This window comes from Bacteroides galacturonicus (assembly GCF_003096855.1).
Lineage (GTDB): Bacteria > Bacillota > Clostridia > Lachnospirales > Lachnospiraceae > Lachnospira > Lachnospira rogosae.
On sequence record NZ_QEOA01000003.1, the window covers coordinates 346027 to 403697 of the forward strand.

46 protein-coding genes and 1 tRNA gene (2 of these 47 only partly in view) are annotated in these 57671 nt (G+C 32.2%); 30 read left to right on the forward strand and 17 right to left on the reverse strand.

Annotated elements, in window-relative coordinates:
* Together C7390_RS04390 and C7390_RS04395 are read left to right on the forward strand one after the other, a co-directional pair.
* On the forward strand, positions 1-995 hold the 3' portion of the coding sequence (locus C7390_RS04390; protein WP_116443673.1) for a tyrosine-type recombinase/integrase. 85 nt of this gene lie to the left of the window's left edge; 995 of the gene's 1080 nt are visible here — the last part of the coding sequence; its start codon lies off the left edge, out of view; the stop codon is at positions 993-995.
* A 660-nt stretch (positions 996-1655) separates the two neighbouring features.
* On the forward strand, positions 1656-2780 hold the full coding sequence (locus tag C7390_RS04395; RefSeq protein ID WP_055306474.1) for an RpnC/YadD family protein: 1125 nt from the start codon (positions 1656-1658) through the stop codon (positions 2778-2780).
* Between the two features lie 140 nt (positions 2781-2920).
* On the opposite strand, the gene C7390_RS04400 is transcribed toward C7390_RS04395, so the two are convergent.
* Positions 2921-4447, reverse strand: coding sequence for a flagellin N-terminal helical domain-containing protein (locus C7390_RS04400; protein WP_116443674.1), 1527 nt, complete (start codon positions 4445-4447; stop codon positions 2921-2923).
* A gap of 131 nt (positions 4448-4578) precedes the next feature.
* Positions 4579-4905: a carbon storage regulator gene (locus C7390_RS04405; protein ID WP_055306476.1), complete on the reverse strand. Its 327-nt coding sequence runs from the start codon at positions 4903-4905 to the stop codon at positions 4579-4581.
* A gap of 115 nt (positions 4906-5020) precedes the next feature.
* On the opposite strand from C7390_RS04405, the gene C7390_RS04410 reads away from it, so the two are divergent.
* The gene (locus C7390_RS04410) at positions 5021-5599 is read left to right on the forward strand and encodes a tyrosine-type recombinase/integrase (RefSeq protein WP_022502523.1); all 579 of its coding nucleotides are present in this window, start codon (positions 5021-5023) and stop codon (positions 5597-5599) included.
* Between the two features lie 276 nt (positions 5600-5875).
* Here C7390_RS04410 and C7390_RS04415 read toward each other — a convergent pair whose 3' ends face one another.
* From C7390_RS04415 to C7390_RS04435, 5 genes are all read right to left on the reverse strand, one after another.
* On the reverse strand, positions 5876-7651 hold the full coding sequence (locus C7390_RS04415) for a YhgE/Pip domain-containing protein (protein WP_055175365.1): 1776 nt from the start codon (positions 7649-7651) through the stop codon (positions 5876-5878).
* Position 7652: 1 nt separating this feature from the next.
* The gene (locus tag C7390_RS04420; protein WP_022502525.1) at positions 7653-8039 is read right to left on the reverse strand and encodes a hypothetical protein; all 387 of its coding nucleotides are present in this window, start codon (positions 8037-8039) and stop codon (positions 7653-7655) included.
* 26 nt (positions 8040-8065) lie between these two features.
* A complete protein-coding gene (locus C7390_RS04425; RefSeq protein ID WP_055306477.1) occupies positions 8066-10255 on the reverse strand; it encodes a YhgE/Pip domain-containing protein in 2190 nt (729 codons plus the stop codon).
* A gap of 187 nt (positions 10256-10442) precedes the next feature.
* Positions 10443-11726, reverse strand: a complete 1284-nt coding sequence (locus C7390_RS04430) for an O-acetylhomoserine aminocarboxypropyltransferase/cysteine synthase family protein (RefSeq protein ID WP_116443675.1) — start codon at positions 11724-11726, stop codon at positions 10443-10445.
* Between the two features lie 106 nt (positions 11727-11832).
* The gene (locus C7390_RS04435; RefSeq protein WP_022502528.1) at positions 11833-12453 is read right to left on the reverse strand and encodes a flavodoxin family protein; all 621 of its coding nucleotides are present in this window, start codon (positions 12451-12453) and stop codon (positions 11833-11835) included.
* A gap of 183 nt (positions 12454-12636) precedes the next feature.
* Between C7390_RS04435 and C7390_RS04440 the strand changes: the two genes are divergently transcribed.
* Positions 12637-13629 carry a DMT family transporter gene (locus tag C7390_RS04440; protein WP_116443676.1) on the forward strand — a complete coding sequence of 331 codons (993 nt, stop codon included), beginning with the start codon at positions 12637-12639 and terminating at the stop codon, positions 13627-13629.
* Positions 13630-13729: 100 nt separating this feature from the next.
* Here C7390_RS04440 and C7390_RS04445 read toward each other — a convergent pair whose 3' ends face one another.
* From C7390_RS04445 to C7390_RS04465, 5 genes are all read right to left on the reverse strand, one after another.
* Positions 13730-13912 (reverse strand): hypothetical protein, encoded by a 183-nt coding sequence (locus C7390_RS04445; protein ID WP_116443677.1) that lies wholly within the window; start codon positions 13910-13912, stop codon positions 13730-13732.
* Between the two features lie 88 nt (positions 13913-14000).
* Positions 14001-15557, reverse strand: a complete 1557-nt coding sequence (locus C7390_RS04450) for a Na+/H+ antiporter NhaC family protein (RefSeq protein WP_022502531.1) — start codon at positions 15555-15557, stop codon at positions 14001-14003.
* An 11-nt stretch (positions 15558-15568) separates the two neighbouring features.
* Positions 15569-16144, reverse strand: coding sequence for a xanthine phosphoribosyltransferase (locus C7390_RS04455; RefSeq protein ID WP_022502532.1), 576 nt, complete (start codon positions 16142-16144; stop codon positions 15569-15571).
* Between the two features lie 65 nt (positions 16145-16209).
* Entirely contained in the window at positions 16210-17685 is a 1476-nt protein-coding gene (locus C7390_RS04460) for a sodium-dependent transporter (protein ID WP_116443678.1), read from the reverse strand.
* 364 nt (positions 17686-18049) lie between these two features.
* A tRNA-Gly gene (locus C7390_RS04465) sits at positions 18050-18121 on the reverse strand.
* 344 nt (positions 18122-18465) lie between these two features.
* Here C7390_RS04465 and C7390_RS04470 point away from each other — a divergent pair.
* From C7390_RS04470 to C7390_RS04480, 3 genes are all read left to right on the forward strand, one after another.
* Positions 18466-19113 carry an HAD family hydrolase gene (locus C7390_RS04470; RefSeq protein WP_116443679.1) on the forward strand — a complete coding sequence of 216 codons (648 nt, stop codon included), beginning with the start codon at positions 18466-18468 and terminating at the stop codon, positions 19111-19113.
* A gap of 134 nt (positions 19114-19247) precedes the next feature.
* A complete protein-coding gene (locus tag C7390_RS04475; RefSeq protein ID WP_318295556.1) occupies positions 19248-20720 on the forward strand; it encodes a putative DNA modification/repair radical SAM protein in 1473 nt (490 codons plus the stop codon).
* A gap of 213 nt (positions 20721-20933) precedes the next feature.
* Positions 20934-21719, forward strand: coding sequence for a TIGR03915 family putative DNA repair protein (locus tag C7390_RS04480; protein ID WP_055175345.1), 786 nt, complete (start codon positions 20934-20936; stop codon positions 21717-21719).
* 185 nt (positions 21720-21904) lie between these two features.
* On the opposite strand, the gene C7390_RS04485 is transcribed toward C7390_RS04480, so the two are convergent.
* Positions 21905-22819 carry a tyrosine-type recombinase/integrase gene (locus C7390_RS04485; protein ID WP_022502175.1) on the reverse strand — a complete coding sequence of 305 codons (915 nt, stop codon included), beginning with the start codon at positions 22817-22819 and terminating at the stop codon, positions 21905-21907.
* Positions 22820-23238: 419 nt separating this feature from the next.
* On the opposite strand from C7390_RS04485, the gene C7390_RS04490 reads away from it, so the two are divergent.
* Together C7390_RS04490 and C7390_RS04495 are read left to right on the forward strand one after the other, a co-directional pair.
* Positions 23239-24627, forward strand: coding sequence for a hypothetical protein (locus C7390_RS04490; RefSeq protein ID WP_022502176.1), 1389 nt, complete (start codon positions 23239-23241; stop codon positions 24625-24627).
* Positions 24628-25666: 1039 nt separating this feature from the next.
* Positions 25667-26845 (forward strand): hypothetical protein, encoded by a 1179-nt coding sequence (locus C7390_RS04495; protein WP_022502177.1) that lies wholly within the window; start codon positions 25667-25669, stop codon positions 26843-26845.
* Positions 26846-27439: 594 nt separating this feature from the next.
* Here C7390_RS04495 and C7390_RS04500 read toward each other — a convergent pair.
* Complete coding sequence (locus C7390_RS04500; RefSeq protein ID WP_022501638.1) at positions 27440-28645, reverse strand: ParB N-terminal domain-containing protein; 1206 nt, start codon at positions 28643-28645, stop codon at positions 27440-27442.
* A complete protein-coding gene (locus tag C7390_RS04505; RefSeq protein ID WP_022501637.1) occupies positions 28645-29475 on the reverse strand; it encodes a ParA family protein in 831 nt (276 codons plus the stop codon). Before C7390_RS04505 ends, C7390_RS04500 begins: the two co-directional genes overlap by 1 nt.
* Before the next feature lie 1674 nt (positions 29476-31149).
* Between C7390_RS04505 and C7390_RS04510 the strand changes: the two genes are divergently transcribed.
* The 5 genes from C7390_RS04510 (at position 31150) to C7390_RS04530 (ending at position 36909) form a co-directional block, all read left to right on the forward strand.
* A complete protein-coding gene (locus tag C7390_RS04510; RefSeq protein ID WP_022501283.1) occupies positions 31150-31896 on the forward strand; it encodes an acyl-[acyl-carrier-protein] thioesterase in 747 nt (248 codons plus the stop codon).
* Positions 31897-32502: 606 nt separating this feature from the next.
* Positions 32503-32712: a hypothetical protein gene (locus C7390_RS04515; RefSeq protein WP_022501284.1), complete on the forward strand. Its 210-nt coding sequence runs from the start codon at positions 32503-32505 to the stop codon at positions 32710-32712.
* A 120-nt stretch (positions 32713-32832) separates the two neighbouring features.
* Entirely contained in the window at positions 32833-33498 is a 666-nt protein-coding gene (gene sdaAB, locus C7390_RS04520; RefSeq protein ID WP_055175341.1) for an L-serine ammonia-lyase, iron-sulfur-dependent subunit beta, read from the forward strand.
* Between the two features lie 3 nt (positions 33499-33501).
* Complete coding sequence (gene sdaAA / locus C7390_RS04525; RefSeq protein ID WP_055306483.1) at positions 33502-34380, forward strand: L-serine ammonia-lyase, iron-sulfur-dependent, subunit alpha; 879 nt, start codon at positions 33502-33504, stop codon at positions 34378-34380.
* A 570-nt stretch (positions 34381-34950) separates the two neighbouring features.
* Positions 34951-36909, forward strand: coding sequence for a methyl-accepting chemotaxis protein (locus C7390_RS04530; RefSeq protein ID WP_318255880.1), 1959 nt, complete (start codon positions 34951-34953; stop codon positions 36907-36909).
* 168 nt (positions 36910-37077) lie between these two features.
* Here the strand turns inward: C7390_RS04530 and C7390_RS04535 are convergent, their stop codons facing one another.
* On the reverse strand, positions 37078-38253 hold the full coding sequence (locus tag C7390_RS04535; RefSeq protein WP_022501288.1) for a DUF4317 domain-containing protein: 1176 nt from the start codon (positions 38251-38253) through the stop codon (positions 37078-37080).
* Between the two features lie 492 nt (positions 38254-38745).
* Here C7390_RS04535 and C7390_RS04540 point away from each other — a divergent pair, with 492 nt between their 5' ends.
* The 5 genes from C7390_RS04540 to C7390_RS04560 all read left to right on the forward strand — a co-directional run bounded on the left by C7390_RS04540 (position 38746) and on the right by C7390_RS04560 (position 44152).
* A complete protein-coding gene (locus tag C7390_RS04540; protein WP_116443681.1) occupies positions 38746-39816 on the forward strand; it encodes a 6-phosphofructokinase in 1071 nt (356 codons plus the stop codon).
* Complete coding sequence (gene ppk1, locus C7390_RS04545; protein ID WP_318255879.1) at positions 39801-42164, forward strand: polyphosphate kinase 1; 2364 nt, start codon at positions 39801-39803, stop codon at positions 42162-42164. The genes C7390_RS04540 and ppk1 overlap by 16 nt, the downstream gene beginning before the upstream one ends.
* A 190-nt stretch (positions 42165-42354) precedes the next feature.
* Complete coding sequence (locus C7390_RS04550; protein WP_055175327.1) at positions 42355-42915, forward strand: DUF5662 family protein; 561 nt, start codon at positions 42355-42357, stop codon at positions 42913-42915.
* 115 nt (positions 42916-43030) lie between these two features.
* A complete protein-coding gene (locus C7390_RS04555) occupies positions 43031-43762 on the forward strand; it encodes a GTP pyrophosphokinase family protein (RefSeq protein ID WP_318295557.1) in 732 nt (243 codons plus the stop codon).
* A gap of 54 nt (positions 43763-43816) precedes the next feature.
* Positions 43817-44152, forward strand: coding sequence for a DUF3990 domain-containing protein (locus tag C7390_RS04560; protein ID WP_055175324.1), 336 nt, complete (start codon positions 43817-43819; stop codon positions 44150-44152).
* Positions 44153-44274: 122 nt separating this feature from the next.
* On the opposite strand, the gene C7390_RS04565 is transcribed toward C7390_RS04560, so the two are convergent.
* Complete coding sequence (locus tag C7390_RS04565) at positions 44275-46209, reverse strand: EAL domain-containing protein (RefSeq protein ID WP_022501293.1); 1935 nt, start codon at positions 46207-46209, stop codon at positions 44275-44277.
* 316 nt (positions 46210-46525) lie between these two features.
* On the opposite strand from C7390_RS04565, the gene C7390_RS04570 reads away from it, so the two are divergent.
* The 11 genes from C7390_RS04570 to C7390_RS04620 all read left to right on the forward strand — a co-directional run.
* The gene (locus tag C7390_RS04570) at positions 46526-47236 is read left to right on the forward strand and encodes a response regulator transcription factor (RefSeq protein ID WP_116443682.1); all 711 of its coding nucleotides are present in this window, start codon (positions 46526-46528) and stop codon (positions 47234-47236) included.
* Positions 47237-47265: 29 nt separating this feature from the next.
* Positions 47266-48534, forward strand: coding sequence for a sensor histidine kinase (locus tag C7390_RS04575; protein WP_055306490.1), 1269 nt, complete (start codon positions 47266-47268; stop codon positions 48532-48534).
* Between the two features lie 97 nt (positions 48535-48631).
* Positions 48632-49294, forward strand: a complete 663-nt coding sequence (locus tag C7390_RS04580) for an ABC transporter ATP-binding protein (RefSeq protein WP_055306491.1) — start codon at positions 48632-48634, stop codon at positions 49292-49294.
* A 109-nt stretch (positions 49295-49403) separates the two neighbouring features.
* Entirely contained in the window at positions 49404-52064 is a 2661-nt protein-coding gene (locus C7390_RS04585) for an ABC transporter permease (RefSeq protein ID WP_116443683.1), read from the forward strand.
* Between the two features lie 226 nt (positions 52065-52290).
* On the forward strand, positions 52291-53055 hold the full coding sequence (locus C7390_RS04590) for a tRNA threonylcarbamoyladenosine dehydratase (protein WP_055306493.1): 765 nt from the start codon (positions 52291-52293) through the stop codon (positions 53053-53055).
* A gap of 513 nt (positions 53056-53568) precedes the next feature.
* Complete coding sequence (locus tag C7390_RS04595; RefSeq protein WP_022501698.1) at positions 53569-54351, forward strand: zinc ribbon domain-containing protein; 783 nt, start codon at positions 53569-53571, stop codon at positions 54349-54351.
* On the forward strand, positions 54344-54670 hold the full coding sequence (locus tag C7390_RS04600) for a hypothetical protein (protein ID WP_022501697.1): 327 nt from the start codon (positions 54344-54346) through the stop codon (positions 54668-54670). Before C7390_RS04595 ends, C7390_RS04600 begins: the two co-directional genes overlap by 8 nt.
* Positions 54660-55328, forward strand: a complete 669-nt coding sequence (locus tag C7390_RS04605) for a hypothetical protein (protein ID WP_022501696.1) — start codon at positions 54660-54662, stop codon at positions 55326-55328. Before C7390_RS04600 ends, C7390_RS04605 begins: the two co-directional genes overlap by 11 nt.
* Positions 55329-55423: 95 nt before the next feature.
* Positions 55424-55840: a hypothetical protein gene (locus tag C7390_RS04610; protein ID WP_116443684.1), complete on the forward strand. Its 417-nt coding sequence runs from the start codon at positions 55424-55426 to the stop codon at positions 55838-55840.
* A 157-nt stretch (positions 55841-55997) separates the two neighbouring features.
* Complete coding sequence (locus C7390_RS04615; protein ID WP_022501694.1) at positions 55998-57431, forward strand: ABC transporter ATP-binding protein; 1434 nt, start codon at positions 55998-56000, stop codon at positions 57429-57431.
* 24 nt (positions 57432-57455) lie between these two features.
* A protein-coding gene (locus C7390_RS04620) for an ABC transporter permease (RefSeq protein ID WP_022501693.1) crosses the window boundary here: on the forward strand, positions 57456-57671 show its beginning. The gene runs 570 nt beyond the window's last position; only the first 216 of its 786 coding nucleotides appear in the window; its start codon is at positions 57456-57458; its stop codon lies off the right edge, out of view.

Below are 57671 nucleotides of genomic sequence, written 5' to 3' on the forward strand. Positions count from 1 at the left end.
ATGTGACTTCTTATCTTGATGATAAGGAGTTGTCATCACAGGTTAATACGGTAATTGCGTATGCGTATGATTTACAGACATTTTTCAGATTTCTTACAGAGAAAAATACTATGTTAAAGAATACTGCAATTAAGGATATTACAATAGATTTTCTTGAAAATCTTACATTTGAAGACATTAATGAGTATCAGAGATATTTAAGGTTTAATAATGATGATGGAAGCACACATCAAAATCAGGATAAAGGAATAGCCCGCAGAATGGCGGCTTTAAGGGGATTTTTTGAATTTGCCTGCACACATCAGTATATGAAGAATAATCCAACAGTCGGGGCTGCCAAGCGAATTAAAATGCCTCAGAAAGACATAATCAGGCTTAATGATGAAGAAGTTAATGACCTCTTAAATGTTGTGTCCAATACGAATATTAAAGGCAATAAGCTTCAGATACAGAAGTGTCAGAAGACACAACTCAGGGATACAGCTCTTATCACATTGCTTCTTAACACAGGAATACGAGTATCTGAATGTGCAGGTCTTGATATTGATGATATTAATTTTAATTACAGAACAATCAATATTGTAAGAAAGGGTGGTTCTGATGCACATCTGTATTTCAATGAGATTACAGAAAATGCATTAAAAGACTATATTGATAATGAACGTCCGTTGCTTCTTGGTAATCCAGAGTCAGAGGAACAGGCAGTATTTATCTCAATGAAAAAAAGCCGTATGAGTGTAAGTGCAATTGAACGTATGGTAAAAAAATATGCAAAAAATGCAACACCTGATAAAAAAATCTCTCCACATAAAATGCGAAGCACATATGGTACAGCACTTTATAAAGACACAGGCGACATAAGACTTGTAAGTGATGTACTTGGGCATAAAGATATTAACACAACTGCGAAGCATTATGCGGCTATGGAAGAAGAACATAGAAGAATTGCTGCTACTATCCCACTCTATCAGGTCGATGAAGGGGCTGGGGAATAGTTATGTGTATTTAATATATGTTTCTAAAATATATTTTATATTTATGTATTTTTTAAGCTTATATATTTATATGATTTTGTATTTTGGAAGCGTATATTATTTTTATTTGTGTTATAGAAAATATTTGTGTTATAGAAAATGTTTTGTTTATATTGATAGTTTTGTCTATATTGATATTGCTGTTTGTATGTCTGTTTATATTGTGTTCTATTTGATTATGTTAATTTATAATTCTTTATTTATATTTATAGTATAATAATGCTTGCATTTATATTTATTATGTGATATATATAATATATATTTACGCGTAATAATTTATTATAACAATAATAATTTAATTGCAATTTAACTTATGAATTGGGGTTCATAATATTTTGTTATAATACTCTTCTGCTATAGCTTTTATCTTATAGCATAATTAACAATATCTAACGGTTTAACACACTTGTCATAACAATTCCCTGATGATAATATATACATATAGTTCTTCAATTTAGTAATGTATAAATTGAATGTATATTAATAGGATAATTAATTATATTTTTTGCACAATGTGTATGATTATAATTTTATATGAAATTTTTATATGACATAGTCATATGTTTAATTGTTTATTTGTTAATTATGCAGTCAAATATTATACATATGATTGGAGAATATATGAGAACAATAGATAATGACAATACTAAACAGACGACATTTTCTGAATTCAATAATAAAAATGTCGTAAATGCAGCTATTTCTGGACATCAGCCAACAACAATAAGACAATATAAGGATAATGTATTCTGTCTTTTGTACAGGGATAAGAATAATCTTCTGGACCTTTATAATGGGTTGAATGACACTAATTATACTAATGTAGATGATTTAACTGTTACTACTCTTAAGGGTGGTGTGTATATGAAATATAAGAATGATGCTTCATTTGTGTTTGGGCAGGATTTGTATATGTTTGAACAGCAATCCAGCCGCAATCCGAATATGCCGTTGCGATTTCTGCACTATTTATCTGATGTATATAGGCAGATGTATAACAATAGTGATTTGCACAGAAGTACAATGCTTAAAATTCCAGTACCACATTTTGTTACTTTTTATAATGGTAAACAGCCGCTTGAAGTGGAAAGTACTCTTCGATTATCGGATATGTATGAGAAGAAAATGGATTGTCCGGAGTTGGAACTTATTGTAAGAGTTATTAACATTAATACTGGAGCTATTATTAATAAAAAATCATTGGATAACGAGAAGAATGATATTATTAATGGTATTAATCAATCATATGATTTTGATAAATCCAATAAGAATATCAATGCAGGTAATACCATCAATTCACGGACATACAGCTCTGAATTTCTTTCTAAATGTGAAACACTTAAGGACTATATGACATTTGTTAATAAAGTTCGAGTTAAGACTGATATTGAGAAGATTGATATCCGTACTGCTGTTATAGAAGCGGTTGATGAGTGTATTGCTGAGAATGTATTGTCGGAATTTTTTAGAAATCACAGGGAGGAAGTGATTACTGTGAGTATTTATGAATATGACGAGGAAGGACATCTTGAAATAGTTAAGGAGGAAGGACGCCAGTTAGGTATTGCTGAGGGTGAAAAACTAGGCATAATTAAAGGAGAAGAAAAGGAGCGTTCTAACGGAATAAAAGTGTTTATTAAATTATGTAAAGATATGAACCTATCAGATGAAGATACGATAAATAAACTTGTTGAAGATTACCAGCTATCCAGAGATGAAGCTATCAATGCTATAAAGAATTATTAATGAAAAACAACCCCACAATATGTGCATGGAATATAGTGTGGGGTTGTTTTTATATAATTTTTTAATAATCTGACTTAGCTGTTTTGATTATTTATTGTTATATCAGTTACTTAATAATCTAGTAGTAATATTCTAACTGATTACTGAAGAAGTGTAAGAACACCCTGATTAGACTGATTAGCCTGTGCAAGCATAGACTGTCCAGCCTGAGCTAAGATGTTGTTCTTGCTGTAGTTAACCATCTCTTCTGCCATATCTGTATCACGGATACGTGACTCAGCTGTCTGAAGGTTCTCAGAAGCTGTATCAAGGTTATTGATTGTATGCTCAAGTCTGTTCTGAACAGCACCCATCTTACCTCTTGAAGCAGATACCTTCTTGATAGCTGCATCAATAGCTGTTGTAGCTGTCTTAGCTGAATCCTGAGTACTTAAGTCAACGCTCTTTCCACCTACACCAAGTGCATCAGCACTCATATCATCAAGTGTAAAGCTCATTGTCTGACCTTCATTAGCACCAATCTGAAGTTCAATTCCCTTACCAGTATTAGCTGTACCAGCCTTTAAATTAATTGTAGTTTTTGCTCCATTATCTGGCTCAGCATCAATACCTGTCTTAGCTTTAATTAAAGCTGCCATAGCAGCTACATCTGCCTCTTCTACTTTACCAGCCGCAGCAACCTTTACATAGTTAACATCTTTATAATCGTCACCTAAGCTTGCTGGATCATCTACATATGCGAACTTTTCACCATTAACTGTAAATATCTTATCTTCAATATTACCAGTACCTGTATATGAGCCTATTTCCTTTGTAATCTGTGAATAAGCATCTACGCCGATTGTTGATTCATCTGTCTTAACTGCTGCTGCATTATCCTGTGATAAAAGAATAGAATTAGCTGTCTTTCCTGCTTCCTTTGCTGTAAATTTCAGTTTACCATTTCCATCTGTACTAAAATCATATGAATCACCAAGGCTTGATTCCTTTAAAGCATCTGCAAATGCCTGTGCTGTATTTTCGGCACCATCCGCATTATCTGCTGTCTTAGTATCTCCTGTAATTGTTACTTTAACTGTAGATGAATTACCATTCTTATCTATTACTGTAACTGCAAGTGTAGAGTCCTTTCCGCTTGCTAATGCAGCAAAAGCATCAGCTGCTGTATTAACCTGTGTTGTAGCATCCACTTTAGTAAGTGCACTAGCAGCACTCTTGCTTACTGAAGCACTAACAGCACTACCTGAACGTGAACCATCAAGTAACTTCATAGTATTGAACTCTGTTGTTTCAGAGATTCTTGTCAATTCGCTCTGAAGCTGTTCAATTTCGTTCTGAACTGCTTCTCTATCGTCATCTGTCTCTGTACCATTTGAAGCCTGTACTGAAAGCTCTCTCATTCTCTGTAAGATTGAATGTGATTCATTTAAAGCACCTTCAGCTGTCTGGATAAGTGAGATACCATCCTGAGCATTAGTTGAAGCCTGATTAAGACCTCTGATCTGTCCTCTCATCTTCTCTGAGATAGAAAGTCCTGCTGCATCATCTGCTGCACGGTTAATTCTGTAACCTGATGATAACTTCTCTGTTGATTTTGACTGTGCAGATGAAACTCCGCTTAACATTCTGTTAGCATTCATAGCTGACATATTGTGTTGTACTACCATAGTGTGTACCTCCGTGTAAATATAATATTTGTTCGGGAATCCGTTCCCATCTCCCTTACCGGGAATGTATTAGAACTGCTGGCATCAGCCTTAACAGTTAATACGCATATATAATAAACAGTGTTACCATGCTAACCCTGTATATTATCCTGACTGATGTCCCCTTTCCTATCTACAACCTGCTTATTCATCTTCTTATCTTCTCTTATAAGCCTGCGGATTTTGGAAAGTGTTTCCGGAGAAAGTCCGCGTTCCGCATAATATGGAGATATATAGCGGGACTCCTTCTTGTCCGAATTGGCAGTATTTCTTGCAAGAACCTTGCTTCTTACAATGTTGAGTTCCCTTGGGGCATCTATTAAAAGATGAATGTTCCCTTCTGAGCCTCCCGAATAGATAACCCTTACGTCATCACCAATGTTGATGTACTCGCCGGGTTTGATTGTTAGTTTTAACACATTAACCTCCTTGTCTATGAATAGTCGCAGAGGATTGGACTATTCACATTTACTTCCTTGTTGATGCAACATTTTATATTAAAATGTTGCATTTATATATTGGAGGTATTGATTATTGAGTACAGCACAACCTATAAGAAGTAATGATGAATTAAATTTGTTTAAGGAATTTTATTTGAACAATAGACCGAATGTCAGAAACTATGCATTGATATGTATTGGGTTGAATTCTGCGTTGAGAATTAGTGATGTTTTGCAGTTAAGATGGGAAGATGTGTATGATTTTAAAAATGAACATTTTCTTAAACATATAATAATAATAGAAAAAAAGACTAATAAAGAGACCAGAATTGCAATTAATGACAATATAAAGCAGGGACTTGGTATGTATATGGATAGCTTATATAATATAAAAAAATGTGATTATATATTTAATGGGCAGAAAAAAGGTAAGCCACTGAGCCGTTCACAGGCTTTTAGAATTATTAAGAAAGCAGCTAATGAACTTCATATGGAAAGCGGGATAAGCTGTCATTCTATGAGAAAGACTTTTGGGTATTATGCCTGGAAATGTGGTACACCACCAGCAATATTAATGGATATATACAATCACTCTTCTTATGAAATAACAAGGAGATATTTAGGAATTAAGCAGGATGATAAAGACTCTGTATTTTTGAATATTAATCTATAATATTAATGATAATTTATATTAAATTAAATTAGTAAACAGGGTAAAGTATTTTAAATTGGTGACGATATATAGAATGTAAATAAGAATAGAATTATAAATTTTAATGCAACATTTTAATATAAAATGTTGCATTTTGTTTATTATAAGACATATTATATGACAGCAATAAGTTAATTAGTCATTAATTAAAGCTGAAATCAATAAAAATAGAAAAACTAATTCATATTTATTATACGAAATTAGTTTTTCTATTTCTGTATTTAATATTATATTATTTTATATCATTACTCCCGATTTCTCCTTGCTCTTGTTAACTGTAGCATTAAGTTTTCTGCAAGGTATGGCAACGACAAGTCCGATAAATAAGCATATACCTACATATATCAATAATGCAATAATACATTTCCAGTAATACCAGCTATATGTTCCACCGACACATTCTCTGAGGGCGTCCATAGCATAGGTGAATGGGAGGTATTTGTATATTGCCTGATATACAGTTGGAAGACATTGTATTGGGAATGTACCACCAGCACCGGCAACCTGAATAACCATAATAACTACAGCAACGGCTTCACCGACATTTTCAAAGGCAACTGTAAGTGAATATGTAATCATTGTAAATACGAATGAAGTAAATGATGCCGCTAACCAGAACTTAAATGGGTGAAGGCATTGTATTCCAATAAAGAATAAATCACCAAGTGTTATAAGTAATGCCTGTGCCTGTCCTATAAGGAAAAATGTTAAATATCTTCCAAAGAAAGCCTGAACAGAGGTAATATTGTATCCGCCAAAAGGATGAACCTTTACATGGATAATGGCAACTAATATTAATGCACCAACCCATATTGATAATACTGAGTAGAATGGTGACATAGCTGAGCCATAATTCTCAATTGGATACAAGTCAACTGTTCCGATAGTAACAGGAGCAGATATGAAAGATGCAAGTTCTTCTGTATTAAATGCGACGGCAGTCTGTAATAATGAATATGTACCACTGCTCTTAAAATCAACAAGCTTGGTTATTGAGTCTGATAACTGGCTCTCAAGGTTATGTACAAGCTCTAATGTATTAGCAATAGAACTGCCCATCTGGCTTATTGAATTATCAAAATCTGCAACATTGTATCCCATATCATCATATATTTCAGAGACAGAATTCATATATCCCTGAATTGTATTAATATCATTGGCAATATTAGCAAATATTGTTGAGTCTATAAGATTACTCTTTCCTATAGTATTATTCAATTCATTAAGAATTGCTTTTTCACTGTCAAATTTCACTGATAAATCTGGCGATATAGCTGCTGCAGTATCAGATGTTGACTGTGCTGTGCTTATTATATTGGAAACGGCAGTAAGCACGCTGTCAAATGTAGACACCTGTGTATTAACAACCTGTAATTTGGCTATTAATATATCTAATATTGAGTTGCCGCTTACATTTTCCTTATTAATATTATTACCATCAGAGTCTTTAATTGCACCTATATTATCAGCAATATCGGCAGATTTCATTATAGCTTCTGTAAGTGAGCTTATAAATGTAGCATTAACCTGTTGTTGTACTGCTGTCTTGGCTTTGTCTGTTATCTTAGGGGCAATGGCATTTTTCTTCTGGTTAGTATAATAGATAATCTCCGGATGTGTCATATTATCAGCTAAGAAGCTTACCATATCACGAGAGAAATCTTCAGGCATTATCAATGCTGCATAGTAATCTCCTGCCCATACACCCTCAATGGCTTCTTCTGACGTATCAGTAAATACCCAGCCGATAGTGTCATTGGTCTTAAGTGCTTCTATAATATTGGTGCTTATATTTACATTCATACCTGAAATATCAATTCCGGTATCATCATATGCTACAGCGACCTTTATGTTAGATGTTGAGTCAGAACCATAAGGGTCCCAGTTGGATAAAATGTTAAACCAGGCATATAATGATGGAAGAACAGAGAGTCCCATTACAACGACTAAAGCTACAACATTTCGCCCAATTCTTTTCCAGTCGTTAGCAAATACTCGAAATATATTTTTCATATTATTCTTCTGAACCTCCATTCTTGATATAATTCTTAGTAATATCTGATATGGCTTTCGCTGTATCAATAAGTGAGTCATCATACTCATTACCAACAATATCTTTAAGATTTTCGGTCATATTATAATCTTTATATTCAATGGCAATAAGATAGCCGCTTATAATAAATAAAGAAGCAATCCACATTACAAGAAATATAACTTTAGAGCTGTTTACAACAAATAAAAGGGTAAGGAATATAATGGGAATTACTAACATTGCTATTATTCCGTATTTAATTCTGTCTTTGTTACGTTTGTGTTCTCTATAGTAATAGTCTTTAATCATATCTACTGATTTCGCAGCAGTATCTATATTTACAGATATTTCATCTTTAATATCAGACATAAACTCCTCCTCATTCATCAATTAATCTACATAAGTTTAGTATCGTGCATACGGTGATGCATATAATGATTGAGCTTCATAAATGGCTTTCTTAGGAAAAGACCAAGGAATAAAGTACCTATAACAAATAGCATAAGCTGTCCCATAAGTATGAAGTAATCATATCTGTAGAAACCACTTACACATTCTCTTATGGCATTGATAGCATAAGGGAATGGGAAATATATATATACATTTCTAAAGAATGATGGTAACAGTTCAATAGGGTATGTACCACTTGAACCAGCAATCTGAATAACTACGAGAACAACGGCTAAAGCTTTACCGACATCACCAAACGAAAGTGTAAGTGTATATATAAGCAATGTAAATGCAAAGCTTACAATTGATGCGGTAAGCATAAATATTCCTGGGTGCACACAGTATATTTTAAGTAAATATATATCACCAAGAACTGTTATAACTGCCTGAATCTGTCCCATAAGCCAGAATATTAAATATCGTCCGAAATATTTCTGTGTTAATGTAGCATTTTTAAATTCTTCCCTGTCATCAGGAGATGTCTTGATAAGTGCTGTAAGGAGAAGACCTCCAACCCATAAAGCAAGAGTTGTATAGAAAGGTGCTACTGCTGTTCCGTAATTAACAGCTTCGTATACATTTTCAGTTGTAACCTTAACAGGTGATGAGAAGAATTCGCCGTATTCAGATGAATCCTTGTCAAGAAGCTTCTGCATAAGCTCATACTTTCCATCGTCTTTTAATGCAGCAAGCTCTGTATTGGCTTTATCTAAAGTATTCTGTACATTGCCGATAAGTTCCCCCATAGTATCTAATGTGAAATTAACACTAGAAAGTGTACTGTCTACGCCATTAATAATAGTACTTATGGCAGAAAGGCTGTCTGAAGCAGATACAAGTGAGTCGTAGATAGAGTTGATGGAAGTCTTAAATAATTCACCAGATTTGCCAACTGAATCGTTAATACTTGATGTAAGTATGCTATTAAGTGAATTAATAGAGTTCTCACACTGTACAAGTGCATCATCCATATATGTAAATATGTTAGCAGGGTCAGCCTTAGAGTCTGTATACCACTGTGTAAATGTTGTCATATTCTGTGCGGCTGTCTTAAGAAGTGCAGGCATAAGGTCAAGTGAACTTATAAGACTGTCATATAAGAACTGGTTATTACCGCCGTTATCATTATCAATATCTTTGAAATGTTCAAGTATTGGTTTAAGGCTGTTATTAAACTCATTATTAGCATTAATAACTTCATTCATTAAACTGTTAAGTTCGCCAAGCTGTTTGATAATATCAAGCTTGGTAACAAGTGTGTGATTATTCTTATAGTCTGCAATCTTTCCGCGTAATGTTTCAATTTTGCCGGTGAGCTTAGTGTTAATATCAGTTAATCTGGTAAGAGATGCACTGATATTGGCAGTATAAGCATCAATTGCATTGTTAGCTGTATTCTTTGAAGCCTCAATATTCTCTTCTGACATATTACTCTGCATATCAGATACAAGTGCATCTGTCTTTTTAAGAGTATCTGAAAGGTTGTCATTACTTGCATTAAACATACTGATTGAAGCGTTGTATTCAGATAAGTTATTGCTTATATCCGTTAATTTATCTGATATGTCAGATAATACATTGGTCTTTGTAAGAGAAGCAGCATCAGTTGAATTAAGAATTGTAACTACAACTGTTTCAATAAATGTTTCATTAATAGTTTCCTGTAAAGTAGACTTTCCAGATTGTGTAATCTTGCTGGCAATAGCGTTCTTCTTGGCATTCTCATAATATGTAACAGAAGGAGTTTCCATATTATCATTAAGGAAATTAATCATTGAACGGCTGAAATTATCGCCGATTACTATTGCGGCGTAGTACTTGCCGCTTTTAACTCCGTCAATTGTGCTTTCCATATCTTTTGTAAATGTCCAGCCGAGTTTGTCATTTTCTTTGAGGTTATCAATAATACTATTACCCATATTCTGATATTCGCCATCCATATCAAAACCAGTATCCTCAGAGTATACAGCAATCTTAATTGAAGCAGTATTAGCATAGGGATCCCAGTTAGAATAAATATTAAACCACGCATATAATGATGGAATAATACATAATCCTATGGCAATAATAAGTGCAAATATATTGCGGCATATGCCACGCAAATCTTTTATAAAAATACGCAGAATTGTACTCATATTCAATCTCCATTTACTATAATTTGACAGTTAATTATATCACTAGATATTAGGACATACAAGCTTCATAATTTTAAAAATCATATAAAAATCTCATAAAATTAATAAAGGCTCTGGACATTATTGTTATAGTAATGTCCGGAGCCTTTGTAAGCTTAATATGCTAAAGCTGATAATGAATATTTATTTAAATTGTATCAAGTGCTGCAGATATATCAGCAATCAAGTCTTTTTTATCTTCAAGTCCGCAGGAAATTCTTATAAGTCCTGCTGGAACACCAGCTTCTTTTAATTGTTCATCATTAAGCTGTCTGTGTGTGGATGTTGCAGGATTAAGACAGCATGTTCTTGCATCAGCAACGTGTGTTTCTATTGCAGCAAGCTTAAGGTTCTTTAAGAACTTTTCGGCTGCTTCTTTTCCACCTTTGATTTCAAAAGATACTACACCACAGCCACCATTAGGCATATATTTTTTGGCTGTTTCATAATATTTATTACTTTTAAGACCAGGATAGCTGACATATTCAACTTTAGGATGATTTTCAAGAAATTCAGCTACTGCCTGTCCATTTTCAACGTGGCGTGGCATTCTTACATGAAGAGATTCAAGTCCAAGATTAAGGATAAAGGCATTTTGTGGGGATTGTATACATCCTAAATCTCTCATAAGCTGTGATGTACACTTTGTGATAAATGCACCCTCTTTTCCGAATTTTTCTGCGTAAGTAATTCCATGGTAACTTTCATCTGGTGTGCATAGTCCTGGATACATATCTGCATGTGCCATCCAGTCAAAATTACCAGAATCAACTATTGCACCTCCGACAGCAGCTCCATGACCATCCATATATTTAGTTGTTGAGTGAGTGACAATATCAGCACACCATTCGATTGGTCTGCAATTAATAGGGGTTGGAAATGTATTATCTACAATAAGAGGGACATTATGTGCGTGTGCAGCCTTTGCAAATTTCTCTATATCAAGAACTGTAAGAGCTGGATTGGCAATTGTCTCACCAAACATAGCTCTGGTATTGTGTTTAAATGCTGCATTAAGTTCTTCTTCTGATGCGTCAGGTGAAACAAATGTAACGTCTATTCCCATTTTCTTGAAAGTAACTGAAATAAGATTGAAAGTTCCACCATATATTGATGATGATGCAACGATATGACTGCCACATTCACATATATTAAAAAGAGCAAAGAAGTTAGCAGCCTGTCCAGATGATGTAAGCATTGCGGCTGTTCCACCTTCAAGAGCTGCTATTTTGGCAGCAACGTGATCATTGGTAGGATTCTGTAGTCTTGTATAGAAATATCCTGATGCTTCCAGGTCAAATAGCTTACCCATATCTTCGCTTGTATCATATTTAAAAGTTGTAGATTGGATAATAGGAATTTGACGAGGCTCACCATTCGATGGTGTATAACCAGCCTGAACACACTTAGTATTAATAGAATAATCTTTCATAATGACCTCCAGTGTAAATTATAGAATAATTAAATATTACTAATGTTATGTTATAAATAAATTACCCTATAATTCTACAGGATTATAGGGTAAAATGCAATAATTATTACTTTATGAAGTTAGTCTTAGCCTCTCTTTCAGTAGCCGGGAGTGCGACACCTGCATTTTTACCAGCTTCAATACACTTTAACATCCAAGCCATATTATGAGCTACGTTGCGCATTGTCTGTAAGCCTTCTAAATCCATAACGGCTTCGTTCTCATTGCGGCCATAGACGTTATTCCAGTATGTAGAGCTTACTACTGGCATCTGTGATATTCCATAATATTTATTTAATACGTCAAATGAAGCAACTGTTCCACCACGTCTTGCAACAGCTACGCTTGCGGCTGGTTTAAAAGCAAAGGTCTTAGAACTTGAATAAAATACTCTGTCTAAGAAAGAGAGAATTCTTCCACTTGGGTGGGCATAATATACAGGTGTTCCAAATACAAACGCATCAGCTTCTTTTGCCTTGGCAATGAATTCATTAACATTGTCCTTAGTATATGCACAACCATCAGGTGTACATTGGTTACAGCCAATACAATCTCTTACTGCATCTGCACCAATCTGGAATATTTCATAGTCAATTCCTTCATTATTAAGAGCTTTTCCAATCTCATTAAGTGCTGTAAATGTAGTTCCATTGATATGTGAACTACCGTTTAACATTAATACTTTCATTATCATATGCCTCCTGATTTAATATCTTTTATTTGTTTAAACAAGTGTATATATTTTAAGCTTAAAAAGAAAAATTCTCAATACCTTGCATAATATATTTGATTAATATACTATTATATGGTGTGAAAATTATTAATTATTATGGAAACATTGATTATTGTTTAAAGGGAGCGTTATTGATTTATGAAGAATTTAAAAGGAACTTTTATATTATTGCTTGCCGCATTTATATGGGGTACAGCATTTGTTGCACAGACAAGTGCTGGTGATAATATTGGAGCGTTTACATTTAATGCCTGTAGGAATATTATCGGGGCATTATTTTTATTTATTGTTATTGCAATATTAGATATGAGAAAATATTCTGATAGATATGATAATCCAAGTGAGAATAATTACAATATATATAAGAAGAACTACATTATTAATAAGAAAGATTATTTAACTAATGCGAATAAATGGCCTGTAAAAGAAGGTGTTATATGCGGAATTCTACTTTGCATAGCGATGAATTTGCAGCAGATAGGGATTAATACATATCCTGATGGAGTTGCTGTATCAGGGAGAGCTGGATTTCTTACAGCGACTTATGTTGTTATGATTGCGATTGTTTCAGTATTTATGGGACAAAAGCTTCATAAGCTTACCATAATAGCTGCATTTGTGTGTATTGCGGGAATGTATCTTTTGTGTATTGCGGGTGGAATTAACGAAATATATGTTGCGGATATATTAGAGTTAATGTGTGCTGTTGCATTTACAATACATATGTTTACTGTAGATAAATGTGATAAAGCAGATGGTGTTAAATTATCCTGTATACAATTCTTAACAAGTGGAATATTGTCAGGAATATTAATGCTTATATTTGATAAAGCAGATATTAACAGCATTATGAAAGCAATAATACCAATATTATATGCAGGTGTTATGTCAAGTGGAATTGCTTACACTCTTCAGATTATTGGGCAGAAATATGCCAAGCCATCAGTGACTGCCATTGTATTGAGCCTTGAGTCGGTATTTGCTGCACTTGCAGGCTGGATTTTATTAGGTGAACATTTAAGCACAAGGGAACTTACTGGCTGTATATTAGTATTCACAGCGGTCATTATTGCACAGATACCACAATTTGCTCATAACGTTGACGATAGTAAACAACAGGTCATAGAATAAAATTATTGAGATGCTCTCTCCTAAATAGCAAGTTTTAAGTATTTAACTTACCTTTTTAGAAGGGAGCTAATTATTTGTTAAATGATTATTATCATTACGTTTATTTGACAGATTTATTGCTGTCTTCTGATTTTTCTGATTCGTCTGCTTTTTTAGCTTCATCTGAATACTGTTTTTTAAGTTTTTCTGATTTAAATTTATAAATGAGCAGTCCGGTTGGAAATGGAAGTACTGCAATTATAAATAAAAGCACTATTATTATTATTACTTTAGTTTCACTCATATGCACTCCTAATGTATTAATAGCTTTAATTTGATCAATTATAAAGTAAAGTTAGTGCCAAAAGTAAATCCGGCACTAACGTATATTGTTATGAATTAGATTGTTTTTGATTTACAATATATTTGATAAGAATAATTGTAAGAGTCATAAGCACAATACCTATAATTAAAGGAACTACAGGATTGTGTATGAAACCAGCAATTATATATGTTATAAATGATACTGCGGCAACAACAACTACATAAGGAAGCTGTGTCGATACATGGTTCATATGGTTACACTGTGCACCAGCCGATGCCATAATAGTTGTATCTGATATAGGTGAACAGTGGTCGCCGCATACAGCACCTGCCATACAAGCAGATATAGATATAATCATCATAGTATTATCAGTTCCAGAAAATGTATTAACGACAATAGGTATAAGAATACCGAATGTACCCCAGCTTGTTCCGGTTGCAAATGCAAGGAATATCGCGACAAGGAATATAATTGCTGGAAGGAAATTAAGCAGACTTCCAGAAGCACCATTTACAAGACCTGCTACATATTCTTTAGCACCTAAGCTGTCTGTCATACTCTTGAGTGTCCATGCAAAAGTAAGGATAAGAATTGCTGGAACCATAGCTTTAAAACCTTCTGGTATGCAGGCAAATGATTCTTTAAATGGAAGAACTTTTCTCACAGCATAGAAGAATACAGTAATTACCATTGCAAAGAAGCTTCCAAGCATAAGCCCTACAGGAGCATCGCAATCAGAAAATGCTTCTATAAATGGCGTTCCGCTAAAGAAACCGCCTGTATATATCATACCTATAACACAGCATATAATTAATGAAACAATAGGAAATACAAGGTCAATAACCTTGCCGTTGCCTTTTATTACATCAGGATTAGCATTAGCATATGGTCTGTCAGGTGTTGTATACAAGTCACCCTTAGCAGCATTATCTTCGTGAAGCTTCATAGGACCAAAATCCACTTTCAATATTACAAACATAAGTAATGCGAATATTGTAAGCAATGCATAATAATTATAAGGAATAGATTTCATAAATACAGAAAATCCGTCCTCACTTTCAACAAAGCCTGTTACAGCGGCAGCCCATGATGAAATAGGTGCTATTATACATATAGGTGCTGCTGTTGCATCTATAATATAAGCAAGCTTTGCTCTTGAAATCTGGTGGCTGTCAGTTACAGGGCGCATAACACTTCCAACTGTAAGACAGTTAAAATAGTCGTCAATAAATATAAGTGCACCAAGAAGAATAGATACTAACTGAGCACCCGTTCTTGTCTTTATTCTTTTGGAAGCCCATTCGCCAAATGCACTTGAACCTCCTGCTCTGTTCATCATACATACCATTATTCCAAGAATTACAAGAAATATAAGTATTCCAATGTTAGCAGGATCAGATAACACACCTACAAGTCCATCATTAAATATATGTGTAACAGAAGTTTCAAAGCTAAAATGTGCAGTAAACAATCCGCCATAGAATAGTCCGCCAATTACAATACCTATAAAAAGTGAACTATATACTTCCTTAGTAATAAGAGCAAGTATAATGGCTACCAGAGGTGGTACTAATGACCAGAAAGTAGCATATAATACCGGAATGTATTCTGTAAGTTCGTTCATTAATGTATCTCCTATCTGAATGTAATTGTGTTATCAGCGGCATTCATACTTTCAACGATTGCAAGTGATTCAAGCTGATAACCTTTTTCCCTTATAATCTTTCCACCCTGCTGGAAACCCTTTTCAATCGCAATACCGATACCTTCAACGGTTGCACCTGCACTTTCAACAAGGTTAGTAAGACCAAGTAATGCACATCCATTTGCAAGGAAATCATCAATAATAAGAATATGATCCTCTGGAGATAAGAACTTTTTTGAAACAATCACATCGTATATTTTACTATGTGTAAATGACTGGATTTTAGTGCTGAAGTTATTATCATCAAGGTTAATACTTTTAGACTTCTTGGCAAATACAACAGGTACATCAAATTCTCTTGCAACGATAGCGGCAATACCGATACCACTTGCCTCAATTGTAAGGATTTTATTAATCTTCTTATCAGCAAATAGTCTTTTCCATTCCTTAGCCATTTCCTCGAAAAGTTTAATATCCATCTGGTGGTTAATGAAGCTGTCAACCTTAAGTACATTTCCTTCTCTTATAATTCCATCTTTTCTTATACGATCTTCTAATAATTTCATAATAGACCTCCGTTTTTTTTATAAGTAATATCCAATATCAAATTGAAATTAAGTTGTTGTATGTTCTACTGTTGTTTTGATTTGCGTCCTGTAAGTAGTGCTATAAGATATATTATAACAACAAGTAACACAGAAAAACACATCCAGCCGATGAATATGCCTAAAGGCTGTTTGCAAAAAGTATCATAGTAGCCTTTAATATAAACAATTGTAATTATCAAAGGTAAGATATATGCCATATATTTTCTGACCCATAATGGAAGCTTTATTCCTTCTCCAGTATTAGCCTCTTTAACAAAGCTATCAAATCCCCATCCGTTTTTTCTTGTACAGAAAAGAACTATAACAAGGCTTCCTAAAGGAAGAAGGTTGTAGGATACAAGGAAATCTTCCAGATCCATAATTGTTGTACCTGCACCTATAGGCTGTATACCTGAAAGCAGGTTATATCCAAGAATTGCAGGAATTGATAATACAGTAATAGCTATAATATTAATACCTACGGCTTTGGTTCGCTTACATTCTGTTATATCCATCCACATAGCTACGATTTCTTCAAATACAGCAATAATTGTAGATAAAGCTGCAAATGACATAAATAAAAAGAACATAAAGCCCCATATTCTTCCACCAGTCATATTATTAAATACATTAGGAAGAGTTATAAATAATAATGAAGGACCACTGTCAGGGTTTACTCCATATGCAAAGCAGGCAGGGATAATTATAAATCCAGCCATTAAAGCAACAAATGTATCTAGAATTACAATGCTTACCGCCTCACCTGTAAGTGAACGCTTCTTATCAAGGTAACTACCGAAAATCTCCATGGCACCGATACCTATACTTAAAGTGAAAAATGCGTGTGTCATAGCAGCAAATATGGCTTCCCCAATACCTGTCTGCTTAACTAAGCTTAAATTAGGTACAAGATAGAACTTAATACCAACAGAAGCATTAGGAAGAACAAATGAATGAACTGCAAGGATTACTATAAGTCCCAAAAGAAGCGACATCATAACTTTTGTAATTCGTTCAACACCATTTTCAAGTCCAAGTGCACATACGCCAAATGATAAAATAATGGCGATAAATGTAAATATAAACATTATTTCAGGCTGTGATAACAGACCATTAAATGTAGCTGTGATTTCTGAACTATTAAGACCAGAAAGCTTACCAGATAATTCAAGAAATGCATAATAAATCATCCAGCCTCCAACCATAGTATAGAACATCATAAGAAGATACGATCCAATTATGCTCATCCATTTAAGACGATGCCATTTCGTGCCTTTCTGTTCAAGTACATCAAATGCTTTTCCCATACCTTTGCGGCTTGCTCGACCAACTGAGAATTCGCATATAAGGATAGGGAGTCCAAGAAGTGCTAAAAATATAAGGTACATAACTATAAAAGCTGCCCCTCCGTACATTCCACATATGTATGGAAACTTCCATACATTACCAAGGCCGATAGCACAGCCTGCTGATACAAGAATAAATCCTATTCTTGAACCAAATTGTTCTCTTTCTTTCATAAATTAATAAGTTCCTTTTCTATTATAATAAATCAATGAAATCAGGTTATCTGCTATTAACTAATAATACACAACCCATATAGAATTCATTATATAATATAAATAAAAAATAGTCACGAACAAAATTCATAAACCAGTCAAAAATGTTGCTAATACAGAAATAAATAATAGTCACCCCGTGTGTTATGCGAGACGGGTGTCAAGAGGTCCGGTGGACCTCTGTGCTGACACGACCGAGGGGTGCTTTAGCGTTCCGAGAAATCGAAGCCAAACTGTGAAGCAGTTGGGTTTCGAGAAGTGCCCCGCACTTCCCGGATGACAAAAAAGGACTTCCCATTCGGAAGTCCTTTTTGTTGTCTTACAGAGCGCGAGACGGGGATCGAACCCGCGACCCCCTCCTTGGCAAGGAGGTGCTCCACCACTGAGCCACTCGCGCATATTGTATTGTGTGTTTCGATTTATTTCTCGTGAACACAAGTGATATAATACACGTTAATATGTAATATGTCAACCCTTTTATTTTAATATTTTTAAATTTTTTGAAAATATTTGAAGGAAAATATAGATAAATGTGGAAATTTAAAATTTTATTTTCATATTGCATTTTTTTAGTCTTGATTATATTATTAAATATCTGATATGGAAACAGCTGATTGTAATTAATCTGTATGCAATATGTTAATGTTGAATTAATTCTTATAAATAATATATCTGCTTTAAGAATTTTTTATTATCTGTTATCCAGTCAGTTATTATTAATATAAGGAAAGTGTGAAGTATATGAAATATAAAATGGCTGTATTTGATTTAGACGGAACATTGCTTAATACATTGGAGGATCTGGCAGATGCGGTGAACTACTCTCTTGCACAGTTTGGTATGCCTCAAAGAACTATAGAAGAAGTAAGGAATTATGTTGGTAATGGAATTCGTCTTTTAATAGAAAGAAGTGTTCCTAATGGAACCGATTTGCCGGTTATAGATAATGTGTTTGAATGTTTTAAGAAGTATTATCAGGAACATTGTAATGACAAGACAAAGGCATATGATGGAATTATTGATATGCTTAAAGAATTAAAGCAGTCAGGGATTAAGCTTGCAGTGTTGTCTAATAAAGCACAAAGTGCTGTGACTAAATTATGTGATATATATTTTGATAATCTTCTTGATATTACATTTGGTGCAAGAGAGGGCATAGCAAAAAAGCCCGCTCCGGATGCCTTGTTAGAATGTGCTGCAATAGCAGACATTGCATTAGAAGATATAGCTTATATTGGAGATTCAGATGTAGATGTGCTAACAGCACGAAATGCAGGGGTTGACTGCATAGCTGTATCGTGGGGCTTTAGGGATAAAGGAGTGTTAATTAAGGCAGGAGCTGATAAAATAGCAGATAATATACAAGTTTTAAAGGCAGAACTTTTATAGTCAGATTGAATAAAATATATTAAAATTTCAATTGCGAAATATATTATAATATGATAAGATACATACAGAACGAATGTTTGGAAAATATGTTCTGCATGTATCTTTTTTATTATTATCGAAAGAAGGTGGGAGTTGTGGTTATTAAAGAAGACCTAAGTATTATGGATAAGCTGACGATTTTATCTGATGCTGCAAAGTATGATGTATCGTGTTCGTCAAGTGGCGTTGAACGTGGTAACAATGGTAAAGGCATAGGCAATTCTAAAGCGTGTGGAATATGCCACAGCTTTAGTGCAGATGGCAGGTGTATTTCTCTTTTAAAAATACTTCTTACGAATGAATGTATATATAACTGCCGCTACTGCATTAACCGTTCGTCTAATGATGTTGTGAGGGCTACATTTTCGCCTGAGGAGATATGTGAGCTTACTATGCAGTTCTACAGACGTAATTATATAGAAGGATTGTTTTTAAGTTCAGGTATAATTATCAGTCCTGATGAAACAATGAAGAGAATGTTAGAAACGGTTATTCTTCTAAGAAAGAAATATAATTTTGGCGGATATATTCATATGAAGGCAATTCCTGGAGCATCGGATGATATCATTAAGTTCGCTGGTTGGTTTGTTGACCGTATGAGCATTAATCTTGAGCTTCCAACTAATGCAGCACTTAAAGAACTTGCTCCATCTAAATCAAGAGAAAGTATTTTGCATCCTATGAATATGATTAAGAATAACATACATATGAATAGATATGAGGTTGGTATGAAGCATACGAACAATTATTTGTCAGATGTTTATAATATGTATAATACATTTTCTGATGATACAAGTAATGAGATGTTAGACACTATGTTTAATGATGGATTGGCTGCCAATAACAGATTAAACATTAATAATAGATTGAATACTGGTAATACTGAGCTATCGGCGGGACATAGATATAAAAGATATGTTCCAGCAGGACAGAGTTCACAGATGATTATTGGTGCTACCAAAGAGACGGATTACCAGCTTGTTACGATAGCACAGAATTTATATGACAAATACGATTTAAAGAGAGTGTTTTATTCAGCGTTTGTTAATGTCAATATGGATGAGTCGCTTCCACTTCAGGAAGATGGCAAGGGTGTGCCTTTGCTTAGGGAACATAGGTTATATCAGGCGGACTGGCTTATGAGATTTTATGGATTTAAGTCATATGATCTTCTTAGTGAAGACAATCCTAATTTTAACGCATTTTTAGACCCTAAATGTGACTGGGCAATACGTCACCTTGATATATTCCCGGTAGAGATTAATACAGCACCTTATGCCCTGTTATTAAAAGTTCCGGGAATAGGTGTGAAATCAGCAAGACGTATTATTAATGCAAGACGAATGTCTATATTAGATTTTACTTCTTTAAAGAAAGCCGGAGTTGTATTAAAAAGGGCTGTTTATTTTATAACCTGTAATGGCAGAATGATGTATAACATACGAATAGATCAGGATTATATTACTAATGCTCTTATTGATAATGACAAGAAGAAAATATATGACATAGAACATAAAGACTGCTATAAACAGCTTTCTTTATTTGACTGCAATGTAATATCAGAATGATACGAATGTTTTTATTATAATTGTGAATAATAAATATTAGAACAATATAAAGATGCATATTAGAATAATATAATATATTTATCAGGATAATTATATAAGAATTTGTAATTTGAAATATTTATATGGAACATAGAGATAGAATAAAGATTAGTAAGAAGAAAGGATATGATCAGCCAGTATTACTACCAGCTGATTAGTTAAGTGCATAGTATTATGGATGTTTATTTATGTGATAATTCTATAGAGGGGATATTTTCAGCAATATATAAAGCCTGGGAGGCAGGAACAAGCCATACTGATGTAAGATGTGCAGATGTTGTTTCTAACTATTCATTATTTGAGAACTATATAAATATCAGGACAGATTTAACCTTATCAGATAAAGTTGCCAATACAATAAAGCTAAAGCTGTCTAATGATATATATGAGATGATATTTACTGTTGCACAGTCAATCGCAGATAATAAGGCCTCAGTAATTTATCATTGTTTGCAGAGAATGTTTAAATATGGAACTTCAGTATTGCATAACATTAATGATGAATACATATTCCAGTTTAATAAAATATATAAAAAGGCAGCTAATGAAGCACACTTTTATATAGAGATACTTCGATTTAATGAAAATGCTAATGGTTTTCTTACAGCCAGAATAGAACCTGATAATAATATTATATATATGATTATTGATCATTTTAATGACAGACTGCATTGCGAGAATTTTTTGATATATGATGTCAGGAGAAATATTGCGTATATACATATGAATAATAATACAGCATTTTTTTATAATGATTATAATAATGAATTATTAAAACAGCTTGATGATTTTTCAGATAATGAAAATGATATTCAGAATTTATGGATAAGATTTTATAATACTATAGCAATAAAAGAACGTGTCAATTATAAATGTCAGATAAATATGCTTCCATTAAAATATAGGAAGTATCTGCCAGAATTACCTATAAAAAAGGGGATCCCACCAAACAATAATTAATAACTAATTACCATCCAGCGGGATATTGGGGAATTGTATTGAGCTCATATCAAGCTCTTTCGATTGTTATTATAACACATAGCAGATAATTGAAAAGTACTATCTTTTTCCTAGTACTATCAATTATAATATATATTATATAATAATACTAATGGCTTGATGTTTAATTCAATTCATTAGTATATTTATGCGTTGATACTTATGATACTATAGTCAACAGCCTGTTTGTATGTATCAGAGTTAATTATTTTATCATATCTTGTAATCCATTTGGTTGTTATTCCAGCGTAGCTTGCAACCAGATCTTTTGAAGCTCCACCCGATAACATATAACATATTGCGGCGTGACGAAGGGTCTGCATTGTGAATTTGTTATTTAACATGCCTTTTTCTATATTAAGTTTACAATATTTTTCAAGAAGTCTTTCTGTGTCCCTTAATTTAATTCGTGTTTTTCTTTTATTAATAAATATTGCACCTTCTATTATATTATTATTACATATATATCTATCTAATAATACAGCAACATCATCCGGAACTTTAATTATTCTTGATATACGATTATTGCCTTTTGGAGGATAATTAATATACATTTCGTCATTGGAATTAATTGCAATATATTCTTTATTAAGGCTGCATATTTCAGTGTTAGTCAATGCACATTTGACGGCAAGGGATAATATTAAAAATGCTTTCTCATCATTATTTTGTTGTATTGTTTCCATAATATTATTTATTTCATTAAGTGTCGGTATATCATTGTCTGTTAATAACTTATCTTCCTCTGGAATAGAAATTTCCTTGAAATAATTAGTATATTCCTTTCCGTGATTACTCATATTAAATTCAATAAAATTACATACAGATCTTATTACGGATAATCTCATTACACCGGTAGAGTATTTTAATTGATTTTTGCTTATCTTATTTAATATATGTTCATAATAAGTTACAGCATCAGTATGACTTAACTCTAATGGGTCGTGGCCAACTACTTTATCAAAATTCTTTACAACATTCCAATATTCTTTTCGTGTACGAGCTTTTAAATTAGTTTCGTAATATATCCAAATAGTATTCTTAAATGTATCAGAAATCATAACATAAATACCTCTTATATCTTTTCAACACAACAAAATAATCTTATCTGTGTGCTATTGATTTTTTACATAATATATAATACAATATATGACGACATATGTCTATATGTTAACCAAAACTCACACCACCACACTACATCAAAATAAACACAACAACAACCAAAGTAATTAAGAAAAGCTTCCTGGTGTGAACCTACTATTTGATTTTTGTGTTTATATTTTTTATAATTGTGAGTACAATTACTATATAAATTGTTAGATATAATTAATCGAAGATTATGCTATTTACATAAAGAGCAATAACACACTGGACAGACTATATTATAATCATCTATCCATATTCTACTCTTCCACTATCTGCCAATTAATATATAGAATAAAATGAAAATTATATTTGTTGTTATATAAGGAGATATATTATGGAACAATACTCTCGCCGATTTATTGAAGAATTAGCTAATCACATTGATCCAGTTATTATTGATTATTTCAATAAGAAAAGAAATTTGTTAAACTTCTCTGCTGAAAATGTAGCTGAGTTAATTGATGAAACTCTTATGGAATATCTTGATGGAAAGACCAGCCGTGAAGATTTAGTACCTATAATTAATAAGGTAAAGAAATCACGTTTACAAAAAAGATCACGTTGGTACAAATCATACATTAATGATATTGATACAATCAGCATTGACGATGCCAAACACCCTTTAGCTACTGTTGTTGCTATGGCAAAGACTCTTCCTGTTGAAGATTATACTAAAATGTTTGGAGATAAAGATTTACAGGAAATTATCGAAGATAAGAAAAGAGCTGCAACAGAATGGAAAAATGATTCCAATACTCTTTTAATTGATTTCCCAGGTATTTCATCTTTTACTTATAACTCAATATATAATTCTTTAAAGAATGATTTGATTATTAGTGCTTGGAAATACATAGAAAGTGAACTTGCTGGTAATATTGACTCATACCTTCGATTATTCCCTGTTGACTTAGTTGACAAACCACTTTTCAGTCCTTCATCTTTTACATTAATGATGGAAACAGCATCTGATAATCTGCTAAAAGAAATTATCAGAGATGAAGAAGGCCGTGAACTTTTGGAAGTGACTGTCAACAGCGGCAAACTTACTCCACCAAAGGCTATGGATTCTAATGACCTGAAATTAGTTAATGCTTTTATATCTAATATTAATATGCAGGAATTCTCTAAAGAGAAATCTGTAGTAGTCGATCTTAATACTCTTGGTAAAGAAATTGTCGATTATCACGTTGGTAAAAATGTGCTCAAGAAAATTTCTAATTCTTGTAGAAAGCTTGTAGAGTACAATTTCTATTATGAGGAAGCTGGCAGTAAAATCTATTTCAACTTATTCGATAATATTGTCATCAAAGAAGATGCTGAAAGACCTTATGCCATAGCTCAATTTGGTGAGGTACTAAGTAACGCTATTATAAAGAAAAAGTTAATCTCTATAACTTCTGCTTCTTATGATGTTCTTGATAATAACCTTTCAAGAATTATATGCTATGCAATGAAATGTGAACAGATTGCTAATCAGGAAACATTGATGAGTGAGTATAGTTATACTTACTTCCAGAAGATTGTTCGATTTAAATTAAAAAATAAAAAGAAGAACTTACAATTAATTCAGGAATCTTTACAGGAATTTGTAGATAACAATATTGTAATCGATAGCTTTGAATTAAAAAATGGTGTATTTATTATTAACTTCCTTCCATTATCGGAAGCTGAAATTCAGGATTTGAATTTTGATAAAACTAAGATGATAGACAATGCTCATTAATAGACGAAATAGGGATTTTTTATTATAATTATTTGCCGTATGTTTTTACATACGGCTTTTTTATGTGAGCCTTACAGAGCGCTCTTATGTAAGCCCTATGAAGTTCCTTTTGTACACTGTAAGGCTCACATAAGAAGCTCCGTAAATTTTATAGCATACATTCTCCTAGTTCCTTTTGAAAATATGTGCAATGCAAAGAACTGCCTTTGTCTGAAACCGTATGCCAGATGGTGTAGTGGATAGATAGAATAATTACTTGCCTGCCACTCTATTTTAATCAAATCAGAAACTATAAATGTCTACATTTTTATCATCATAATTAAAGTGTAGATAATTAATTGATAACTAAGAAAATTTTATTGTACTTTTTTTATTTACTTAATTATCTGTATTTCTTTAAGTTTTGTCGTGTTTTTTTTATTTTTATCAGATAAATCTTTTATATATCCCTTAAAATAGGCATTTGTTATTTTTTTATTACAATTTTACTGTTTCCAGCAGCATTTTTTAAATAATATGTTAAATTTATGTAGATATTTTTAGAGTAAAAAACTTAGTTTTTATTTTTCAATGTAGATATTTTTAGAGTAAATTTTTAAAAAGTAGATATTTTTGGAGTAAAATATCATTTTTTTATTGATTTTTCTCCAATTTTCTATTCTATTTATATATTTATATATTGTATATAAATACTTTTTCTACATTTTTTTTTTGAAATTTTATCCACAATGTCTACATTTTTGGCTTAAATACTGATTTTCCTTAAAATACCACTACCCTATGTGGATAGCTGTTAACTATATGTAGATAAAAAAGTAGTAAAATCCACAAAATATTTATTTTGACTTCTACAAAAAAAATTTTATTAAATTAAGTAGATAATTTTAGAGTAAAACACTTTGATTTTGTGGATAAGTAGACAATTTTAGAGTAAAACAAGTTAAAAAATACACTTATGTGGATAAATTTTGAGTAAAAACAAGAATTTGATTTTATTTGATAATATTGTTAAATTATCCATAAAAAGGAGGTGGGAATTTTGGATAATTTTACAAATATAGGCAAAGCTGTATTAATTCAGGCTCTTGGTATTCAGCAAAATTACACAACAATTATTGATTCTTCTGTTGAAGTTACCGATTACTCAAATGATAACTGCTCTACTTGTAAATATAAAGCAATTATCGAATCCTTCTCCAGCGATAATGATATCTACAAAATGGCTATTGATAATTGTAACAATTGTCCACATAGAATTCTCACAACTAAGAACGTAACTAAAAAGATATATCATAATGAAAAAAATCGTTATGGCTATAGACCTATGTTAAAATCAAATGCACTTAAGCTATTTATGTTATTACATTTTTATCATCCGGATCGTTTTGGGATTATAAAAGAAATTAATATCAAAGAATTGGCATCTATTCTTAAATGCAACATTAAGACGATTTGGAATAATCTTGACATATTATCATCTTATACTTATATATCATATTCCAAAACTTCATCATCTATTATTTCATTGCTTATCAATGATTATGAGAATTATTACCTTCCTGCTAACAAAAACGGCAGGGGATTTTTAGTGCTTTCTAAGGAATTAATTACTAAACTTTTTGATATTAATTCAATTGTAACATTAAGAATTTACTTGCGTGAGCTTATCAACCTTGATAGTTCTAATCTTAAGGGTCAGGCAAGCGTGGATCACAAATCAATATCTGAAATAAGACATATGCTTCCTAAGTATTGCAAGCCTTGCATTATAAAACAACATATGTCTAATTCAGATGCTGATATTTTTAATGTCACTATTAATGATAATATCATAAGATTTGAAATTTCTTCAAGATATATTGCTAAGAAGCAAAAACAAATTCTATTAGAAGAAAATATTGACCGGTTAAAGTCATTTATTAATGATTTTAATACAGTAATTCCTAACATTAACTCAGGTGATATTCCACCTGTACGTTTTAGAGAATTTATTAATATAGACACTAATATATCAAATTATAAATTGATTAAAATCAGTAAACTTGATTTGGAGGATTTAGCAAATATAGCCGTTCACTACTCTTTCGATTTATTGATGTATGCGTTAGCAGATATCTATAGACAATATATAGTGTATGAACGATCTATAAAAAATATTCCTGGTCTTGTATCAACGATAATTCGTGCTAATGTTAGTAAATTAAAAAAGGCTGCTTAAAAAGCAGTCTTATTTTCGTGTCTTGTATTCGATTTTTATATCAATATATGTGATATTCTTAATTAATTTTAATAAAAAAAGCAGGCTGCTCATTTTTTTTATTTTCTTTTTTTCAATTTTTATGAATGATTCCTTTTATAATTTATTTAATATATAATTAAAATACTAATTTAACAAATTTTGATAACATTTATATTGAAGATTTATTAACATATGGAAACTTTTCAACCATATTTTTATCCTTTTCGACTATAATAATTATTAAAAAGACATTTCATGAAAATAATAGACCAGAATAATAATTAATAGACTTGTTTATAAAAAAATTATTCTTCAAAAAAAAATATCCGACTTTGAATTAGTAACTAATGAACTATAAAAAAATGTTGAAAGCCTTATAAATACTGTGTCTATGTTAATTTAATTTGTCAATATATGTTAAATATATGTATTGTTATATATATTAATATGGATATAGATAAATAGATAGATAGATAGATAGATAGATAGATATTTATATGATTACGATTAATAATAATAATAATATATCCCCAACTCCTATGTTAATATTATTAGAATTGGGGACATAATATATTAATTATTGGTTAGTGAATTAATAAAATCAGTTAATCTTTGATTTAAAATTTCTACTCTTATTTTTAAATCAGTATCATTTTTTATAATAGACTTGTTATTCTTAATGATATCAAAGTTTGATTCAAATAATGCAAGTGCCTGTTCTGTTTTAGCAATTGAAGATATTCTTTTTAATTCGTTATCTGAAATTGTTGTCTTGCGTTGTTCTTTCTCACGTTGCTGCTGCTTCATCTTTTCCATATTACTTTCAAGACGTGCCTTTTCCTTTTCAGCTTTGTTCTTAGCCTCAGTCATATATCGAAGTTCCTCTTCAATATCTATTTTGGAATTGGATTTATCAGTATTTGTAGAAATTTCATTTATTTTATTTTCAAGAATTTCTAAAGTTTCATTCTTTTTGTTAAGCTCTCTGGTTACTTCTTCTAATTCCTGCTTATATTTGGCAGCTTCTTTAGCACGTTCTTCAGATATCTTCTTGATAGATTGAAATTCTGCATTTTCAATGTTGCCATTTTTTTGAAGAATATTTAATATACTCTTCTGTGCATCCTCATCAAGCTTACCAAATTTATCAGCCTGGTTAAGATCTATGCCATTGTTATTGAGTAATTCACTTAATTCAGGAATAAGCTTTTCTGCTGTTGTATATTTGCGGGCTTGTCTTTCTGATATATTAAGCTGTTTGGCAATCTCTGCATTGATATTTTTTATTTCGCCGTTTAACTTTTTAGCTTCATAAAGTTCTTTTAAACGGCTTACTTCCCATCTTTTAACTTCCATTGAAGATTCTCTTACATCGTGGTTGGCTGAGATAAGCATAATTTCTTCGTCAATTTCAGTAATATCAGACTTTTCAACTTTACAGGGAATTCCAGCAGGAAAAAGTGTCTGGTAATCCTTTTCATCCATTTCTGATATGGCGTGATATCTTCTTTCACCAGAGATAAGACGATATATATCTTTGTCAGAATCATATAATACAGATAAATTGTGTCTTAGACCGTTAACAAGTATACTTTCTTTGAGTGCATTAATGCCATCCTGCGCATACATTTCATTTTTAGGGTTAGATACAATTTTATCTTTAGGAATATATTTAAAATTGTATTGTGTCTTTGCCTGAATTTCTTTAAGTTTTTCTCCACCGTCAGAATTAAGGATACCTGTCTTAGTACCACCAGCAGTAAATGATTTCTTAGCCATTATTTCTTCTCTCCTTTAAGATATTTTGCTAATTCTCTGTAATGTTTATTATCCATAAGTCCAAGATAATTAACTAATTCTATGTAATCTTGAGCTGCGGTGCTTCTCTTATCATATGTGAGTAATGGTTCAAACAATGTATTAGATTCATTGACGGCAATGCAATTTCTTATTGACACAGGAAGGAATTTGTCACCAAACATATTCTCATAACTTTCAAACATTTGTTTATATAAGGTTGTTCTTCCTGCCACTCTGGTCATAAACATACCTGCAAATTCAATAGAAAGTGCATATTTAGCATTGAGATCTTCAATCGTATCAAAAAGTGACATTAAACCATCATATGAAAAATTATCAACACATATAGGTGTGATGATTTTATTGCTGGCACACATAGCACATGTTGTAAGGTATGATTTAAAAGGTGAGTTGTCTATTATAATATAGTCGTAATCATCTTTTAATAGACTAAGATTATGTTTAAAACATAATTCTACATTAGATTCTTTACTCTCATCGTATATTTTATATATAAGATTGTTTAATTCTCTTGAGGCACAAAGTATAGATATATTTTCATAGTCTGTTGTAGAAATGTAATTCATAACAGTAGCTTTATCATCAAATTTACTACAAAACAGCTGTTCATAGTCAATATCCTTACCTTCTTCACTTTTGCCAAACATTTTACTTGTATTCATCTGTGGGTCTAAGTCTATTAATAATATAGAATAGCCAGAAATAGATAAAATCTGAGCAATTGTTATGGCTGAGGATGATTTTCCTACACCACCCTTTTCGTTAATTAAACTTATTACTTCGCTCATTATTGTCCTTCTTTCATTAAAATCTAATTTTATTATACAACAAAATTACGTTTTATCAATACAAAAGTTATATTATTTAAAAATATTTATGTTAAGTTTTTTTGTGAACTCAGTTCAATTTTTATAAATGTAGAAAAATATTTTAAAATATTTTTACTGTTATTTGTTTATTCATATTTATATATAGATATTAAAACATTATCCAATAATCTTATGTAATAAGTAAACAGGTTTCTAAATATTGATAGATAAATTTAAAATATAATAAGGTATATTTATATAATAAATAAGAATAAATTACTTAATATTTTTGATATATATTATTTTGTAGTAATCTATTATATATGCTTAGATTATTTCTTAATTCAATTTTGCCGAAAGATATGAAATTAATAATAAATTCATTATTATAATTAATATATAGTCATTTCCTTTATGATTTACATTGATATCAAATTGTAATGATTGTAATAATAGATTGTAATGATAGTGTTATAAAGAATTTTAAGGATTTTTAGATTCTATATAATAAAACTCTGACATAGAAAGCATATATAGATATGCATAATATAATTGATGGATTAAGTGAGTATTTACGCATAAATAAAATAGAAAGAATACAAAAATAATAAAATGATTTATAAAAAATTATGAACTGAGTTCAAAATTATAATGATATAAATGAGTATTTATAATATTATACACAGCTAAAAGTGAACTGAGTTCAATAAATAAAATTATCTATATGAATTATATGGTGGGATTCTATGTCCAGATTATATATTTGATATTTAATTATAATTCTATATAAACAAAGCATTATGCACATACATAATATTAAGTTATCAATTTGAATTTGTTTATCAATATTAATAATCTAGTTTAATTGTTATATATGATTATTGGATAATGCTTTAATATCTATATATAATTATAAATAAAAAAAATACAGCAAATATATTATTAAATATAATTGAATTAATTCATAAAGTGGTATTATACATATTGATAAGACATATATTATAAGGAATATAATAAAGTGAACTCAGTTCACTTTATTTGAGTACTATTATTAAAAAGTGATTAATAATACATAATACCAATAATATATTTAATTATAATAAATCTAAAACAATATAATTAAATCTAAAATATTATAACTAATGAAACTTATATAATCTATACAATTATAGTAATTAGTAACGATATTACAAACAAATGTTTTGAGTTCCACGTGAAACATTTATATTGCTTTTAGATTATTAAATAATCATATATAGTTGCAGATTATATTTGCAATTATGTAACTACCACACACATTTAATTGATTTTTTATGGATATTTCAACTCATAACATTTATAATATAAGAACACTAACAGATATTGGATGATGAACAATAATAATTATTAGATAAAGCACACATCAGACGGCCGTACTGTAAAACAATAAAGTATTATTAAATGTATAATATGAGCATTAATACATATAGATTAGGCGTTGATAATTAGAATAAATACTAAAAAATTCTAATAGTTAAAGCTTGTATTTACAGGTGTAACAAGTGATAATCACTAAAATATTAATATAAATTAACTAATACTAATCAGCTGATATGCTTTTATTTAAACATACACATAGTTAACATATAATGAATATATTGAGGAATATAGATAATGATATATAAAGAAAGATATAAAGTAGAGTTAGAGGATATTGGAAGAGAGAATAAGATAGACAACAAAAGAATCGTTACGATTATGGAGGATATTGCTGGTTCTCATTCAGATAAGGTTGGATTGGGGGTATCGGCATCTGCTATTAATAAAAAGGCGTGGGTATTGCTGGATTGGAAGATAAAAATCCTTAAAAGACCAGCTTACAATGAATATATAGATGCAAGCACATGGTCTAGAAAGTCTGATAGACTATGTGCATTTAGGGATTTTGAATTATACGACCAGAATGGTGAGTTATGTGCAATAGGTACTTCAAGATGGCTATATATGGATTTGGTAAGACGCAGACCTATTATTTTAGACAACAAAATGAACGATATATACGGTACTGAAACAGAAAAAAATGTATTCGATGAGGAGATAAAGAAGATAGAGCTTCCTGATTTGGATAATCTGCCAGATAACATTATGGTTACAGAAAAGCCATATTTAATACAGAGAAGAGATATTGATATTAATGGACATTTACATAATGTCAGCTATTTGGAAGCAGCATTAGAAGCTGTTCCAGAAGATATTTATAAAAATGTAGATTTTAACTATATAAGAATTGAATATAAAAAAGAAATTATGCAGAATGATAACATAAAAATAAAATGTCTTACAGATAATAATTATAACTGCCTTGTCATATTTGAAACAGATAATAAAATGAATGCAGTAGTTGAATTGAAATTATTATAGGTAACTATATAGAAAAAGTAATACTGTTGAAATTAAAAAGTATAATTATGTTGAAATCACAGTATATAACTGTATTTGTAATATAAAACTATATTATGTGACATAAATCCAATATTGTATTAAAGAATATATTGTAATATAAACATTATGTTTAAATGATAAAATAGATGATATAATATGACTACTTCGTAGTCACTTAGAAGTTTCTTCGAAACTTCATATGCGTGGAAAAGCAACGCAGAAAATATGATATAATGAGCACAAGAGTGCTCATCTTAAAAGTTCCTTACGGAACTTTATATGTGCTGAAAAGCTGCACAAAAAATATGATATAATATGACTACTTCGTAGTCACTTAGAAGTTTCTTCGAAACTTCATATGCGTGGAAAAGCAACGTAGAAATTATGATATAATATAAATTATAAAATAAATGTATAATAACAATATAAGCTTAAATACAGTTAGAAATTGATTGAACAGAGTAGTTTACGATTAGACCAGTTATTGATATATAAACTTAAATATAGTTAGAAATTGATTAATGGATTTATAATTTAAAAGCTAACAGATTGATAGATTAATAAATAAAAGAGGAGCTGATAATAATGGGATTTATTAATAAAGAAAAGGTCTTAAGAGGTGTTGGTAAAGCTGTTGACGTCACTAATAATGCGGCGGATAAGGTTACAGATTATGTAAAAGAAAATGAACTGGATAAGAAGGCTAAAAGTATGGCTGATGAATTTGGTGATGCAATGAAATCAGTAGGAAAGAGCTTAGAAGATACATTTTCTAATATAGTAGGAAAGAAGTAAATATTTCAAATAAAACAATACAAATAGAATGATAGACAAAATTATTAATACCAAGTTCACAATAATTCAGAGTAAATATTATTAAATATATTTTAAGCATCTGGATTCACGGAGGATTTAATGGATATATTTGATATAATTGGTCCGGTTATGGTTGGACCATCAAGTTCACATACAGCGGGTGCGGTAAGGATTGGATATATATCCCAGAAGTTGATGGGAGAACAGATAAAGGAAGCAAATATTTTGCTGTATGGTTCTTTTCTTGATACAGGAAAGGGACACGGAACTAATAAGGCTATAGTTGCAGGACTACTTGGAATGCAGCCTGATGATATGAGAATACCACATAGTATGGAGATTGCCGAAAAAAAAGGAATAAAGGTGACATTTGGAAAATCAACGCTGAAAGAAGCACATCCTAATAGTGCACAGATTATATTAACAGGTATTTCTGGAAAGCAGCTTGAGGTTGTAGGTGAGTCACTTGGTGGTTCAAGAATAAATATCGCACAGATTGATGGAATAACAACGAATTTTTCGGGAGATTATCCAACTTTAGTTGTGCATAATCAGGATCAGCCGGGGCACGTTAGTGAAGTGACATCAATGCTTGCACACAAATCCGTGAATATTGCAACTATGCAGTTGTATCGTTCTAACAGAGGCGGTGATGCAGTAATGGTTCTGGAATGTGATCAGGAGATACCACGCGAAGGCATAGAATGGCTCAAAAAGGTTGAAGGAATAACTAAAGTAACATATTTATCGCAAAAGGGAGATTAAATAATGAATTATCATTCTATAAATGATTTGGTGGAATTATGTCATAAGAACAATGCACAGATATGGCAGGTTATTATGATGGATAATGCACACGAGCGTATGGTTTCCGAAGATAAGATTTTTGAAAATATGCGTCTGATGTATAAAGCTATGAAAACTGCAGATAATAATTATGATAAATCTCTTAAGTCACCAAGCCGGATGGCAGGTGGTGACGGAGAGCTGATGTATCAATATAACAAATCAGGCCGGAATATATGTGGAGATTTTGTTGGAATGGTTATGGAAAAAGCTCTTAAAATGGGGGAGTCTAATGCGTGTATGCGTAGAATAGTAGCTGCACCTACAGCGGGTTCTTGTGGAGTAATTCCAGCGGTATTTATATCATATGAAACATATTTTAAGGCACTTGAAGATGATATGGTTAAGGCGTTGCTGATTGCTTCAGGAATTGGAGCAGTTATAGCAGAAAATGCTTCTATAGCCGGTGCATCAGGAGGCTGTCAGGCAGAGATTGGAAGTGCAAGTGCAATGGCGGCGGCAGGGTTGACATTTCTTCAGGGAGGAGATAGCATGCAGATAGTTAATTCGAGTGCATTGGCATTAAAGAGTATGTTAGGTCTTGCATGTGATCCGGTATGTGGACTTGTAGAAGTTCCTTGTATTAAAAGAAATGTTGCGGGAGCTATGAATGCAATAACGGCTGCACAGATGTCTATGGCAGGTATTAAAAGTGTAATATCACCAGATGAAGTTATTGATTCAATGCAGAGAATTGGTGCGGCAATGCCATCAAGTTTAAAAGAAACAGCCAGAGAAGGTCTTGCTATAACACCAACGGCAGAATTAATTAAAAGAGAGCTTGACAAAGTGACAGATTAATTATTATAATAATAACACAGGACAATAAATCATTAAAAAAGTATAAAAAATACAATTTTTCAGTTGCTATATTAAAAGTAACCTATTATAATATGTAAAAGTGTCAGGTAGATATTAATAATTGTTTTGCATATTGATATTTAACTGATGAGAAAGATTTTATTATTTAATGTTAATTTAGGTTAATTATTAATTGACAATATTTAATAAGATATTATAATAGATTGTGTCAGGTTATGATATTTGAAAGTTAGATGATGTTTGTTTGGTTATATTTTTGAGAACCTGATACTAAGTTTAATTTGGACGAAAGTATATTGGACAATCTCCAAAGCCAATATACTTGACTATATTTCTATCCCCTCTACTCATCCCCGGTCACCCCAGACCGGGGAACTTTTTTATTTATAGAACACTTGCTGAATGGGATTAATTTATATCTAATAATACAGGAAAATATGTGCAAAAAGAGTAGAAAAATGTAGAACATTTATATTTATTTATGTTATAATACTTCAACGATATGAAATGATATATTCTATGTTATATAAGAAACTAGGAGGTTATGGTATGGAAGATACAACAAAGGTTGATGCTGAATCTACGATGCCTGAAGCAGATAGCGAGGAAGCTGTATCAGAAGTGGATAAGAAGGTAAAAGTTCCAAAGTCTAAAAGATTTGGAAAGAAGGAATCAGCTAAGCAGCCTGTAAAAGATAAATTGAAAGCTGACAAGCCTAAGGTTGTTAAGAGTAAGTCTAAGAAGTCAGTTAAGAATAAGGATATTTCTAATGATAATAACACATCGAATGAGTATAGACAGCCGGGACTTAAGATGAGTATTAAAGCAAGACTTATAGCTAGTTCTGTTCTTCCTACAGTTGTGGGTATTACAGTAGTGCTTATTATTGCAATTGTTAATATGTCAGCTGGTATGAATGCAGAGGCATCTAATGGACTTGTGCTTCTAGCAGAGGCAACAAAGTCAAGTTATGATAATACATATTCTGGTGATTGGCGTGTCGATAATAATGGTAACATTTTTAAAGGTGATACTAATCTTTCACAGAAGCAGGACGGAATTGATAAGTTTACAGATGATAATGATGCAGATATTGCAATCTTTTATGGTGTTGATTCCAAGGTAACATCATTAAGAGATTCTAATAATAAGAGAATGTTGAGCCTTAAAGCACCAGATTCAGTATGGGAAAAGGTTAAGACAGGAGAGACATATAAAGCAGATCATATCGATATTGATGGAGTTGATTATACAGGTGTATATCTTCCATTAAAGAATTATAACGGCAATATTGTGGGTATGTTATTTGCTGGAGAACCAAGAACAGCTATAACATCATTTATTATACAGAAGGTTATAGCACTTGTGGGAGTAACAATTATTGTTCTTTTAGTAATAGCAGTGATATCATTGATGCTTTCCAGAAAAATTGCTAATGCTTTAGTGACAGTCAACAGATTATTTGTTTCCCTGTCTAATGGTGATTTAACTATGAAGGTTGATCCTAATATGTTAAAGCGTAATGATGAGATTGGAGAGATGGCGGGTTCTGTACAGGCACTTATCAGCAAACTTAATGGTATTGTGACAGGACTTACAGAATCAGCAGATCAGTTATATAAGTCTGGAGATGAGATGGCGGCTACAGCGAGCCAGTCAAGTAAGGCTACAGAAGAAATATCAAGTGCAGTTGAAGATATATCAAAAGGAGCTGTGTCGCAGGCAGAGGAAATCCAGAATGCTTCATCATATATTGCTAATATGGGCAAGCTTATTGAGGATATTGTTGAGAAGGTATCTAATCTTACACAGGCGGCTAATGTTATGGGTAACGCAGGTGATACTTCAATGAATACTATGGTTGAGTTATCTGAGTCTAATGACCATACTACAGAAGCAGTTAATAAGATTGCAGATCAGATTGAGCTTACTAATGAATCGGTTGGCAAGATTGGAGAAGCAGCTGCATTCATTACTAATATAGCAGACCAGACAAGTCTTTTAGCACTAAATGCTTCAATCGAATCAGCAAGGGCTGGTGAAGCGGGAAAAGGATTTGCAGTTGTTGCATCTGAGATACAGAAGCTTGCATCACAGTCAGATGAAGCGGCTGGTGAGATTAAGCAGATAATTGAAAATCTTAAGCAGGAATCAGAAAAGACTGTTGAAGAGATGAATTCTACAAAGCTTCTTATTAATGAGCAGGTCGTTAAGCTTAATGCGACAAGGGACAGTTTTGTTGATGTTAGTGATGGCATTAATGTATCAAGACAGGAGACAGCAGCAATTGAGGTTAATGTAGGTTCCTGTGATGACGCAAGACAACAGGTTAATGACGTAATAGCTAATCTTTCCGCTATTTCTGAACAGAATGCTGCATCAGCTGAGGAAACAACAGCTTCAATGCAGGAGCTTACAGCTACAATTAGTATGCTTTCAACAACTGCTAATGATTTGATGAAGATATCAGAGAAGCTTAACTCAGAAATGAAGTTCTTTAAGATATAGTACATAAGCAGATATGTGAATTATAATCATCTGTTTAGTGCATAAATAATAAAAAATACCGCATTAATGTGGATATTCCATAACTTGGAATATGTTACACATTAATGCGGTATTTTTTATTATAAGTATTATTGTATACAATAATGCTTATTTTATTGCATAATTAATCTAGTATATATTGTTATTAGTATTTTCATTGCGGTCAATTACTTCGCCGGTATCAGGATTAACAGAAATTCCATTTACTTCAAGATGTTCATCAATCTGGATAACGAGGCACTGCTTTCCGTCAATTACACGGGTTTCTACAAGGTCGGTTTTATCAGGATTGATTTTGATTACAACATCGGGTGTCTTTACTTCAAATTTTCTTGAAGGTGTGATATTGTTAGCGGCAAGTTTTCCATTTTCTCCAGCAGCCATCTCAAAATGTTCTTCAAAGTCAGCAAGCTTTTCTTCTTTTACGCCGCTTTTTTCAAGAATTTCCTTAACTTCAGTCTTATCAAGCATTACAGGAGCGCTTGAAACAGCTTTGTGTTCATCAATTATTTCATTGAGGTTGTCGTGAATATTTTTAACAGTTTCATAGTTACAATCATCACCAAGTGTTTCAGTTACTAATGCATTGAAGGTTTCTTTCTGTACATTGGCTGGAAGTGGAATTTCACAGCTAAGTACATATGTAAGAAAATTCTGTTGGAAATCATCTATATCTTTACAGTGATACAGAATTTTTTCATCATCAGAACTCCGATTATTAAAGGCTGGGAAAAGAAATGCTATGTCAGGATTGTCAACCATATGGCTTTGAACCTGATTGTGGAAAGTCTTATCATTTTCAAAATATCCAAGCCCAGGTTTAGAGAGAGTAACCGGACAGATACAGCATAAAATGTAGTTATACACTTCATCAGAAGCGTCTTCCATAGCAATATTATCTGCAGTCATACCCGGAACATCATATGCCTGATTGATTACAAGAATTAAGTAGTTGCCAGGATAATAATAGTTGGCGATTATTTTATCATATAATTCATTGAGTTTATTCTCGTCTTTTAATTCGCTGTCTCTTAGCTCAAGCAGAAAATCGTGAGGCTGTTTATCGCCGTAGGCATCAAGAGTAAACTGCATATCAATAAGGTTACGTCCTGGTGTGCCAGAAAGACATTTTTTAAATATATCTATATATTTATGGCGTTCTTCCTCAGGAAGATTGAGGAATGTTTCATTAATAGTTGTGACTTTATTCTTCTCACCATCAACATAACATCCGCATAATTTAAGAATTCCACAGTCTTCTATATTGAATTGTGATTTGATTTCATTAATCTCTTTTCTTGTCATATTAATCCTCCATAAATGCCGGTGTATAGATAACGGCATACTAATTCAGTGCTTCTTATTGTATCATAATGCATTGAAAAATGTAATTAGTATTAGTTGAAATTTATCTAATTGAATATATAAAAAGTATATAAGTTTTAAAATATATATGTACAGTAAAAATATAGTGTGATATACTATAAATATATTAATTTGGTATAGATGTGAATACATTGTATAGTATATTTAATTTACATAGATTTTACATATAAGTTCGTTAAACTTTACATAACTACTATAATATAATGTCAGAAATTGCAAAACTATGAAGCAATTTATTGAAATATATCAAGAATGAAGATATTAGATAGTTGTTTAATGTACAATAGAAAATAATAAGTAACAAAGATAAAGATATAAGTGTAAAAAAAATTTTTACACGCGAGGTTGTGTCTGTGCACACTAGACATAAGCTTGATATGTACAAAAATGTGTGCAGGAATGGAGATTAATATGAGAATAGGAATGTTGACAAGCGGTGGTGACTGTCAGGCACTTAATGCCGCTATGAGAGGTGTAGCTAAAAGTCTTTACAATAAAGTGGATGATGTTCAGATATATGGTTTTCTTGACGGGTACAGAGGACTTATTAATAATACATATAAGCTTATGGATATTAATGATTTTTCAGGGATATTAACTATAGGTGGAACCATACTTGGAACATCAAGAACACCATTTAAGAAGATTAATGAACCTGATGAGAATGGTAAGGACAAGGTTGAGGCAATGAAGCACACATATAAGGAGTTAGGGCTTGATTGTCTTGTAATATTGGGAGGTAATGGTACACATAAGACAGCCAATCTTTTATATAAAGAAGGACTTAATGTTGTAACACTTCCTAAGACGATTGATAATGATCTGGTTGGGACAGATGTAAGCTTTGGTTTCCAGTCAGCAGTTGATATAGCAACGAATACCATAGATTGTATACATACAACTGCGGCATCACACAGCCGGGTATTTATAGTTGAACTTATGGGACATAAGACAGGCTGGCTTACACTGCATGCGGGCATAGCAGGTGGATCTGATGTAATACTTATACCAGAGATACCATACGATTTAGATAAGGTTGTAGAAGCAATTAATAAAAGAATTAATGATAAAAAGCATTTTACAATTCTTGCAGTTGCAGAAGGTATAATATCCAAAGAGGAAATGTTATATAGTAAGAAAGAACTTAAAGAAGTAAGAAAGAAGGAGCATTATCCATCAGCAGCATACAGAATTGGTGCAGGTATTATGGATAGAACAGGTCAGGAAGTAAGGGTTACTGTACCAGGTCATGTACAAAGAGGTGGAAGCCCTTGTTCTTATGACAGGGTATTAGCTTCAAGGTTAGGAGCTAAAGCAGCAGAACTTATAATAAATAAAGAATATGGATATATGGTATGTGTCCGCAATAATCAGATAGATAAGATTGAATTAAATAAAGTTGCGGGCAGATTAAAGACTGTAGATCCACAGGCGGGAATAATTACAGAAGCAAAGGCGATGGGAATATGTTTTGGAGACTAGGATTTTGGAAGAAAGATAAAGAGGCTCATATGACTATTAATAATGATGACAATAAAGAAGTTAATAATAAGAAGAATATCAGTGATAATAAAGAGATGAATCAACCAGAGTTTAAAGAGATTAATTCAGATAACGCATATATTAATAAAGATGTATATCAGGCAGAGGTTAAGAATAATACTTCAGCCGATGAGGTTAAGAGTAATGTTTTAGTTGGTGAGATAAATGGCAGTGCTTTATTCGGAGATATTAAGAGCAACGCTTCAGGTGCTGATGTACCAAAGCCATATTTTGCTAACCGAGAGTTGTCTTGGCTTAAGTTCAATGAGAGAGTAATTGATGAGGCTGCGGATTTAAAAGTGCCTTTATGTGAGAGATTAACATTTGTATCTATATTTAATAGTAATCTTGATGAATTCTATATGGTAAGAGTTGGTTCATTATATGACCAGATGTTGCTTGCTAAGGGAAATAAGCACGATAAGAATGCAGGATTTGATAATAAGACACTTATGACAGCAAGAGAGCAGCTTGATGCTGTCTTTAGTGAGACAAGGGAATTACTGCATAAGAAAGATAAGATATATCAGCAGCTTATGTATAGATTTGAGGAGCAGGGAGTAAAGCTTATAAGTTTTAATGATGTTGAATATTCAGATGCTGTATATTTAGAGGAATATTTTAATAATTCAATTCTTCCTATATTATCACCACAGGTTATAAGCAAGAAGAATCCATTTCCATTTCTTAAGAATAAAGAAATATATGCAGTGGCACTTCTTGGTTCAAAGAACAATGACAAGATAGGTGTTGTTCCGTGCAGTAATGGCGTATTTGACAGACTTATTCCAATACCATCAGACAGTCATAAGTATATGCTTATTGAAGAACTTATACTGCATTTTCTTCCAAAGATATTTAAGAAATATAGTGTTAAGAGCAAGTCTTTGATTAGAATTATAAGAAATGCAGATATAGATATGGACGAAGCATTCTATGATGAAGAGATGGATTACAGGGATACTATGGAACAGCTAATTAAGGAAAGAAGGAAGCTGTGTCCTGTAAAGCTTGAATATTCAAGAGTGCTTGATGATAAAGTAATATCTGCTTTATGTAAGGAACTTAAGCTTGATAAGAAGCAGGTATTTTATTCTGAGTCACCTCTTGAGATGTCATTTATATCAAAGATACAGGATGACTTAAGAAGCAGGAGAGAATTGTTCTATGAAAGACGTGTACCACAGAATTCAAGTAATATTGATATTAAACAGCCGCTTATAGACCAGCTTGCAAAGAAGGATTTATTGCTCAGTTATCCATATGAGAGTATGCATCCATTAATAAGGCTTCTTAATGAAGCAGGAGGTGATGACAGGGTTCTGTCAATTAAGATGACATTATACCGTGTTGCCAAGAATTCGCAGATAGTAGAGGCACTTATTGATGCGGCTGAGAATGGCAAGGAGGTTGTTGTACTTGTTGAACTGAGGGCAAGATTTGATGAGGAGAATAATATTGAATGGTCACGCAGGCTTGAAGAAGCAGGCTGTAAGATTATATACGGAATAGACCATATCAAGGTTCATTCAAAGCTTTGTCTTATAACATATAAAGACGGAGAAGATTTTCGTTATATAACACATATTGGAACAGGTAATTTTAACGAAAAAACTGCCAAATTATATACAGATCTTGCTTTATTTACTTCAAGTGAAGCTATTGCCAAGGAGACAGCAGATGTATTCAATAATCTCGGACTTGGAGATGTTGTTGACAATACAGAGCATTTGCTCGTTGCACCTAAGTGCTTACAGAATAAAATCCTTTCATTAATTGATGAGCAGATTGCTATTGCAAAAGAAGGAAAGGAAGCTTATATAGGAATAAAGATTAATTCGCTCACAGATAAGGTTATAATAGAGAAGCTTGTTGAGGCATCTATGAGCGGGGTAAAGATTGATATGATTATAAGAGGGATTAGCTGTATGGTTGCAGGAATAACCGGATATACAGATAACATTACAATCACAAGTATTGTTGGTAGATTTCTTGAGCACTCAAGAATATATATATTCGGAAAGGGTGCAGATATGAAGATGTATATTTCCTCAGCAGATTTTATGACACGTAATACTCTTAAGAGGGTCGAAGTTGCTGGACCGGTATATGATGAAAGTATTAAAGAGCGTATATTACATATGTTTAATATAATGCTTAAAGATAATGTTAAAGCAAGAATTATGGGAAGTGACGGCAACTATTACCATAAAGGTATTAAAGAAGGTGAAGAGTCGATTAACTCACAGGAATACTTTTATGATGAAGCGATAAAGGCATCAAGGTAATATGTGAGATTAATCAATAAAGAATATATAAAGTTATTAAGTTTTTCGATTTTTCGTATTAAGACTTGCTGTAATGCTTGAATTTGCTTATATGAATACTGTATAATGTGCGTGGTAAGATAGTTTAATAATTAACAATTTCTAACAAACGGACTGTTAGGATAAAATCAGGCATGGAGGATTGACAGTAATGAAGCCGGGTAAGTTTTTTCATAATTTTTTTGGACATTTGCATACTATTAATACGCATAAGTTAGAGGTTATGAAGAATTGTTTTCGTGTGGGTCTGTATAAGCAGGGACTATTGCACGACTTATCCAAATATAGCTTTTCAGAGTTTATTCCAGGTGTAAAGTATTATCAGGATGGTAACAGAAGTCCGAATAATGCACAGAGGGAAGCAGAGGGCTGTTCAACAGCGTGGCTTCATCATAAAGGAAGAAATAAGCACCACTATGAATACTGGATAGATTATCCAGCTAAAGGTGGTGATGGAAGTCTTATAGGAATGGAAATGCCTGTTAATTATGTTATTGAAATGTTTTGTGACAGGGTAGCTGCAAGTAAGATATATAATAAAGATAAGTATACAGATGCAGATTCTTTGAATTATTTTAAGAGAGGAATGGATCATTATATAATTAATCCTAATACTAAGAAATTATTGTATTCATTACTTGTTATGTTGTCAGAGAAAGGTGAAGATTATACATTTGCTTATATTAGAAGGAATATACTGCATAATGGATAATTGTGCTGTTGATAAAGCATTTTACAAGCGAATAGCAGGAAGGAACTTATAATAACTAATGGGTATTGAAGATTTTTTAAAACAGGAAGAACAGAGATTTATACGAGAAAATCTTATGTCAGATGAAGTTTTTGATTTTATAAGAGAGAATACAATGCCATTTAATGAACTTATGGCTTATTACAGATGTGCAATTATGGAAGTTGAGACTAAGTTCAAGGTTCTTAATGAGCAGTTTTCTTTACAGTATGACCGTAATCCTATAGAGACTATTAAGACAAGAATAAAGTCAACAGAAGGAATTATCAAGAAAGCTAACAAGAAGAATATTCCATTTACAATGGAATCAATTGAACAGAATATAAGGGATATTGCGGGAATAAGAGTAATATGTTCATTTACAGAGGACATATATATGCTTGCAGATTGTCTTTTACAGCAGGATGATATAACACTTATCGAGAAGAAGGACTATATCAAGAATCCTAAAGAGAGTGGTTATAGAAGTCTTCATCTTATTATTGAGATACCGATATTCTTACAGAATGAGAAACGAAGAATGAAGGTTGAAGTTCAGCTTAGGACTATTGCTATGGATTTTTGGGCAAGTGTTGAGCATAAGCTAAGATATAAGAAGAATATTCCAGACAGCGAAGCTGAAATACTTGCATTGGAATTATCAGATTGTGCTAACCAGCTTGCACAGTTAGATGATAAAATGGAACAGATTAAGAAACGAATTGTTGAGGCTGAGAAAGAATCAGCACCTAAGGGTGACAGGAAAAGACCTCTGCCAACAATTGGTGGGATGTTGATTAAGAATAGGATTAATGGATTAATTAAATAACTTGTTTAAAGAAAGCGTGGCTTCAAAAGCTGTTTGTTTAGGAGAAAAAAGAAAATGAATAAATTAATATTATTTTATGGTACTCCTGATAAAATAGTTGTACCAACTTATGGTAAGGGTGAAGAAAAGCACGATTATGGACAGGGATTTTATCTGACTGATAGTATTGATCTGGCAAAAGAATTTGTAAGAGATAATATTGATATAGATATTCTAGAAGAATTACTTTTGCTTGGAGGTCTTGGTATTCAATATTGTATTAAATCTGAATTAGCGTATTCAAAATATTATTTGAATGATGTAGTAGAAAATCAAGGGAAACTATTTGACTTTGTAGCTCAGAATTTTCCTAATATGGATACAGAAGATTTTATTAATGTTTATATATAAAAAATACCGACCTTTAATTATTAATTTTAATAATTAGAGGTCGGTATTTGATTACAATCCATTTTATTGGAATTTAGTACCGATTATAATATTATATAAGTATGTCACTGATAAGTAAGATATTAAGATATAGCCCTTTCCAGCTTATCAAAGTAGTCTTTTAAATTAATAACAGGCTGTGGCTTAGCATATTTGTAACCCTGAATATAATCAAAGCCTTTATCTATGCTGTAAGATGCCTGCTCTTCATTTTCAACGCCTTCAATTAATAATACAAATCCCTGTTCCTTGAATACGCTTGTAAGGTGAGATACAATATCCGATACAGCGGAGTTATCAAGAGATTTGTAAAGCAGTGTTTTATCGAACTTGATTGTGTTAAATGGACAGCCAATTATTCTTTCAAGGTTAGAGTATCCAGTTCCGAAGTCATCAAGATAGAACTTGATACCTGACTCATTAAGCTTTTCCATATTGTGAATAACCATATTGAAATCATCAAACATAGCACTTTCTGTAAGTTCAAGACGGATATGTTCTGGCATAATATTATTGGAATTAATTATAGCCATAAGTTCATCAAAAAGATTACGATTAGATAATTCTGATGATGAACAATTGATAGTTATTGCATCAAAGTCATATTTCTTCTCAAATTCAGCTACAATCTTACATACCTTGTTAAGAATTATTCGCGTTAAAGTATGAATACAGTTATTCTTCTCAGCAATAGGTATGAACTTATCAGGATATATGATTGTTCCATCAAGTGAGAGGCGCATAAGTGCCTCGGCCGTTCTAAAGCTGTTGTTATTAACGCTGAATATAGGCTGTGCATAGCATAATACACGTTCGTCATCAAGGTCATTCTTATTGCGGATATCAAGAAGAAGCTGTTCAATCTTGTATGCCTCGTGAAATTCCTTGTAATCCTTATCTGTAGCAAGATAACACTGATTGCCAGGTTCATTGGCAATTTTATTAAAAAGGTAGGCTGACATTGAGCTTAACTTATGTGTTGATGATACAACAGGATTGCTCTGGATAGCAGCTATTCTGTAGTTAATTGTGTAAGATGAAGCAGTCATATAATCAATTATTGCCATCTCCACATTATTGAGAAACTGCTTTATTTTGTTTTCATCCTTGATATATAAAATCATAGCAAATTCATCATTGGTAAATCGGTAAATATGAACCATATGATGAAGCTTTTCAATTCGTCTGCATACATTAGCGGCTGTTTCTTCAACTTTTTCATTATGAATAGCATAATTTACATTTTTAAGCTGAGGAAAGTTAAGGTATACAACGAGAAATTTACGTTTCATTGATACACTGTCTGTAAATCTTGCTTCAAAGGAGTGCAGGTTCTGACAGCCAATAAGTTCATCATATGGATTGCTGTGAAATAATATATAATATATTAAAAATGGTAATACATATGTGAGACTTGAAAATATTATATTGCTTGTCATAAATTGAACTGAAAGCATTATAAAATCTACTGGAATAAATATTAAAGCATATTTATTGACTACCTTTGGAATTGAATGTTTATTTAATAATATGGATAAAAGGCATATTAAACAGGTTATTATGCCAAAGATAGCATAAAAATTAATATAATATTCTAATGGCAGTAAACCATCAATTATATCCGGTAATTTACCAGATACTGCAAATGCAAAAACAGCAATAGCATAAGTACAGCCGAATGATAATACTTTTGATTGCAGATTTTTCGTGTGATGTAATGTCCTTGTTGAAAGAAGACATATATACACATAGAGCATCATTAGTAATGCAAGGTATTCTGCTAAAAATGCTAACGACAGGAATAATCTTAATTCTCTGTTAAACATATCGGTATGAGCCTGACTATAAAAAAATGCAAGCTGCGTGGCGATAGATATCATCGATAAAAGTATTCCATAATGAATGATTTGGTATGAACTCGTCTTTCTTGGATTGGAGTATAACATAAGAAATGTCAAAAATCCGGCCACAATTAAGCTTACAAGTTCAGCAGTTACGTTACAATTCCCTATTAACATATAAGTTTCCCCCTGATAGTATAAACAACAAGTATGTATTATACACGAAAATTATTATTTATACAATTCGTAAAATAATTCAAATACAATCAAAATAATTCAATCCCAGACAAAATTGATAAATATTATTTAATAATGAAACTATATTTGTATGGATATATTAAACAGGGTATACAATTAAAATATTTTATTGTATATATTATATAATAATGTGAACTTAAGAAAAATAAGAAAAATAGCTGATTAAATAATAAAGTGTATTAAACAGTAGTATTATGATAACTGTGTAATTAAGAATTAAGATTGGAGAAAAGATATGAGTAATATTTTATTAATAGAGGATAACGAAGCAATAATTATGGGGCTGGAATACCTTTTTACCAATAATGGTTATAATGTCAGGGTTGCAAGAAGTGCATATCAGGCAAAGGAGATATTAGATAATGCAAAGGACACTGAAAAATATAGAACTTTAATTGGAGCTGGTGATGTATGGAATATAGATATTGTCATACTTGATGTAATGCTTCCTGATGGGGATGGCTTTTCGCTTTGCAGAAAGATTAAAGCTGATGATATAGCCCCTGTCATATTTCTTACAGCTAAAGATGAGGAGAAAGATGTTGTAATGGGGTTGGAGTTAGGTGCAGATGATTATGTTATAAAGCCATTCCGCAATATGGAACTTCTATCGAGAATTAAGAATGTGCTAAGAAGAAACCGGAGCGGTAACGAACTTACATTTGCAGATTTAAAGATGGACGTTGATATAAGAAAATTGTACAAGGCGGATAATGAAGTTAAGCTCACAAAGCTTGAATTTGAGATATTAAAAATACTGTTACAAAATCCTAAAAAAGTATTTACAAGAGAAGAAATATTATCACATATATGGGACTCAGCAGGCAACTTTGTAAATGATAATACACTTACAGTTACAATGAAAAGACTTCGTGATAAGATAGGCGATAAAGAAGGAAATATTATTGTGACGGTCAGGGGCGTAGGTTACAGATTGTCAGATTAGAAAGAATATGATAACAGATTGGAGAGAATATGGGTGCATATAAGAATAAGCAGGCGGTTAAAAGCCTGCTATTAATAGGTGTAGTGCTGGTTGTCAGTGTAGTGACATATATTTCCTGGATAAGCTGGTATACACATAAGTATAAGAATATGGAGAATACATATATAAGATGTATTATGGAAAATGTTATTAACCAATATCCAGACCTTGATATGGAAGAAATTGCGATTATATTAAATAAGTCCTACAGTGAGCTTGAAAGTAGTACGACATCAGAAGAATTTGACAGTATATTAAGAAAAAATGGAATAACAGATAATACATTTTACATTAAAGATATGAGTGACATAAGAAATGTCAATATCATAGTCAGCACTTCGATTATAGGCGTGATGTCGGTATTGTTTATTATATGTTTTTGTATGTATTTGAGGAGAAGGAAGAAAGACATTTTCGAGTTGCAGGATTATATGGATAAAATATCACGCGGTAATTATGAGCTGGAAATAAATGATAATTCAGAAGACGAGCTTAGCAGTCTTAAGAATTCGCTATATAAAATTATGGTATATATGAAAGAACAGGCGGACTCAGCCAGAATAAAAAAGGTTATGTTAGCGCAGTCTGTATCGGACATATCACACCAGTTAAAGACACCGCTTACTTCAACGCAGGTTCTATTGGATAATCTTAATGACAATCCGGATATGGACTATTCTACAAGAAAGAAATTCATATATGAAGCTTTAAATCAGGTTAATGGAATGAGCTGGATGATTGTGTCTATGCTTAAGCTGTCAAGAATTGATGCAGGTGTAGTTGAGTTCAATAATGAGAACATTTCTATTAATAAGATTATAGAAGAAGCTGTCGGTAATCTTGAGGTTATAGCAGAAATTAAAAATGTAAATATAGAAAAGAATATCGATAATCGCAATGAAGATGAATTGAATAAATCGGATATATATATAAAGGGAGATTATAACTGGAACAGGGAAGCATTGCAGAATATTATTAAAAATGCAATTGAACATAGTAATGATAAAGGTACTGTAAAGATAAATATAACAGATAATGATGTGTATACAGCAGTGTATATAACTAACAGAGGTGAGAAACTGAGTGATAAACAGCAGAAGCAGATATTTGAACGCTATTACAGTGAAGCTAAATACGAAGATAACAGTATGGGAATAGGACTTCCGCTTGCTAAGGCAGTAATTGAGAAGCAGGGAGGATATATAAGCGTGGAGTCTGATGATGAAGAAACAGTGTTTATAGTTAAATATATAAAATAAATGTCACCGAAATGTCATTTTGCTTGTGTATATTGAGATATGTAATAAAGCAACGCATATTTATAATCTATATTTACGACAGAAAGAGAGGCAGTATATGGAGATATTAAAGGTAGAACATCTTGTTAAACAATATGGCAAAGGTGACAATGCTGTACTTGCAGTAAATGACATTTCATTCAGCGTGGAACAAGGCGAGTTCGTAGCTATAGTGGGAAGTTCAGGAAGTGGTAAATCAACACTTCTTCACTTGCTTGGTGGTGTGGACAGACCTACAAGTGGAAAGGTATATATACAGGGTGAGGATATATATTCATTGAATAGTGATAAGATAGCAATATTTAGAAGAAGACAGGTAGGGCTTATATATCAGTTCTATAACCTTATACCAATTCTTAATGTTAAAGAAAATATTACTTTACCTTGTGAGCTTGATGGCAGGACACCAGACAAAAGCGAACTTGATGAGCTTATCAACACTCTTGGTTTAAAGGACAGGGTGACACATCTGCCTAATGAGTTATCAGGTGGACAACAGCAGAGAGTATCAATTGGCAGGGCATTGATTAATCACCCAGCAATACTTCTTGCTGATGAGCCGACAGGAAATCTTGATTCACGCTCAAGTGATGAAATTGTAGAATTATTAAAACTCTCTAATCAGAAATATAAGCAGACAATTGTAATGATTACCCACAATCTTGAAATTGCAAAGATTGCAGACAGAATATTACGAATTGAAGATGGCAGGCTTGTATAAAGATTATGAACAGGCACGAGCCTTATATAAATAGTTTCATAATTTTATAAGATTTTATAAGATATAGAATTATGTAAATTCATGAAACGGGCTGGAAAGGAGAGTTTATATGCAGATACTTAACAGGTTGACAGTAAGGAATCTAAAGCTTAATAAAAGAAGAACAATTGTTACAATTATTGGTATTATACTTGCAACAGCACTTCTTACTGCAGTTGCAACTATGGCGGTAAGTTTAAAAGAAAGCGTAACATTAAGATCAAAGAAGGTAGATGGAGATTTTCATCTTCTTTTATATGATATGACTGATAAGGAGAAGGAGTCAGTTATTAATAACAGGCAGGTGGAGAGCTATTATGAAACACACGAAGTTGGCTATGGAGTGCTTGACGGATGTGTTAATGACAGCAAACCATATGTTTATATAGAAGCACTTGATAGTGATACATTTGAAAAGGCAGAAATAAATGTAACATCAGGAAGGCTTCCGGAAGATGACAGTGAAATAGTTATATCAAGTCATATTAAGACCAATGGTGGTGTTAAATATAATCTTGGAGATAAGATTACATTTGATATAGGCGACAGGACATATAATGGCAAAAAGCTTTATCAGAATGATACTTATCGAGAAGATGAACAGCTGGAAGCTAAGCAGACTAAGACGTATAAAGTTGTTGGAATATGTGACAGGCTTCCATATGGTGAAGAGCCAAGAACTGCACCAGGTTATTCGGTTATAACACTTGCCAATAAAGCAGATACATCTTTGAATAAATCGGACATTTACTTGAGGTTTAATAAAAAAGCACTCAAGGACAGATATGATTTAACGGCTGATATATTAGGTGTCGATAAGACTTTATTTAATAAGCTGAATTCGGGAAAGCTTGAAGATAAAGAGATACAGACATTAAAGAGCCAGCTTGATAAGACACATTCATATTACATTAATAACAGTCTTATCAAGTATGAAGCGTTTTATGATTCAAGTGTTGCATTTGTATATAATATGGCAGCTGTTGTTATGGTTATAATTATTATAACTTCAGCGGTATGTATAAGTAACAGCTTTGCTATATCTATTAACCAGAAGACTAAGCAGTACGGAATGTTAGCTTCTATCGGTGCTACGCCACGCCAGATTAGAAAAAATGTATTTTTTGAAGCTGCGTTTATGGGTGTAATAGGTATTGTAGCAGGCATAGGCGGGGGTCTGTCAGCAAGTTATATACTTGTCGTATTAAGTAACAAAATGCTTATTGATACATTTGAAATGAGCATTGTGTATGCACCTTCTTTATTAGGAGTGCTTTTATCAATTGTACTTGCGATAGTTACGATTGTATTGTCGGCATTAGTACCAGCAATTAGGGCTTCGCGAATGTCACCAATAATGGCTATCAATCATAGTGAAGATATTAAGATAAAGTCTAAGTCATTAAAGACACCTAAATTAATCGGTAAAGTATGGGGAGAAGGTGGCGTTCTGGCATATAAGAATATGAAGCGTAACAAGAGAAAATACAGGGTAATTACTATATCTATTGCTTTAAGTGTATCAACATTTATTGCTTTATATGGTTTTATGAGTTTATTAACAGAATCAGTTAATAGATATGCCAATGATAAGATAGATTTAAGGGTGTATATGTCTTCATATAAAAGTATGTCTGTGGATGAGGCCAATAAAAAAGTAAGCAATATAGTGAACAGGATAAATAATGAAACGAATATAACTGATTTTACATTTGCAAGAGGCTTTTATGCTTCATTAAAAGATGAACCAAAGTATAGTAGTGATTATAAGGAAGTAAATAAATATGAGGCAGGTTTAGCAGAAAATAATGGTTACTATATAAGTATTATTTCATTAGGTAATGAAGAATATGGAAAGTATATTAAAAAGCTTGGCATCAGCAAGGAAACTGCACGGAGCGGAGGCATACTTGTAGATAATACATATCAGTATATTAACAATGGTAATGATATAAAATATTTTAATATATACGATGGCTATAAAGCCGGTGATGTATTAACTTATAGAATTGATACTTCAAACAGCAGTAAATCATTGGATAATAGTAAATCGTCAGATGATACAACATTATACGATATAAGGATTGTGGCACTCAGCAATGAAAGACCATTTGGATATGACAATGCTTATACTTCTTATGGATACCTTATTGTGAGTGACGATTATATGAACAGAATTGATACTAAGAATACAGATAGCACACTTCTTAATATTAACTGTGACGATCCTGATAAAGCACAGGATATACTTGTCAATGAATTTAATATTGGGCAGAATTACATATTTAATGCCGCACAGGAAAGAAGAAACGATGAAAAACTTATTCTGACAATGAAGATATTCTTATATGGATTTATTGCTATTGTTTCATTGATTGGCATAACCAATATATTTAATACTGTTACAACGGGAATGGAATTAAGAGGTAAAGAGTTTGCAATGCTTCAGTCGATAGGTATGACAAAGAAGGAATTTGATAAAATGATAAGGCTGGAAAGTGTATTTTATGGAAGTAAGGCTCTTATAATCGGTGTAGTGTCAGGAACAATACTTTCTTATGTCATATATATTTCGGCAGGAGAATCGCAGTTAAAATACACTTTACCATTACTAGCTATAGTTATGTCGGTTATTGTTGTAATTATACTGCTTCTTGGAATTATGAAATATTCGATAGCACAGATAAGAAAGCAGAATATTATAGAAACAATAAGAAATGAGAATATATAAATAAATGTATTGATGTAAATATAAAAATACGAATATATAAATAAAAATATATAGATATGAATATACTATAGAAGAAAATATATAGGTATAAATATATAGAAGAAAATGTATGGAATAGTAATGAAAGTATTGCTTTGACAGAAACTTCTGATTATAATATAATCTCTTATTGAAATACTACCATATTGGTAGGTTTAGTAATTAATAATTCAGAATGGAGATAAAGATGTTAAATCAGTTTTCAAGAACACAATTATTGCTAGGTGAAAGTGCAATGCAGGAACTAGCTAATAAGAGAGTTGCTGTATTTGGAATAGGCGGAGTAGGCGGTTATGCCTGTGAAGCACTTGTAAGAAGTGGCATAGGTGCATTTGACCTTATAGATGATGATAAAGTATGTCTTACTAATCTAAACAGACAGATTATAGCAACAAGAAAAACTGTTGGAAAGTATAAGACAGAGGTTATGAAAGAGAGAATGTTGGAGATTAATCCAAATGTTGATGTAAGAATTCATAATTGTTTCTTTCTTCCAGAAAATGCTGATGAATTTCCATTTGATGAGTATGACTATATAATTGATGCGGTAGATACTGTTACAGCTAAGATTTCAATTATTATGAAAGCAAATGAACTTGGAATTCCTGTTATAAGCAGTATGGGTGCTGGTAACAAGCTGGACCCGACAGCATTCAGGGTTGCAGATATATATAAGACAAGGGTGTGTCCTCTTGCGAAGGTTATGCGCCGTGAACTTAAGAAACGTGGCGTTAAGAAGCTTAAGGTTGTATATTCAGAAGAACAGCCAACAAGGCCAATCGAGGATATGTCGATAAGCTGTCGTACTAACTGCATATGCCCACCAGGAGCAGAACACAAATGTACAGAAAGACGTGATATTCCGGGAAGCGTGGCATTTGTGCCATCTGTTGTAGGGCTTATAATTGCTGGAGAGGTGATTAAGGATATCGCAGGGGTTAATGCAAAGTAGGACTTATAGGATAAAATATTTTGATAGAAACAGCAAAGTAATTAAAGTGATTACAATATTTAATAAATAAACTAAAAGAACCTGAATGATAATGATATCAAGTGGCAATTGATATGATTATCATTCAGGTTCTTTTTGGGAGAGTGATAACTACAAATTTAAGGGAGTAGGTAGTTATCTGTTTATGAAAAAGTTTATTGAAAGCAATGTCATATGTCTTTCAACAATGATTATATTAGAGGGAAAATGTGAACGTGATATGTAAAAGATGTGAGTAAAATGTGAATTATAAAAACAAAATATAAACTAATGCAATAAGACTGATTATATATTATAATAACGTATGTTTCATTAAAGAATATTTCATCAAAGAAGATTTTAGCATATTACGCTTAGTTAATATGAAAAATATATATTATATTAAAGTATAGTATAAAATAATACATTTTATTCGTATATACAATAAATAATTATCTATAAATAGCATAAAAGAGAGAAAAAGTGAGGGAAAGCGTGGAAAGGGAGAATATTTATAAAGGCAGTACATTTAATATGAAATGTCAGTATTGTGGGGCAGTGCTTAATCTGACCGATGAGGTGTGTCCGCATTGTGGCAGGAAGAATAGGGCAGGGGAAGCCTATAAAAAAGATTATGACAAATATCAGTCAAAAGTTAATACGGCGGAAAAATCAATAAGCGCACAGCAGCTGTATACAGTAAAAGTGCTTGTGCGTGGAGTGGCTATAGCGGTGCTTCTTGCAATGTTTATTGGTCTGGTGGTGTATATGCTTACACACGACTGGTATTTTATTAAGCAGAAAAATGCTGTTAGTGAATATGATACGGTGACAGCCACGTTAGACAGATATTGGGAGAATGAAGATTACTATGATTTCTTTAATTATAGTGACAGCATTAATATATCAGGCTGGTCAGATGGTCCGTATCTTGATTATCACCCACAGATAGAGGCTGCACAGATATACATATTTGTGAATAATTATATAAGTGAATATCTTGCCGCGGATAATATATTTTATAAGAATAAGGCACTGACAGATATTTGTGGTCTGCTGGATGAATTTTATGATTTGGATAACCTTCATTATATATATGGAAAGCTTGCGGTTGGAGATACGTCTGATGAGAAGGTAGAACAGATTTATAAGAATATGGATGCAATATTAAAGACATATTTTTATGTGAGTGATGAACAGGTGCAGGCTATAAGGACGGCGGATAGTACGCAAATCCAACTTATTATAGAAGAAAGTGTGAAAAATAAGTATGAATAATAAAATGAATGTGATATGTCCTTCGTGTGGCGCAGAATTTAATAAAAATCTCAGCCAGTGTCCATATTGTGGCAATTCCAATTATTATGGACAGGAAAAATCATATATGAAAGGACTGGCAGGACTTAGGCAAAGGCTGGCAGAACTTGCTGATATTAATAAAAAAATAATTGTAGAAGAGGCTGTAAAAGTGCTTGTCCTTGTACTGGCGGTTGTAATCATACTGGTGGCAGCTATATTTTCTGTAAAAGCAATTGACAGACACAACGAAAGCATTGCCGTTAATAATATAAGAAAAGAGATAATAGATGGAAGATAAGTATTATACAGAAAGTCATAAAAAAGCCATAGACAGGTATGATAAAGATTTCAATAATACAGAAAAGAATGTACATAATAAGGCGGACAGTAATTCAAAGAAAGCTTACGCATTTGCAATACCCGCAGTTGTTATTGCACTGCTTCTTATAGCATTTATTGGTATTGCATTAACTGGCTCTGTAAAAAAGGCTGTAAAGAAATCAGCAATAACGAATAATTATACAGAAATAAGTAATAAAATATATTCATATCTTGATAGCAGTAGTTATAAGGAATTATCGGATTATAGTGATGAGATAGATGCTCTTGATAATAAAGCATTTGATAAAGAATATTCGGTTCTTATGGGTGTAAGATATTATGTGTGGTCAGTGGGATTTATGAATACTAACGATAGTGATAATTATAATCTTACACAGTCAGATGTGTCTAATCTGGCATATTATCTTTCGCAGTTTTACTACTATACACAGTTATCGGCATATAAAGATAAAGAAGTAACTATGACATCAGACAATGAAAAGTATCTTAACAAAATGCGGGAAGATATGGGAGTACTGCTTAAGAAATATTATCACATTACAGATGAGGATTTAGAGGCTATTGATACATTTTCAAGCGCACGAATTGAGCAGTGCCTTATACAAAGAGGATAGATGTGAAAATGGATTTTTTATACGCAGGATTTATGTTTGTATACATTTGACACAAAGCCGATATGCGCAAAATGTGCGCAGGAATGAGGATTATTATGAAGAAAAGCAGATTAATTATTATGGATATAATTATTGTAATTCTTGTTGTTCTTAATGCTGCGATGATAATAGCGGTAGCAGAGAATTATAATGATCAGAACAGGACATATAATACACGCTGGTTTATGAACCTGTATAAGAATGATGAATATGGCAGGGCAGTAGATTATGCCAGCAGGGATAAGATTGTGATAGATAATATTCAGGACAATGAACTGGATGAAAGCATAGCGGTTGCAGAGTATTATAATGCGGAATTTTATAAAAATGTATATAAGACAATGGGAAATACGCAGAAGCTAAAGCAGATGGAGGAGCAGTCTGATATGGCATTAAAGAGAATGGGAAGCCTGTCAATATTAAAGCAGAAGATAGATAGTATAGTCAACGTACCTGACAGGCAGACTAAATAATAAAGTAATAGAATAATAAGGCAATAAAGTAACAATATAATGAGATATTGAAGATTATTATTGATAAATCTATGTATAATTATTAAAATAACAGATAGAAGTAATAAGGCATATATGCTGAATTAATAAATTAACCACGAGGTGCAAAAGGAGAACGATGGCAGATAATATAATAGAATTAAGACATATTAGTAAAGTATATAGTGATAATGGATTTAAGGCTGTAGACGATTTTAATCTTGAAGTAAAAAGAGGAGAGTTCGTCACTTTTCTTGGACCATCCGGATGTGGTAAGACTACTACATTAAGAATGATAGCAGGATTTGAGATGCCAACAAGTGGAGAAATACTTCTTAATGGAGAAGATATATCACAGCTTCCAGCTAACAAAAGACCAATTAATACGGTGTTCCAGCGATATGCTTTATTTCCACATATGAATATATATGACAATATAGCATTTGGACTTAAACTTAAAAAGCTGCCAAAAGAGGAGATTAGAAAGAAAGTAAAGAGAGTTCTTGATATAGTTGACCTTGAGGGGTTTGAGAATAGAAAGATATCTACCTTATCAGGTGGACAGCAGCAAAGAATTGCAATTGCAAGAGCCTTGGTTAATGAGCCGGAAATTCTTATGCTTGATGAGCCGTTAGGTGCACTCGATTTGAAAATGCGTCAGGAAATGCAGATTGAATTGAAGCATATGCACGATGAACTTGGAATTACATTTATATATGTAACACACGATCAGGAAGAAGCACTTACAATGTCTGATAAGATTGTTGTTCTTTCAGAAGGCAGGATACAGCAGATTGGTACGCCTGAGGATATATATAATGAGCCGCAGAATGCATTTGTAGCTGACTTTATCGGTGAAAGTAACATTTTCAAAGGTATTATGACAGGACATATGAAAGTAAGATTTTGCGGTGGTGAATTCATAGGAATGGACGATGTTCCAGAGGGTACGCTTGTCGATGTTGTTGTAAGACCGGAAGATGTAATTATAACTAAGCCAGAGGACGGAATTATTGAGGGCGAAGTTGTGTCGGTTATATTCAAAGGTATGCACTATGAGGTTACTGTTGAATCGGGCAAGTACGAAATGGTTATAAGAACGACCAAATGTTATTCTGTCGGTGAAAGAATTGGTATGAAGCTTGAGCCGGACGGAATTCATATTATGCTTGCTGAGGACCATACAACAAGCTTTGTTACTAATATTAATAGTGATTATACACTTGATTTTAATGGCAAGGTTATTAATTGCGATTTAACAAAAGTTATTCCTAAATCAAGTATGAAGAACAATGTTTTAGTTGATGAGAATAATGAGGCTATTGATACGGCTAAGTTAAAGGTTATGGTTTCAATCCAGCCATATGATATAAGAATGAGTGATAATGTGGAGGAAGGTCTTGTATCTGGACATATTATCAACCTTATCTATAAGGGTGACCATTACAGTTACGTTATAAGAACAGAATATGGACACGACCTTATTGTAGATGATGAGTACCTGTGGAATATGGACGATGCTGTAGGGCTTGTTATGCTAGAAGACAAGATGAAGTTCCAGTTAAAAAAGTAAGTAAAGGGAAAGGAATTAATAAAGATGAATAATGTATTATCGCGTAAGCAGCTTGGAATTCCTTATGGGATATTCCTTTTATTATTTGTTGCAGCCCCTTTGCTTGTATTGATATATTATGCATTTACCAATGGACAGGGACAGTTTACAGTAAGTAATCTCTGTAATTTCTTTACAGATCCTAACACACTTGGAACATTGTGTTACAGTTTTGCACTGGCATTTGTTGTAACTATAGTG

Coding starts and splice junctions, on each gene's coding strand:
- C7390_RS04395 (WP_055306474.1), top strand. CDS start 1,656: ATGAGAACAATAGATAATGACAATACTAAACAGACGACATTTTCTGAA.
- C7390_RS04400 (WP_116443674.1), bottom strand. CDS start 4,447: ATGGTAGTACAACACAATATGTCAGCTATGAATGCTAACAGAATGTTA.
- C7390_RS04415 (WP_055175365.1), bottom strand. CDS start 7,651: ATGAAAAATATATTTCGAGTATTTGCTAACGACTGGAAAAGAATTGGG.
- C7390_RS04420 (WP_022502525.1), bottom strand. CDS start 8,039: ATGTCTGATATTAAAGATGAAATATCTGTAAATATAGATACTGCTGCG.
- C7390_RS04425 (WP_055306477.1), bottom strand. CDS start 10,255: ATGAGTACAATTCTGCGTATTTTTATAAAAGATTTGCGTGGCATATGC.
- C7390_RS04430 (WP_116443675.1), bottom strand. CDS start 11,726: ATGAAAGATTATTCTATTAATACTAAGTGTGTTCAGGCTGGTTATACA.
- C7390_RS04435 (WP_022502528.1), bottom strand. CDS start 12,453: ATGAAAGTATTAATGTTAAACGGTAGTTCACATATCAATGGAACTACA.
- C7390_RS04440 (WP_116443676.1), top strand. CDS start 12,637: ATGAAGAATTTAAAAGGAACTTTTATATTATTGCTTGCCGCATTTATA.
- C7390_RS04445 (WP_116443677.1), bottom strand. CDS start 13,912: ATGAGTGAAACTAAAGTAATAATAATAATAGTGCTTTTATTTATAATT.
- C7390_RS04450 (WP_022502531.1), bottom strand. CDS start 15,557: ATGAACGAACTTACAGAATACATTCCGGTATTATATGCTACTTTCTGG.
- C7390_RS04455 (WP_022502532.1), bottom strand. CDS start 16,144: ATGAAATTATTAGAAGATCGTATAAGAAAAGATGGAATTATAAGAGAA.
- C7390_RS04460 (WP_116443678.1), bottom strand. CDS start 17,685: ATGAAAGAAAGAGAACAATTTGGTTCAAGAATAGGATTTATTCTTGTA.
- C7390_RS04470 (WP_116443679.1), top strand. CDS start 18,466: ATGAAATATAAAATGGCTGTATTTGATTTAGACGGAACATTGCTTAAT.
- C7390_RS04480 (WP_055175345.1), top strand. CDS start 20,934: ATGGATGTTTATTTATGTGATAATTCTATAGAGGGGATATTTTCAGCA.
- C7390_RS04485 (WP_022502175.1), bottom strand. CDS start 22,819: ATGATTTCTGATACATTTAAGAATACTATTTGGATATATTACGAAACT.
- C7390_RS04490 (WP_022502176.1), top strand. CDS start 23,239: ATGGAACAATACTCTCGCCGATTTATTGAAGAATTAGCTAATCACATT.
- C7390_RS04500 (WP_022501638.1), bottom strand. CDS start 28,645: ATGGCTAAGAAATCATTTACTGCTGGTGGTACTAAGACAGGTATCCTT.
- C7390_RS04505 (WP_022501637.1), bottom strand. CDS start 29,475: ATGAGCGAAGTAATAAGTTTAATTAACGAAAAGGGTGGTGTAGGAAAA.
- C7390_RS04510 (WP_022501283.1), top strand. CDS start 31,150: ATGATATATAAAGAAAGATATAAAGTAGAGTTAGAGGATATTGGAAGA.
- C7390_RS04515 (WP_022501284.1), top strand. CDS start 32,503: ATGGGATTTATTAATAAAGAAAAGGTCTTAAGAGGTGTTGGTAAAGCT.
- sdaAB (WP_055175341.1), top strand. CDS start 32,833: ATGGATATATTTGATATAATTGGTCCGGTTATGGTTGGACCATCAAGT.
- sdaAA (WP_055306483.1), top strand. CDS start 33,502: ATGAATTATCATTCTATAAATGATTTGGTGGAATTATGTCATAAGAAC.
- C7390_RS04530 (WP_318255880.1), top strand. CDS start 34,951: ATGGAAGATACAACAAAGGTTGATGCTGAATCTACGATGCCTGAAGCA.
- C7390_RS04535 (WP_022501288.1), bottom strand. CDS start 38,253: ATGACAAGAAAAGAGATTAATGAAATCAAATCACAATTCAATATAGAA.
- C7390_RS04540 (WP_116443681.1), top strand. CDS start 38,746: ATGAGAATAGGAATGTTGACAAGCGGTGGTGACTGTCAGGCACTTAAT.
- ppk1 (WP_318255879.1), top strand. CDS start 39,801: ATGTTTTGGAGACTAGGATTTTGGAAGAAAGATAAAGAGGCTCATATG.
- C7390_RS04550 (WP_055175327.1), top strand. CDS start 42,355: ATGAAGCCGGGTAAGTTTTTTCATAATTTTTTTGGACATTTGCATACT.
- C7390_RS04555 (WP_318295557.1), top strand. CDS start 43,031: ATGTCAGATGAAGTTTTTGATTTTATAAGAGAGAATACAATGCCATTT.
- C7390_RS04560 (WP_055175324.1), top strand. CDS start 43,817: ATGAATAAATTAATATTATTTTATGGTACTCCTGATAAAATAGTTGTA.
- C7390_RS04565 (WP_022501293.1), bottom strand. CDS start 46,209: ATGTTAATAGGGAATTGTAACGTAACTGCTGAACTTGTAAGCTTAATT.
- C7390_RS04570 (WP_116443682.1), top strand. CDS start 46,526: ATGAGTAATATTTTATTAATAGAGGATAACGAAGCAATAATTATGGGG.
- C7390_RS04575 (WP_055306490.1), top strand. CDS start 47,266: ATGGGTGCATATAAGAATAAGCAGGCGGTTAAAAGCCTGCTATTAATA.
- C7390_RS04580 (WP_055306491.1), top strand. CDS start 48,632: ATGGAGATATTAAAGGTAGAACATCTTGTTAAACAATATGGCAAAGGT.
- C7390_RS04585 (WP_116443683.1), top strand. CDS start 49,404: ATGCAGATACTTAACAGGTTGACAGTAAGGAATCTAAAGCTTAATAAA.
- C7390_RS04590 (WP_055306493.1), top strand. CDS start 52,291: ATGTTAAATCAGTTTTCAAGAACACAATTATTGCTAGGTGAAAGTGCA.
- C7390_RS04600 (WP_022501697.1), top strand. CDS start 54,344: ATGAATAATAAAATGAATGTGATATGTCCTTCGTGTGGCGCAGAATTT.
- C7390_RS04605 (WP_022501696.1), top strand. CDS start 54,660: ATGGAAGATAAGTATTATACAGAAAGTCATAAAAAAGCCATAGACAGG.
- C7390_RS04610 (WP_116443684.1), top strand. CDS start 55,424: ATGAAGAAAAGCAGATTAATTATTATGGATATAATTATTGTAATTCTT.
- C7390_RS04615 (WP_022501694.1), top strand. CDS start 55,998: ATGGCAGATAATATAATAGAATTAAGACATATTAGTAAAGTATATAGT.